At 71.2% G+C, this 53,196-nt stretch carries 64 protein-coding genes and 4 pseudogenes (1 of these 68 running past the window's edge); 33 read left to right on the forward strand and 35 right to left on the reverse strand.

The genetic code is table 11. The features are described from left to right. Positions 1-584, forward strand: a pseudogene (locus tag L6E10_RS21635) (alpha/beta hydrolase); the annotation flags it as partial. A gap of 115 nt (positions 585-699) precedes the next feature. Here L6E10_RS21635 and L6E10_RS21640 read toward each other — a convergent pair. The 7 genes from L6E10_RS21640 to L6E10_RS21670 all read right to left on the reverse strand — a co-directional run bounded on the left by L6E10_RS21640 (position 700) and on the right by L6E10_RS21670 (position 7,664). Further along, a complete protein-coding gene (locus L6E10_RS21640) occupies positions 700-1,185 on the reverse strand; it encodes a hypothetical protein (RefSeq protein ID WP_236221349.1) in 486 nt (161 codons plus the stop codon). Between the two features lie 856 nt (positions 1,186-2,041). Beyond that, complete coding sequence (locus L6E10_RS21645; protein WP_236221350.1) at positions 2,042-2,578, reverse strand: hypothetical protein; 537 nt, start codon at positions 2,576-2,578, stop codon at positions 2,042-2,044. A gap of 45 nt (positions 2,579-2,623) precedes the next feature. Further along, positions 2,624-4,030, reverse strand: coding sequence for an aspartate aminotransferase family protein (locus L6E10_RS21650; protein ID WP_236221351.1), 1,407 nt, complete (start codon positions 4,028-4,030; stop codon positions 2,624-2,626). Beyond that, complete coding sequence (locus tag L6E10_RS21655) at positions 4,023-5,288, reverse strand: ATP-grasp domain-containing protein (protein WP_236221352.1); 1,266 nt, start codon at positions 5,286-5,288, stop codon at positions 4,023-4,025. The genes L6E10_RS21650 and L6E10_RS21655 overlap by 8 nt, the downstream gene beginning before the upstream one ends. Positions 5,289-5,295: 7 nt before the next feature. Beyond that, complete coding sequence (locus tag L6E10_RS21660; protein WP_236221353.1) at positions 5,296-5,835, reverse strand: hypothetical protein; 540 nt, start codon at positions 5,833-5,835, stop codon at positions 5,296-5,298. Positions 5,836-5,955: 120 nt separating this feature from the next. Next, the gene (gene ligD / locus L6E10_RS21665; RefSeq protein ID WP_236221354.1) at positions 5,956-6,903 is read right to left on the reverse strand and encodes a non-homologous end-joining DNA ligase; all 948 of its coding nucleotides are present in this window, start codon (positions 6,901-6,903) and stop codon (positions 5,956-5,958) included. A 359-nt stretch (positions 6,904-7,262) separates the two neighbouring features. Next, entirely contained in the window at positions 7,263-7,664 is a 402-nt protein-coding gene (locus L6E10_RS21670; protein WP_236221355.1) for an STAS domain-containing protein, read from the reverse strand. A 267-nt stretch (positions 7,665-7,931) separates the two neighbouring features. On the opposite strand from L6E10_RS21670, the gene L6E10_RS21675 reads away from it, so the two are divergent. The 5 genes from L6E10_RS21675 (at position 7,932) to L6E10_RS21695 (ending at position 13,367) form a co-directional block, all read left to right on the forward strand. Continuing rightward, entirely contained in the window at positions 7,932-8,663 is a 732-nt protein-coding gene (locus tag L6E10_RS21675) for a ZIP family metal transporter (protein ID WP_236221356.1), read from the forward strand. Between the two features lie 183 nt (positions 8,664-8,846). Continuing rightward, positions 8,847-9,194, forward strand: a complete 348-nt coding sequence (locus L6E10_RS21680; protein WP_236221357.1) for a hypothetical protein — start codon at positions 8,847-8,849, stop codon at positions 9,192-9,194. 119 nt (positions 9,195-9,313) lie between these two features. Further along, positions 9,314-9,676, forward strand: a complete 363-nt coding sequence (locus tag L6E10_RS21685; protein ID WP_236221358.1) for an STAS domain-containing protein — start codon at positions 9,314-9,316, stop codon at positions 9,674-9,676. 280 nt (positions 9,677-9,956) lie between these two features. After that, on the forward strand, positions 9,957-10,373 hold the full coding sequence (locus L6E10_RS21690; protein ID WP_236221359.1) for a hypothetical protein: 417 nt from the start codon (positions 9,957-9,959) through the stop codon (positions 10,371-10,373). Then, positions 10,374-13,367, forward strand: a complete 2,994-nt coding sequence (locus tag L6E10_RS21695; RefSeq protein ID WP_236221360.1) for a BTAD domain-containing putative transcriptional regulator — start codon at positions 10,374-10,376, stop codon at positions 13,365-13,367. Positions 13,368-13,373: 6 nt separating this feature from the next. Here L6E10_RS21695 and L6E10_RS21700 read toward each other — a convergent pair whose 3' ends face one another. The 3 genes from L6E10_RS21700 to L6E10_RS21710 form a co-directional block, all read right to left on the reverse strand. Next, positions 13,374-14,612: a hypothetical protein gene (locus L6E10_RS21700; protein ID WP_236221361.1), complete on the reverse strand. Its 1,239-nt coding sequence runs from the start codon at positions 14,610-14,612 to the stop codon at positions 13,374-13,376. 74 nt (positions 14,613-14,686) lie between these two features. Beyond that, entirely contained in the window at positions 14,687-15,070 is a 384-nt protein-coding gene (locus L6E10_RS21705) for a hypothetical protein (protein ID WP_236221362.1), read from the reverse strand. Between the two features lie 22 nt (positions 15,071-15,092). Next, positions 15,093-15,464, reverse strand: a complete 372-nt coding sequence (locus L6E10_RS21710) for a hypothetical protein (RefSeq protein WP_236221363.1) — start codon at positions 15,462-15,464, stop codon at positions 15,093-15,095. A gap of 322 nt (positions 15,465-15,786) precedes the next feature. Here L6E10_RS21710 and L6E10_RS21715 point away from each other — a divergent pair, with 322 nt between their 5' ends. Next, positions 15,787-17,403, forward strand: a complete 1,617-nt coding sequence (locus L6E10_RS21715) for an ATP-dependent DNA helicase RecQ (protein ID WP_236221364.1) — start codon at positions 15,787-15,789, stop codon at positions 17,401-17,403. Between the two features lie 62 nt (positions 17,404-17,465). Here L6E10_RS21715 and L6E10_RS21720 read toward each other — a convergent pair whose 3' ends face one another. Then, complete coding sequence (locus tag L6E10_RS21720) at positions 17,466-18,380, reverse strand: SDR family NAD(P)-dependent oxidoreductase (protein ID WP_236221365.1); 915 nt, start codon at positions 18,378-18,380, stop codon at positions 17,466-17,468. 101 nt (positions 18,381-18,481) lie between these two features. On the opposite strand from L6E10_RS21720, the gene L6E10_RS21725 reads away from it, so the two are divergent. Then, entirely contained in the window at positions 18,482-19,147 is a 666-nt protein-coding gene (locus L6E10_RS21725; RefSeq protein WP_236221366.1) for a TetR/AcrR family transcriptional regulator, read from the forward strand. Between the two features lie 13 nt (positions 19,148-19,160). On the opposite strand, the gene L6E10_RS21730 is transcribed toward L6E10_RS21725, so the two are convergent. Beyond that, positions 19,161-19,574, reverse strand: coding sequence for a DUF3995 domain-containing protein (locus L6E10_RS21730; protein ID WP_236221367.1), 414 nt, complete (start codon positions 19,572-19,574; stop codon positions 19,161-19,163). Between the two features lie 57 nt (positions 19,575-19,631). Here L6E10_RS21730 and L6E10_RS21735 point away from each other — a divergent pair, with 57 nt between their 5' ends. Further along, positions 19,632-20,201: a TetR/AcrR family transcriptional regulator gene (locus tag L6E10_RS21735; RefSeq protein WP_236221368.1), complete on the forward strand. Its 570-nt coding sequence runs from the start codon at positions 19,632-19,634 to the stop codon at positions 20,199-20,201. Positions 20,202-20,262: 61 nt separating this feature from the next. On the opposite strand, the gene L6E10_RS21740 is transcribed toward L6E10_RS21735, so the two are convergent. Next, entirely contained in the window at positions 20,263-20,523 is a 261-nt protein-coding gene (locus L6E10_RS21740) for a DUF3253 domain-containing protein (RefSeq protein ID WP_236221369.1), read from the reverse strand. Between the two features lie 149 nt (positions 20,524-20,672). On the opposite strand from L6E10_RS21740, the gene L6E10_RS21745 reads away from it, so the two are divergent. The 3 genes from L6E10_RS21745 (at position 20,673) to L6E10_RS21755 (ending at position 22,480) form a co-directional block, all read left to right on the forward strand. Continuing rightward, positions 20,673-21,128 (forward strand): Hsp20/alpha crystallin family protein, encoded by a 456-nt coding sequence (locus tag L6E10_RS21745; protein WP_236221370.1) that lies wholly within the window; start codon positions 20,673-20,675, stop codon positions 21,126-21,128. 70 nt (positions 21,129-21,198) lie between these two features. After that, complete coding sequence (locus L6E10_RS21750; protein WP_236221371.1) at positions 21,199-22,056, forward strand: metallopeptidase; 858 nt, start codon at positions 21,199-21,201, stop codon at positions 22,054-22,056. A 58-nt stretch (positions 22,057-22,114) separates the two neighbouring features. Further along, on the forward strand, positions 22,115-22,480 hold the full coding sequence (locus L6E10_RS21755; protein WP_236221372.1) for a hypothetical protein: 366 nt from the start codon (positions 22,115-22,117) through the stop codon (positions 22,478-22,480). 31 nt (positions 22,481-22,511) lie between these two features. Here the strand turns inward: L6E10_RS21755 and L6E10_RS21760 are convergent, their stop codons facing one another. After that, positions 22,512-22,670 carry a hypothetical protein gene (locus tag L6E10_RS21760; protein ID WP_236221373.1) on the reverse strand — a complete coding sequence of 53 codons (159 nt, stop codon included), beginning with the start codon at positions 22,668-22,670 and terminating at the stop codon, positions 22,512-22,514. A gap of 272 nt (positions 22,671-22,942) precedes the next feature. Here L6E10_RS21760 and L6E10_RS21765 point away from each other — a divergent pair. The 3 genes and pseudogenes from L6E10_RS21765 to L6E10_RS21775 all read left to right on the forward strand — a co-directional run. After that, positions 22,943-23,227 (forward strand): annotated as a pseudogene (locus L6E10_RS21765) (cbb3-type cytochrome c oxidase subunit I); the annotation flags it as partial. 161 nt (positions 23,228-23,388) lie between these two features. Beyond that, positions 23,389-23,631: a hypothetical protein gene (locus L6E10_RS21770; RefSeq protein ID WP_236221374.1), complete on the forward strand. Its 243-nt coding sequence runs from the start codon at positions 23,389-23,391 to the stop codon at positions 23,629-23,631. 29 nt (positions 23,632-23,660) lie between these two features. Next, positions 23,661-24,197 (forward strand): hypothetical protein, encoded by a 537-nt coding sequence (locus L6E10_RS21775; RefSeq protein ID WP_236221375.1) that lies wholly within the window; start codon positions 23,661-23,663, stop codon positions 24,195-24,197. 75 nt (positions 24,198-24,272) lie between these two features. On the opposite strand, the gene L6E10_RS21780 is transcribed toward L6E10_RS21775, so the two are convergent. Both L6E10_RS21780 and L6E10_RS41225 read right to left on the reverse strand, forming a co-directional pair. Next, entirely contained in the window at positions 24,273-25,490 is a 1,218-nt protein-coding gene (locus L6E10_RS21780; RefSeq protein WP_236221376.1) for a hypothetical protein, read from the reverse strand. Positions 25,491-25,664: 174 nt separating this feature from the next. Further along, positions 25,665-25,913 (reverse strand): annotated as a pseudogene (locus L6E10_RS41225) (helix-turn-helix domain-containing protein); the annotation flags it as partial. Between the two features lie 199 nt (positions 25,914-26,112). Between L6E10_RS41225 and L6E10_RS21785 the strand changes: the two are divergent. After that, positions 26,113-26,586 carry an RICIN domain-containing protein gene (locus tag L6E10_RS21785; RefSeq protein ID WP_236221377.1) on the forward strand — a complete coding sequence of 158 codons (474 nt, stop codon included), beginning with the start codon at positions 26,113-26,115 and terminating at the stop codon, positions 26,584-26,586. Positions 26,587-26,726: 140 nt separating this feature from the next. Here L6E10_RS21785 and L6E10_RS21790 read toward each other — a convergent pair whose 3' ends face one another. Beyond that, positions 26,727-26,864 (reverse strand): hypothetical protein, encoded by a 138-nt coding sequence (locus L6E10_RS21790; protein WP_236221430.1) that lies wholly within the window; start codon positions 26,862-26,864, stop codon positions 26,727-26,729. 44 nt (positions 26,865-26,908) lie between these two features. Between L6E10_RS21790 and L6E10_RS40895 the strand changes: the two genes are divergently transcribed. Next, positions 26,909-27,049 (forward strand): hypothetical protein, encoded by a 141-nt coding sequence (locus tag L6E10_RS40895; RefSeq protein ID WP_308102845.1) that lies wholly within the window; start codon positions 26,909-26,911, stop codon positions 27,047-27,049. Between the two features lie 284 nt (positions 27,050-27,333). Here L6E10_RS40895 and L6E10_RS21800 read toward each other — a convergent pair whose 3' ends face one another. Further along, on the reverse strand, positions 27,334-27,894 hold the full coding sequence (locus tag L6E10_RS21800; protein WP_236221378.1) for a TetR/AcrR family transcriptional regulator: 561 nt from the start codon (positions 27,892-27,894) through the stop codon (positions 27,334-27,336). A gap of 155 nt (positions 27,895-28,049) precedes the next feature. On the opposite strand from L6E10_RS21800, the gene L6E10_RS21805 reads away from it, so the two are divergent. From L6E10_RS21805 to L6E10_RS21820, 4 genes are all read left to right on the forward strand, one after another. After that, positions 28,050-28,256, forward strand: coding sequence for a hypothetical protein (locus L6E10_RS21805; protein ID WP_236221379.1), 207 nt, complete (start codon positions 28,050-28,052; stop codon positions 28,254-28,256). Then, a complete protein-coding gene (locus tag L6E10_RS21810; RefSeq protein WP_236221380.1) occupies positions 28,253-29,101 on the forward strand; it encodes an alpha/beta hydrolase in 849 nt (282 codons plus the stop codon). The genes L6E10_RS21805 and L6E10_RS21810 overlap by 4 nt, the downstream gene beginning before the upstream one ends. Before the next feature lie 80 nt (positions 29,102-29,181). Continuing rightward, a complete protein-coding gene (locus tag L6E10_RS21815; RefSeq protein ID WP_236221381.1) occupies positions 29,182-31,503 on the forward strand; it encodes an NACHT domain-containing NTPase in 2,322 nt (773 codons plus the stop codon). Between the two features lie 40 nt (positions 31,504-31,543). After that, a complete protein-coding gene (locus L6E10_RS21820; protein WP_236221382.1) occupies positions 31,544-31,900 on the forward strand; it encodes a helix-turn-helix transcriptional regulator in 357 nt (118 codons plus the stop codon). A 3-nt stretch (positions 31,901-31,903) separates the two neighbouring features. On the opposite strand, the gene L6E10_RS21825 is transcribed toward L6E10_RS21820, so the two are convergent. From L6E10_RS21825 to L6E10_RS21835, 3 genes are read right to left on the reverse strand one after another with little or no spacing between them, the layout of a single operon-like run. Next, positions 31,904-32,875 carry an ArsO family NAD(P)H-dependent flavin-containing monooxygenase gene (locus L6E10_RS21825; protein ID WP_236221383.1) on the reverse strand — a complete coding sequence of 324 codons (972 nt, stop codon included), beginning with the start codon at positions 32,873-32,875 and terminating at the stop codon, positions 31,904-31,906. Next, positions 32,862-33,935 (reverse strand): ACR3 family arsenite efflux transporter, encoded by a 1,074-nt coding sequence (arsB, locus tag L6E10_RS21830; RefSeq protein WP_275676856.1) that lies wholly within the window; start codon positions 33,933-33,935, stop codon positions 32,862-32,864. The genes L6E10_RS21825 and arsB overlap by 14 nt, the downstream gene beginning before the upstream one ends. A 25-nt stretch (positions 33,936-33,960) precedes the next feature. Next, a complete protein-coding gene (locus L6E10_RS21835) occupies positions 33,961-34,290 on the reverse strand; it encodes a helix-turn-helix transcriptional regulator (RefSeq protein ID WP_236221384.1) in 330 nt (109 codons plus the stop codon). An 85-nt stretch (positions 34,291-34,375) separates the two neighbouring features. On the opposite strand from L6E10_RS21835, the gene L6E10_RS21840 reads away from it, so the two are divergent. Beyond that, positions 34,376-35,014, forward strand: coding sequence for a three-helix bundle dimerization domain-containing protein (locus tag L6E10_RS21840; protein ID WP_236221385.1), 639 nt, complete (start codon positions 34,376-34,378; stop codon positions 35,012-35,014). A gap of 14 nt (positions 35,015-35,028) precedes the next feature. Continuing rightward, a complete protein-coding gene (locus L6E10_RS21845) occupies positions 35,029-35,430 on the forward strand; it encodes an arsenate reductase ArsC (RefSeq protein WP_236221386.1) in 402 nt (133 codons plus the stop codon). Here L6E10_RS21845 and L6E10_RS21850 read toward each other — a convergent pair. Together L6E10_RS21850 and L6E10_RS21855 are read right to left on the reverse strand one after the other, a co-directional pair. Then, entirely contained in the window at positions 35,427-36,761 is a 1,335-nt protein-coding gene (locus tag L6E10_RS21850; protein ID WP_236221387.1) for an FAD-dependent oxidoreductase, read from the reverse strand. The genes L6E10_RS21845 and L6E10_RS21850 overlap by 4 nt on opposite strands. Positions 36,762-36,942: 181 nt before the next feature. Next, positions 36,943-37,353, reverse strand: a complete 411-nt coding sequence (locus L6E10_RS21855) for an ATP-binding protein (RefSeq protein ID WP_236221388.1) — start codon at positions 37,351-37,353, stop codon at positions 36,943-36,945. Between the two features lie 143 nt (positions 37,354-37,496). Between L6E10_RS21855 and L6E10_RS21860 the strand changes: the two genes are divergently transcribed. The 3 genes from L6E10_RS21860 (at position 37,497) to L6E10_RS21870 (ending at position 38,541) form a co-directional block, all read left to right on the forward strand. Continuing rightward, on the forward strand, positions 37,497-37,724 hold the full coding sequence (locus L6E10_RS21860) for a hypothetical protein (RefSeq protein WP_236221389.1): 228 nt from the start codon (positions 37,497-37,499) through the stop codon (positions 37,722-37,724). Positions 37,725-37,851: 127 nt separating this feature from the next. Beyond that, positions 37,852-37,998, forward strand: coding sequence for a hypothetical protein (locus L6E10_RS21865; protein ID WP_236221390.1), 147 nt, complete (start codon positions 37,852-37,854; stop codon positions 37,996-37,998). Between the two features lie 282 nt (positions 37,999-38,280). Continuing rightward, the gene (locus L6E10_RS21870) at positions 38,281-38,541 is read left to right on the forward strand and encodes a hypothetical protein (RefSeq protein WP_236221391.1); all 261 of its coding nucleotides are present in this window, start codon (positions 38,281-38,283) and stop codon (positions 38,539-38,541) included. Positions 38,542-38,594: 53 nt separating this feature from the next. Here L6E10_RS21870 and L6E10_RS21875 read toward each other — a convergent pair whose 3' ends face one another. The 4 genes from L6E10_RS21875 to L6E10_RS21890 all read right to left on the reverse strand — a co-directional run bounded on the left by L6E10_RS21875 (position 38,595) and on the right by L6E10_RS21890 (position 41,837). Next, on the reverse strand, positions 38,595-38,966 hold the full coding sequence (locus L6E10_RS21875) for an STAS domain-containing protein (RefSeq protein WP_236221392.1): 372 nt from the start codon (positions 38,964-38,966) through the stop codon (positions 38,595-38,597). A 1-nt stretch (position 38,967) separates the two neighbouring features. Then, positions 38,968-40,131, reverse strand: a complete 1,164-nt coding sequence (locus tag L6E10_RS21880; protein ID WP_236221393.1) for a SpoIIE family protein phosphatase — start codon at positions 40,129-40,131, stop codon at positions 38,968-38,970. A 53-nt stretch (positions 40,132-40,184) separates the two neighbouring features. Further along, positions 40,185-40,985, reverse strand: coding sequence for an alpha/beta fold hydrolase (locus L6E10_RS21885; RefSeq protein ID WP_236221394.1), 801 nt, complete (start codon positions 40,983-40,985; stop codon positions 40,185-40,187). Between the two features lie 78 nt (positions 40,986-41,063). Then, entirely contained in the window at positions 41,064-41,837 is a 774-nt protein-coding gene (locus L6E10_RS21890; protein ID WP_236221395.1) for a 3-keto-5-aminohexanoate cleavage protein, read from the reverse strand. A gap of 62 nt (positions 41,838-41,899) precedes the next feature. On the opposite strand from L6E10_RS21890, the gene L6E10_RS21895 reads away from it, so the two are divergent. Continuing rightward, complete coding sequence (locus L6E10_RS21895) at positions 41,900-42,157, forward strand: hypothetical protein (RefSeq protein WP_236221396.1); 258 nt, start codon at positions 41,900-41,902, stop codon at positions 42,155-42,157. A 94-nt stretch (positions 42,158-42,251) separates the two neighbouring features. After that, on the forward strand, positions 42,252-43,436 hold the full coding sequence (locus tag L6E10_RS21900) for a fumarylacetoacetate hydrolase family protein (protein WP_236221397.1): 1,185 nt from the start codon (positions 42,252-42,254) through the stop codon (positions 43,434-43,436). Between the two features lie 43 nt (positions 43,437-43,479). Here L6E10_RS21900 and L6E10_RS21905 read toward each other — a convergent pair whose 3' ends face one another. The 3 genes from L6E10_RS21905 to L6E10_RS21915 all read right to left on the reverse strand — a co-directional run bounded on the left by L6E10_RS21905 (position 43,480) and on the right by L6E10_RS21915 (position 45,248). Continuing rightward, positions 43,480-43,896: a hypothetical protein gene (locus L6E10_RS21905; protein ID WP_236221398.1), complete on the reverse strand. Its 417-nt coding sequence runs from the start codon at positions 43,894-43,896 to the stop codon at positions 43,480-43,482. A gap of 317 nt (positions 43,897-44,213) precedes the next feature. After that, positions 44,214-44,606 (reverse strand): TIGR03618 family F420-dependent PPOX class oxidoreductase, encoded by a 393-nt coding sequence (locus L6E10_RS21910; protein ID WP_236221399.1) that lies wholly within the window; start codon positions 44,604-44,606, stop codon positions 44,214-44,216. Positions 44,607-44,615: 9 nt separating this feature from the next. Next, a complete protein-coding gene (locus tag L6E10_RS21915) occupies positions 44,616-45,248 on the reverse strand; it encodes a TetR/AcrR family transcriptional regulator (protein ID WP_236221400.1) in 633 nt (210 codons plus the stop codon). 103 nt (positions 45,249-45,351) lie between these two features. On the opposite strand from L6E10_RS21915, the gene L6E10_RS21920 reads away from it, so the two are divergent. Then, positions 45,352-46,572 (forward strand): epoxide hydrolase family protein, encoded by a 1,221-nt coding sequence (locus L6E10_RS21920; RefSeq protein WP_236221401.1) that lies wholly within the window; start codon positions 45,352-45,354, stop codon positions 46,570-46,572. Here the strand turns inward: L6E10_RS21920 and L6E10_RS21925 are convergent. Beyond that, positions 46,562-47,227 (reverse strand): hypothetical protein, encoded by a 666-nt coding sequence (locus L6E10_RS21925; protein ID WP_236221402.1) that lies wholly within the window; start codon positions 47,225-47,227, stop codon positions 46,562-46,564. The two genes, L6E10_RS21920 and L6E10_RS21925, sit on opposite strands and share 11 nt — an antisense overlap. A gap of 285 nt (positions 47,228-47,512) precedes the next feature. Between L6E10_RS21925 and L6E10_RS21930 the strand changes: the two genes are divergently transcribed. Then, the gene (locus tag L6E10_RS21930) at positions 47,513-49,525 is read left to right on the forward strand and encodes an ATP-dependent Clp protease ATP-binding subunit (protein WP_236221403.1); all 2,013 of its coding nucleotides are present in this window, start codon (positions 47,513-47,515) and stop codon (positions 49,523-49,525) included. Between the two features lie 95 nt (positions 49,526-49,620). On the opposite strand, the gene L6E10_RS21935 is transcribed toward L6E10_RS21930, so the two are convergent. Then, complete coding sequence (locus L6E10_RS21935; protein ID WP_240011115.1) at positions 49,621-50,028, reverse strand: zinc-binding dehydrogenase; 408 nt, start codon at positions 50,026-50,028, stop codon at positions 49,621-49,623. Between L6E10_RS21935 and L6E10_RS41230 the strand changes: the two are divergent. Beyond that, a pseudogene (locus tag L6E10_RS41230) lies at positions 50,027-50,187 on the forward strand (transcriptional regulator); the annotation flags it as partial. The gene L6E10_RS21935 and the pseudogene L6E10_RS41230 sit on opposite strands and share 2 nt — an antisense overlap. Before the next feature lie 99 nt (positions 50,188-50,286). Here L6E10_RS41230 and L6E10_RS21940 read toward each other — a convergent pair. Together L6E10_RS21940 and L6E10_RS21945 are read right to left on the reverse strand one after the other, a co-directional pair. Beyond that, positions 50,287-50,532 carry an isoamylase gene (locus L6E10_RS21940; RefSeq protein ID WP_374237228.1) on the reverse strand — a complete coding sequence of 82 codons (246 nt, stop codon included), beginning with the start codon at positions 50,530-50,532 and terminating at the stop codon, positions 50,287-50,289. Between the two features lie 176 nt (positions 50,533-50,708). Further along, positions 50,709-51,347, reverse strand: a complete 639-nt coding sequence (locus L6E10_RS21945) for a DedA family protein (protein ID WP_236221406.1) — start codon at positions 51,345-51,347, stop codon at positions 50,709-50,711. 393 nt (positions 51,348-51,740) lie between these two features. Between L6E10_RS21945 and L6E10_RS21950 the strand changes: the two genes are divergently transcribed. Beyond that, a complete protein-coding gene (locus L6E10_RS21950) occupies positions 51,741-51,983 on the forward strand; it encodes an acyl carrier protein (protein WP_236221407.1) in 243 nt (80 codons plus the stop codon). An 85-nt stretch (positions 51,984-52,068) separates the two neighbouring features. Here L6E10_RS21950 and L6E10_RS21955 read toward each other — a convergent pair whose 3' ends face one another. Next, entirely contained in the window at positions 52,069-52,863 is a 795-nt protein-coding gene (locus tag L6E10_RS21955; protein ID WP_236221408.1) for a DNA-formamidopyrimidine glycosylase family protein, read from the reverse strand. Between the two features lie 73 nt (positions 52,864-52,936). On the opposite strand from L6E10_RS21955, the gene L6E10_RS21960 reads away from it, so the two are divergent. Continuing rightward, a protein-coding gene (locus L6E10_RS21960) for a hypothetical protein (RefSeq protein ID WP_236221409.1) crosses the window boundary here: on the forward strand, positions 52,937-53,196 show its 5' portion. The gene runs 52 nt beyond the window's last position; 260 of the gene's 312 nt are visible here — the first part of the coding sequence; its start codon is at positions 52,937-52,939; its stop codon lies off the right edge, out of view.

Genomic DNA, 53,196 nt, shown 5'->3' on the forward strand with positions numbered 1-53,196 from the left:
ATCGGGGGGGCCACTCCGTCGGCTCGGCGATCGCGATCGCCGAGGCAGGCACCTACCGCGACGTCGACGGGGTTCTGGTCACCGGGCTGATCAACCAGATGAACCTCGTCAGCGTGGTGCCCGCGCTGACCAGCATGATCCCGGTGACCCTCGACCCGCGCCCGGGCAAGCTCGGCCTCGACCTCGGATACCTGACCACGGCGCCGAGAGCCCGGTACGACACGTTCCACAAGCCCGGTCCGCACAATGCCGCCGTCATCGACCACGAGGAGTCCACAAAGGACGCCTACACGGCCGGTGAGGTCGTCACCACCGTGCTGCTGAACAACGTCCTGATCCAGGCCAGCCGCGCCATCACCGCGCCGGCGATGAGCGCCCAGTCCGCGGGAGACCACTTCTGCGGCAGGCCGTTGGGCTCGGACTGCTCGTCCTCCGAAGCGCTGGCCGCGTCCGAAAGGCCGTTCTTCCCACGGGCACCGCGGCTGGACGCGTTCGTTCTCAACGGCTACGGCCACTGCTTCAACTTCGCGCTCAACTCGCGCGTCTACCATGCGGCCGTCGTCGCGTGGCAGCGCAGCATTTGATCAGAGCTTCTGCAGGGACTCACCGCGTCGCGCGGGACACCGAAGTGGGCGCCGGTCGCGAGGTCGGCGCCCACTTCCGCTCACCACTGCACCGGCTGCGCGGTCTGCTCGTCGGTCATGCGCAGTGGCGGTTGGCCCACTTCTGGTGTCCGATAAAGCCGCCGCTGTTGACCCGCGCGCCGAAGCTGATGCAGGAGTTCGGCGCGTAGATGCGCACCGGGCCTGCGTAGTAGGTGTAAGAGTTGCTGCAGTCGGCCTGGCGGGTGGCGGTGTCGGTGAAGCCCGAGCACAGGTTGGTGCTGCCCGTGCCGGGGATGTCGGCTGCGGACTTCGACACTGCCACCGCCATGCCTGCGGCCTGTCCCCATGAATCACCGCGGGTGCGGTTGACCAGGCAGTTCGTGGTGCCGTTCTCCAGGTACACGTCGACTTGAGCGAAACCGCCGTCGTAGACGTACTGCTGCAGCAGCGTGCCGCCGCAGCCGTGCGCCGCGGCCGCTGGCGTGGCACCCACCAGCGCGCCCGTCACCACCATCGTCACCGCCGCCATGGCGGCGGCGAGCGCCTGAACGCGCCTGGGCCGGTTCTGCCCGCCGATCATTGGCATTCTCATCGCACCCTCCCCGTTGTCGTCCGCCGAGCGTGTCACCACGGCGCACAGCTACCGCCCGGTTTCCTGAGCTGCTACCCGTTTGCCGGAACGTGCTCCCCCAAACGCAGTAGGCAGTTTCCCTTACGTCACCTTGAGCAGGGGTGTGTTCGTGACCGCCGAGAGGCGCGAGGAGGTCCTTCAGGACCGCGCCCGCCACCGGGCGGGCCACCGACCTGCTGCTGCACCGGGACCGCCTGGTCGATCGGATGGTCAACCCCGGCCCGTACCGCAAGATCGGCGACCCGCCACGAAGTGGACCGACCGCGAGCCACCGTCCAAGCGCATGTCCGAGACCGGCGAGAACTGGACCACGGCTGCGCGAGCAAGGAGCTGATCCAGGTGCTGCGCGGGTCATCGTCACGCCTGACATGAAAATGTGGCTCATGTCGGCGTTGTGCGTTGAGCTGGATCCGCGTGAGTCGGTCAGGTCTTCCACGGCGCCCTCTACCCCGCCGTCCATTCCGTCTATCCACTTCACCAGTACCTAGGCGCTGAACCGCGGGTCGCAGTCAGCGCGGATGGTGAAGTGGGGCAGGTGCAGTGGTACGTGATGGCGGTGCACCGCGTAGGACATCTCACGGAGTTCCCCGGCAGCTCGGTTCTTCTGGCAGACCCGCTGCCCTTCCACCGGGTGACGTACAGGGTGAAGGTGGCCGTCGTCGCGGTCGGGGCCGGCGTGTCGCAGTGCTTGTCCTTCTGTGGACAGCAGACCTGGAATTGGATGTCGGCGAAGACGCTGAGACGGGTGAATCCCGGCGCGAAGGTGAAGGGCGGCAGCTGCGGCTCCCGAACCAGTCCTGCCGGATCAGACCGCGGCGTGGCAGATCTCGTCGTCGGCCGCGGGCGCGCTCCGGCGGTCCGCGGCGATGTGTGCCAGCACCACGGCGGCCTTCTCGGGTGCGAGAAAGCGCAGCCCCATGAAGTTGTCGCCTGCGGTGAAGCCCGGCAACGCCCAGATCTCCTCGTAGGGCATCCGCACGGGCCAGTAGCGGCGGAAGCTGTAGACGTTGCTCCACAAGCACTTCGTCGGATCGGGGCGCCACAGACGTCGTGCGAACGCCGGGTCCCGGAACGCGTGCCCGACCTCGCCGATGGCCAGCACGTGCTTGCGGCCGGTGAGCAGCACGACGTCACCGGGCGCAAGGCTGTCCATGCGTTTGTCGTGTTTGACCGTGGCACCCCAGAACCGCGCCCGGCCGCCGGGGTGCACGGTGTTCAGCTGGGCGAGGTCCGCCGGACTCGGACGGACCGGCTCGAACGGCACCGCTTGCGCCAAGGTGTCCGCCCAATGCCTGCGAGCACCAGGAGTGCCGTAGGAGGGTTGGATGACGACCTGAACCACGCAGCCCACAGTACCCGTGGCCCGGTGGCCGGGCGAGCCACCGCGTCAGACGGCCGCGGACCGACCGGCGGTCACGATCGCCGTCAGCACGCGGTCGAGGTCGGCCCGGGTGGCGCGCGGGTTGATGGTGCACAGCCGCAACGCCAGCGCACCGTCCACTGTGGTCGTCGCGATGAACGTGCCGCCGCTTTCGTTGACCTGACGGCAGATCGCCGCCTGGGTCTCGTCCGAGCCGTGGCGGTAGCGCAGGCAGACGATGCCGAGGCTCGGGCCGGCGACCAGGTCGAGCTCTTGGCTGACCGCGACGCGGTTCGCGACGTGGTCGGCCTGGTCCAAACCGTGGTCGATCGCGGCGCGGAAGGCCGCTACGCCGAAACCTTTGAGCGACAACCACAGTTTCAGCGCGCGGGCCGCGGTGGTGAGCTGCACGCCGTGGTCGGACAGGTTCGTCTCGGTGGCCGCGGGCCGGGAGACGGTGAGGTAGTCCGTTGCGGCGCGGAACCGGTCGATCGTGAACGCCCTGTGCAGCACGTCGGGGTTCCGCACCAGCACGCAGCCGATCTCGTACGGCTGGAACAGCCACTTGTGCGGGTCGATCACCACCGAGTCGGCTTCGGCCAGGCCGCGCAGGGCGGTCCGGCCGCGTTCGGTCAGCGCCGCGGCGGCGCCGTGTGCTCCGTCCACGTGCAGCCAGAGGTTTTCGGCACGGCTGAGCCCGGCGAGTTCGGGCAGCGGGTCGATCGCGCCGGTCGCCGTCGTGCCCGCGTTCGCCAGCAGCAGGAACGGGCGCAGGCCCGCGGCTCGGTCGGCGTGGACCGCCCGCCGCACGGGCTCCGCGTCCATCGCCGGCAGCAGCCGCACCTGCTCCCGGCGCAGGCCCAGGACGTGGCACGCCTTCAGCACGGCGGGGTGGGTCTGGTCCGAGCAGTACAGGACGCCACCGGTCGGGTCGGCGCCGAGGCGGTCGTCCCGTGCGGCCGCGATCGCCGTCAGGTTGGCGAGCGTGCCGCCGGGGGTGAACACCCCGCCCGTTCCCCGCGGCAGGCCGAGCAGCTCGGCGAGCCAGCGCGCGGTCACCAGTTCGACCGCGGCGGGTCCCGCTCCGACCGGCCACGCGCCGGGAGAGGTGTTGAACCCGGACGCGAGCAGGTCGCCCAGCACGCTCAGGAAGTTGTTGGCGCTGGGGATGAACGCCAGGCAGCCGGGGTGCCCGAGCCGCAGCGAGCGCGGCAGGACCTCCTGGGTGAGGAACTCGAGGAGCAGGCGCGGGTCGGTGGGGTGCTCCGGCACGGGTTCGCCGAGCACGTGCCGCAGGTCGGCCGGTGTCGCGGGTGTTCTGACCGGTTGTGCGCGCAGGCCGGTGAGGTGGTCGACGACCAGGTCGACTGCCCGGTGCCCGAGCTCGCGCATGCGGTCCGGTGGCAGGTCGAGCCACCCGGCTTCGTCAGGCACCGTCGAGCACCACCGAGCGGCGCACTGCCCGCACCCACTCCCCTGCCTGCGCTGTGAGCTCCGGTTCCGGCTGGAGGGAGGCGGCCGGTCCGGCGAACTGCAGCAGGAAGAGCTCCTCCCCCGGCCGGACGGCGTCGCCGGGGTGGGCGTGGCACCACAGCAGCGCTTCGCCGGGACGCAGTGCGAGGAGGTCGCTTCCGGCCTGCTGGCGCAGCCGACCGGCCTCCAGCCCGTACCGGCCCGGCTCGGCACGCTCCCTCAGCACACCGTGCCGGTCGGCGGTGATGACGAGCTGGCTGAGCCGCAGGTGCGTCGTGCTGACGTCCTGCACGGGCAGCGAGGGCAGCAGCGCGGCCAGCGTGTGCGTGCCGAGAGCGGGAAGCAGTCCTGCGGCGCGTTCCTGCGCCTGCACCAGCGACACCACGGTCTGGAACCTCGGGTTGATCTCGATGGCGAGCACCGCCGCATCGGGCGTGACGAGCAGGTCGAGCCCGAAGGCGCCGAGGAAGCCGAGTTCGCGCAGCCGGTCGCCCACGAGCGCGCAGACCTCGCGGCAGCGCGACGCGGCACCGGGCGGCAGGGCGCCGTCGGCGATCAGCTGGTTGCCGCAGTGCGCACCCCAGTACGACGTCAGGGCGGGGATTCCCACCAACTGGTGCGACAGTGCCGACACCACGGTGCCGCATCGCGTCACGCACCCGCTCACGGTCACCGTGAGCCCGCTGACATGAGCCGAGACCCGCAGCGTCTCGCCGGCCCACTCACGCAGCACCTCGTCCCGTTGCCGTGGTGTGGTGACCAGGCGGGTGCCTTTGCCGGTGAGGTTGTTCGCCCGGCGCTGCACGACGAGCGGACCCGTTGCGGCATCGGGAATCTCGCCGTCGACGACCCAGGTGCGGGGCGTGTCCACTCCGGCGGCGGCGAACAGCTCCAGCGACGTGATCTTGTCCGCCGCGGCCGCGACGGCAGCCGGCTCGGCGGCGAGCAGCCGCAGGCCTGCCGTGGCCGCCCAGACGTGGGCGCCGGTCCCGTCCTCGGGTGCGAAGCTCACCCCGAGTCCCTGCGGGGCAGGCGGGTCCGCGGGGAACACGAGACCGGACTCGCGCCGGTGGTCCCGGTGGGCGAAGCGCAACCACGGGATCGCCGGCGCGGCTGCCGCCCCGAGGAACGGCGATCGGTCCTGCCAGGTCAGATCAGGTGCGTGTTGCCGTAACAGCCTGACGCCCTCGTCGAGCGGCACACCACTGATGGTCAGCACGACGCGCTCAGAGAACGGTGAACGTGCCCAGCGACGACTGCCGCACGATCCCTTCCCCGGTCAGGCACCGCACCAGGTCGACCGCCGGAGCCGCCTGCACGGCCTGAGCGGAACGCCCGGCGAACACGCCGTCGGTGATGGTGCCGACCTTGGTGATCACGTCGGCGCCGGGGGCGGACGTGACCGTCACCGTGTAGGAGAAGGTGCTGGTCGTACCGTCCGCCCAGCTGATGCGACGGCTCTCCGCCACGGCGGCGAGAGGTTCCAGGCAGCCCGCGTCGCGGTCGACGACGAACTCGCTGGTTCCGCGGTGCGCGACCGCCCCGCCCACACCGGTGCACGAGGTGTACTGGTCTTCCACCGAGGTGCGCACCGGTCGCGGCACGAGCACGACACCGGGTGAGTAGGTCCACGTCGACGACGTCGTGCACGTCACGGCGGCCGGCTCGTCCGCGAGCGCGACCGCGTTGGGAACCGCGGTGGACAAGAGCACAGCGGTGCAGAGCGCACGGCAGGACTTGACGAGGGGAGCCACTTGTTCACGCATCCAGATCTCGAACCACGACGGTGAGTGGATCCTATTGATCACGAGGTGATGCGCGTGATCACCGGATCGGGTGGACTTTCCGCACCGCCCGCACTCGAACACCCGCGAAGCGGCCTTCTGTCATCGCTCGCCGGGCAGCACGACGCCGGACGGGTCGCGATCGGGACGCAGTCCTCGCCACGCCGGGTGCCGCAGGCGTCCGTCGGAGGTCCACTGCCGGAACTCGACCTCGCCCACCAGCCCCGGCTCGACCCAGTGGGCGTCGCGGGCGTGCTCGCGTGGCACCTCGACGTCGAACGGGCTGGTGCGCCGCGCTCGCCGCTCCAGGTCCCGGTGCAGGTCGGCGAGCACCTCCTGGCTGAAGCCGGTGCCGACGTGTCCGACGTAGACCAGCCGTCCTCCCGCGTCGTGGACTCCGAGGAGGAGCGATCCGATGCGGCCTGACCGGTTGCCCTGCCCCGCCCGCCATCCGCCGATGACGACCTCCTGGGTGTGCCGGAGGGGAGTTTTCACCCAGGAGGGCGACCGTCGGCCGGGCTCGTAGGTGGATTTGACGCGCTTGGAGACGATGCCCTCGAACCCGTACTGGCTCGCCACGTGCAGGACGTCCGCCGGGTCGGTGTCCGGGAAGGACGGAGGCACCTGCACGGCGTGGTTGCCGGGCAGCGCGAGCTCGGTGAGCAGGGCGCGCCGCACGTGGTAGGGCTTGTTCAGCAGTGATCGCCCGTCCAGGTGCAGCAGGTCGAACACGAAGTAGGCGATGGGCGGCCGGGAGCGCCGCAGCTCCCGCACCCCCGAGCCGATCTTGTTGCGCTGCTGCAGCAGGCCGAAGTTCGGGCGTCCCTCCTGGTCCAGGGCGACGATCTCGCCGTCCAGCACGGCCGTGCGGTGGTGCAGCAGCTCGGGCAGGACGCCCAGCTCGGGGAACCGGCCCAGGAAGTCGATGTCGTTGCGGCTGAGCACCCGCACGCTCCGGCCCTGGCAATGGGCTACACCCCGGTAGCCGTCCCACTTGAACTCGACGGCCCACCCGTCGCCGTCGGGTGGGTTGCCCGGGGAGGCGAGCATGGGCCGGACGATGCCCAGCGGTTCAGCTGCGGGTGCCGCGTTTCCCACGTGACCACCTCCTCCGCTCCTCCCCCGGACATGGTCGGCGAGAACGGCTCGGTTCGCAGCGCGACGAACCGCCGGACAGTCAGCCGCCGTGGCCGAGGCCCTTCGCGCGTGGGACGCCGGTTGCGGCGGCAGGTCGCGGTCAAGCCGTTCCGGACGGGGTCCGAACTGGGATGACGCGCGTCGGTTCGACAACGGGATCACGTCGACGGGTGCACGCGCGGAGGGGTGATGCACCGCGGCATCAAGCCGTCCGGCATCCTCACCGGCCGCGGCGGCAGGAGGGCAAGGGGCGCGACGGCTGAGCGGTTCTCCTACCGCCGGTCCTGCGATGGCACCGTCGGCGTGGCGCGGACGGCAGCGAGTGCGTCCGGCAAGGTCGCGAACAACGGGAGCAACACGTCGGTCCCCGTCATGGCAAGAGGCGTCAACACGGCGTGATGCGCTGCGACGACGGCGAACGGGATCTCCCGCTGATAGGCCTCTTGCTGCACCGTCAGCAGCAGAGCCATTCCGGAAGACCCGAAGAAGGTCACGCCCTGCAGATCGATGACGAGCCCGGCCGGGGCGTGCTCCAACGCCTCGACGGCCTGGGCGAGCGGTGACCGCTCCGTCATCATGTCGACCTCGCCGGTCATGACGACGACCACGACGCCCGCATCCTCCACCAGCTGAGTGGTCAGTACGTCCAAAGCTCCGTTGTGCTGGTCGTTCATCGCACTCCCATCGGCCCACCGCGAGAAGCGCCGACGCGAGCCGCTGCCCAACCCGGAAAACCTGTAGATACACCTCGACTGGAAAATTGAGTGGTTCGAAGACGACCTCCCACCGTATGTCAGTACACCGATGAGCACAACCGCAGCGACGTCACGGAGAGCTTTCTCGCGCGAGGTTTCCGCCAGAACGAGTGACCGGAGGTGCACACGATCGCGGCGACCTTCGCCGGGTGGTGCGGACACCCCGCGGGCGGCAGAATCAGGGGCATGCTGACCGCTGTGCTGTACGGCCTGGCCGCATCGAGCGCACTGGTGGTCGGTGCGATCGCCGGGTCGCTGTGGCGTCCGCCGCGGTGGCTGACGGGGGTTCTGCTGGCTTTCGCCAGCGGGGCGTTGATCTCGGCTCTGGCGTTCGAGCTGTTCGAGGAGGCCTTCCACCTCGGTGGCGCCGTGCGGTCCGGACTCGGCCTGCTGGCCGGTGCGGCCACGTTCGTGCTGGTCGACTCCGCTCTCGACCGCTACGTCACCGGTAAGGCCGGACCGGAACAGCGGGAGGTGACGAAGGCCGGTGCGCGCGGCGGCGTCGGTTTCGCGCTGCTGGCCGCGGTGACCCTGGACGGCGTGCCGGAGAACCTGGCGCTGGGGGTGTCGCTGGCCAGCGGGGTGTCGCTGACCCTGCTGGTAGCGATCTTCTTCTCCAACCTCCCCGAGGCGCTGGTCGGTGCCGTCGCCATGCGCGAGTCGGGGCAGAGCAAGCGCAGCGTGGTCATGACCTGGGTGGCGTGCGCGCTGCTGCTGGCCGGCGCGGTGGTGCTCGGCAGGGTGGTCGCGGGTGGCCTCAGCGACGCCGTCCTCGCCATCGCGCTGTCCTTCGCCGGTGGCGCCGTGATCGCGTCACTGGCCGACACGCTGATGCCCGAGGCGTTCGAGCACGGCAGGCCGCTCAACGCGTTCGCCACGGCCGGCGGCTTCTTCCTGTCGTTCATCCTCGCCGCGTGACGGTCCCGGCCGGGCCTGCGACCGTCGCGTCCAGTGTGGACATTGACGTCCCGGTGCGCGGCCGGGGTGGCCGTCGTCGCAATCGGTGAGCACATCGGCAGGAAGTCGCACGGACCGGCGAACTTGCACGAACGCGTGTGTGTCTTTCGTTCGTGCCGGTAGCTCCGTTCGTATCGTGCAGGCGTGGGAGATGAACGCGCACAAGGTCAGGAGCCTTCCGATCTGGGCATCGAGATGCTGCCCATCGCGATAGCGAGTCTGCGCGCCGAGCTCACCGAGGCCCGCGATCTGGCCCGCAGGCTCGAAGGAGAGACTCCCGCGCAGGCCGACAGCTCGTGGTGTGACCAGCTCGCGGAGGAATACCACGACGCCGGTGCCGGCCAGGCCGCGATGGCGGCGCAGCTGGAGCAGTGGCGCCGGACTCATCCGGACGCCGTGGGCCTGGACGAGCTCGCCCAGCTCGTCGCCGAGGTGGAACCCGTCCGCCAGGCGCTGCTGCGTCAACTCGCCCGGCTGCGCTCTGCTGAGTAGCCTCGCCCTTGTTCTGGTCAGGGCTTGCTGCAGCGTCAGGAGCGTTGCCCGTCGCGGTGACGAGCCGAGCGGGGCGGCTGTGCCGGGCAGCGCACACCCGAGTGGGAAGAACGACGACCATGACCGAGCTGAGCGACCGTGCGCCGATCTCGGTGCAGACCAGCCATGACGAAGCCGTGCCCGTGACAGCGGTCGCCGGCGAGATCGACATGAGCACGGCCGACCTCGTCCGGGACGAGGTCCACGCCCGGCTCGCGGCGAAGCCGGACGTGCTGGTCCTCGACCTGAGCGCTGTCGAGTTCATCGGATCGGCAGGCGTTCACCTGCTCGTGCACAGCCAGATGGAAGCCGAGGACCACGGCACGAGACTCGCGGTCGTCGTGCCCGAGCAGAGCTTCGCGTCCCGGGTGCTCAAGACCGCCGGCGTGAACGAGATGCTCGACCTGCACGCCGACCTGCCCAGCGCGATGTCCACGCGGTAGGGCGGGTACGGGTGGTCCGCCACCTCGTCTGCGGAGGTCGGTGCCCGCGGTCAGGCGGGCGGGAAGTCGCTGTGTGGCAAAGCGTGTACGTGTGATCCGCCGTAGAGGTCGCACCACCGCTGAGCCCCTTGACGACAACCGCGACAACGCCGGCGGCAGCGGATCGGTTGCACGGCCGCGACGTGATCTTCCACATTGGCCGAGGTGGCCTCCGGGTGATATCCCTCTGCGTTCGGGCGCGCGCGGCGCGCCACCATCGAGTCAACTGGGGAGTTCGACGGTGGGACACAAGCAGGTCTGGACGACGGTCGCGGCTGTGGCGGCACTGGCGTTGACGTCGGTGCCGGCGCACGCGGCGTCGACCACCATCACCACCTCTTGCACGGATGGTGAGTACACCGGCAAGTTCGTGCTGCGCTACGACACCCTGGCGGGTTTGCACTCCGTGCTGGACGGCCGTGGCGGGGCCGGGCCCTACATCGGCGATTCCGGGACGATGCGCGTGCGTGTCTCGTACCGGCAGGGGCTGACTGAGCGCGTGGTGTTCGACAAGACGCGCGACGGGCTCGGGGCCGGGTTCGACCACGCGGTGGATTTCCCCGCGGGTACGCGGGTGCCCGCGGACGGGACCGCTTCTGTCCGGGTCTGGTTCAACGCCGGTGAGTTCGGCTGCACGGCTGAGAGGCGGCTCCCGTAGATGCGCTACCGCCTGCTGGGGCCCGTCTCGGTCGTCGGCGCGCCGGCGCTCGCCGGGCCGAAGCAAGCATCCGTGCTCGCCGCTCTGCTGCTCAGCGCCAACCGAGTCGTGCCTGAGGACCGGCTCATCGATCTCACCTGGGGCGAGGCGGCGCCGAAGAGCGCGCGTGGACGGCTGCAGGTCCTGGTGTCCGGGTTGCGCAAGGTCGTCGGCGCGGACGTCATCACGCACCGCAGCGGTGGGTATGTCGCCGAAGTCGGAGCGATGGAGCGCGACCTCGACGTGTTCGAGCACGAGGTGCGGCAAGCCACCACGCCGCACGACCTGCGCGGGGCGCTCGCGCGGTGGACCGGGCAGCCGCTGGGTGGGGTGAGCGACGCGCTGGCCGCGCGGGAGCGACCGGCGCTGGAGGAGCGGCGGCTGGTCGTGCTGGAGGACCTGGCCGAGCTGGAGCTCGCGGCGGGCAGGCACGCCGAGGTGCTGGCCGAGCTGCGCGGGCTCGTCGACGAGCACCCCCTGCGGGAACGGCTGCGGGCGTGTCTCATGCTCGCGTTGCAGCGATGTGGTCGATCCGCTGAAGCGCTGGACGTGTACGCGCAGGCGCACGACGTGCTTGTGGAGGAGCTCGGCATCGAGCCCGGACGCGACCTGCAGGAGGTCCGGCTGCGGGTGTTGCGCGGGCAGGGACGGGCGTCGTCCCCCGCCGAGCTCCCGCTCGACGTCCGGGGGTTCGCCGGGCGCGACAGCGAACTGCAGGCGCTCGACGAGGACGACGACGGCGTCTGGGTGATCACGGGCACGGCCGGTGTCGGCAAAACCGCGTTGGCGGTGCGGTGGGCGCACGGTGCCCGGGAGCGTTACCCGGACGGCCAGCTCTACGTGGACCTGCGCGGCTTCGACGCCGACGACGAGCCCCTGACGTCCAGCGGCGCACTCGCGCAGCTGCTGCGGGCTCTCGGCGCCGACCTGCGCGAGGACGACCAGGGCCGGTCCCTGCGCACGCTGCTGGCCGACCGCGACGTGCTGCTGGTGCTGGACAACGCCCGGGACGCCGCCCAGGTGCTGCCCCTGCTGCCCTCCTCCGGCCGGGTGCTGGTGACCAGCAGGCACCGGCTCGGCGAGCTGGTGGCGCGCACCGGGGCACGGGTGCTCGACCTGGCACCGCTGCCACCGGCGGACTCGCACGCCGTCCTGGCCTCGGTGCTCGGCGCCCGGCGCGTCGCCGGCGAGCCGGAGGCGGTGCGGGAGCTGGCCCGGCTGTGCGGGCACCACCCGCTCGCGCTGCGGGTCGCCGCCGCCAACGTCACCACGACGATTGCGCAGCTCGTCGCCGAACTGCGCCGCTCGCCGCTCGCCGGACTCACGGTCGACGGCGGTGAGGAGAGCGTGCTGGGCGCCGCCTTCTCCCTGTCCTACCAGGCACTGGCCGACGTCGAACGGCGCGCGTTCCGGCTGCTGTCGCTGGTGCCCGGACCGGACTTCACGGTGGCGGCGGTCGCCGAACTGCTCGACGTGCCCGGCGCCGAGGCGTCGCGGCTGCTGCGCCGGCTCGTCGCGGTGAACTTGGTCGAGCCGCACGCCCCCGGCCGGTTCCGCTTCCACGACCTGGTGCGCCAGTACGCCGAGGACCGGCTGCACGCCGACGAGCCGGAGGGCGACCGGGCGTGGCACCGGCTCCTGGCCTGGTACCTGGCCGCGGCGGACGCCGCGGTGGCCTTGTTCGACGCCCGGATCGTCACGCTGCCCCGCACGACGCCGGTGCCCGTGCCTCGTGAGCCCGTCGCGTTCGCGGATCGGGCCGAGGCCACGGCGTGGCTGGACGTGGAGACACCCGTGCTCACGGCCGCGCTGCGCCGGGCCGCGACGCAGGGGCCGTACCCGGCTGCCTGGTACCTCGCGGACGCGCTGCGGCGGTTCTTCCACGACCACGGCCGGCGGGACGAGTGGCTCGACCTCGCGCCGGTCGTGCTGCGGGCCGCCGAGGAGCGCGGCGACCACGCCGCGGAGGCGCTGGTGCAGCTCAGCCTGGGCGGAGCGTGCTTCCGGGAGGGCCGTTACGAGGACGGTGTCCGGCACTCCACCCGCGCAGTGCGGGCGGCTCGCACCTGCGGCTGGCGGGAGTGCGAGGCCACCGCCGTGGCGAACCTCGGCTCCATGTTCGAGTGGACCGGCAGGCTCACCGAGGCCGTCGCGCACAGCACGCGCGCCCGTGACCTCTTCCGGGAGCTGGGCAACCGGACCGGGGAGACCCTGGCGCTGAACTCGCTGAGCTGCCACCACCGGCAGCTCGGTGAGCTCGCGGAGGCCGAGCGGCACCTCGACGAGGCGATAGCGCTGTGCCGGGCCGACGGGCTGCGGTTCTGGGAGGCGGCGAACCTGGCCGACCTCGCCGTCGTGCAGCACTGGACCGGCAGGGTCGAGGAGGCCGGGCGCACGGCGTGCGCAGCGCTGGAGTCGTTCCGCGCCTTGGGTTCGCGGTTCGGTGAGGCGACCGCGCTCACCGCGTTGAGCGGGGTGCGGCTCGCCTCGGACGAACGCCGCGCGGCGGTGCGGCTCGCGCAGCAGGCGGTCGAGTGCGCCCGGCAGGACGGTGACCGGCAGGCGCTCGCGACGGCGCTGACGGCGCTCGGACGGGCAGCGGGCTCCGCCGCGGACCTGCGAGAGGCGCTGGAGATCACCGAGGAGGCGGGCCTGCGCGCGCTCCGGATCGAGGCGGGTGCGGCGCTCGCCCTCGTGCTGGCGGGCACGGCCGAGGCACGGGCGATCGCGGGCGAGGCGCTCACCCTCGCGCGCGAGGGTGGCTTCCGGTTGTACGAGGCCGAGGCGCTGTTCAGCACCGCCGTCGTCCTCTCGGCCGCAGCCGAGCACACGCGCGCCGAGAAGGCGGCGCGCGTGGCGTCCGGCATCTGGCAGGCCGCGGGCCACCGGATCGGTGTGGGCCGCGCGGCCCGTTTCCTCACCGCCTCGGCTTCCCTGGCGGCATCGGGCGGCTGATCACGCTCAGGGCAGGTCGGCGAGCGGAACGGCGAACACCGCTCGCCGGCCCGGCGCCTCGGACTGCGACCACACCAGCCCGTCGCTGTACCAGTGGGTCAGCGCCTCGGGGTGCAACGCCCAGCACATGACCTTGGCCGTGGTGCCCGGGCTGGTGCACGTCCGGGAGACGCCGGTGGCCCCGGTGGTGACCCGCCACAGCTGGCCGTGCAGGGTGCTTGAGCTGTGGGCGACGTACCAGCGGCCGTTCCAGGACAGCACTCCCTGCGCGTTGGCGACGCCGCTGCGGTGCGCGGCAGACGCGGTCACCGTGCCGGAGGAGCCGGCCGCGAGCAGGAAATCGGCACCGAACGGGTAGCGCACCAGCCTGCTGCCTGTGCCGTCGGCGAAGTACTCGGCCGTGACGAGGGTGTCCGGGCTGGTGCTGCGGTCCAGCGAGATCGAGGAGAAGCACGGTGTGCCGGTGTTGTTCGCCATCGTGCACGTGCCGGCGGTGTACTCGTACCTCCCGACCTCCGGCATGACGTACTGGTAGCCGTAGGCGGCCCAGCCGCTGCCGGTGCGCCCGATCGTGGCGGAGTCGTCGGTGGCCTGGAGGACGTGGTCCAGGTCGAACACGCGGAGGGCGACCCTGCTGTTGCCCACCGCGGACACCAGCAGCTTGTCGCCGTACCAGACCATGCCGCCCACGTGCGCTTTCGCGGCGGAGAAGTTCGTGCCCGCGTCGTTGGGGTCGACGAGGTAGACCCAGCGGTACCGCGGGTTGGCGGGATCGTTGTAGTCGATGAACGCGACCCGTGCGTCGTTCCTCCTGTCGCCGGTGTCGGTGTTGTTCCAGCCGGACAGCAGAAGCCTGTTGGCGCCCCAGGAGCCGTCGTCGTCGGCGTCGCCCGAGCTGGTGATGCCCTGCGGGTTCCAGGCGCTGGTGTTCGCGTCGCCCGCGTCCCAGCACATCGACCTGGTCGCCTTCGGGCTGATCGGCAAGGCGGCTGCCTCGTCGCTGCCGCACGGGAGCATCGGGTGGTTCGCGCTCTGCAGCACCTGTGCGACACCGGCGTTGGGCAGCGCGGCGTCCAGGGCGGTGATCGCGGACTGCGGCGTGGCGACGTAGGTGAGCCCGAGGCCGGCGGTGCCGATGGTGGTGAGCGGGTCCGAGTAGGCCGCCTGGGCCGGGGCCGCCACCCCGGTCAGTGCCGCGGCCACCAGAGCGGCCACCGCGGGCAGACGGGTCAAGAGTGCGGTCACGGAAGACCTCCGCGGGAAGTGGTCGGGGGCCGGGTGGCGGCGGCCGGTGGTCCGGCCACCACCACCCGGGCGGTTCAGCGGATGCGGCGGTGGTCGCAGTAGTCCACCGTGGCGCCGGAGTAGAGGCACACCTTGATGGACAGCGCCGTGGTCTCGCTGATGTTCTCGGAGTAGGCGTAGCAACCGTCGGCGGACTTCGGGTCGTTGCCCTTGATCAGCACGGTGCCGTTCGCCGGGTTCGGCTGGTTGGGCACGTAGATGTACGCCCTCGTGCCCCAGCCGTCGGCTTCGTTGTCGCACACGGTGAGCGTGTCGCCGTTCTCGGCCCAGTACGCGCTGCCGTGTCCCTCGGCCGGTGCCGCGGTGGACACGTACGCGTCGGCGGCCTGGGCGGTGCCCGTGGCGAGCAGGACCGCCGTCGCGGTCATCGCCAGGGCGGTGATGGTCTTGCGGAGCATGGCTCCTCCTGTCGTCCGGCCGTCAGCGCAGGCGCTTGTGCTGGCAGTAGATGATGCTCGAGTCCTTGTAGTTGCAGACCTTGATGGAGATGGCGACGGACTCGTCGATGTTCTCCGACACCGACACGCATTCGCCGTTGTAGGACGGGTCGCTCGCCTTGATCAGCACGGTGCCGTTCGCCGGGTCGCCGGCGTAGGGGCGGTAGATGTACCCGCGGACGCCCCACCCGTCCGCCCTCTGGTCGCAGACCGTGAGCGTGTCACCGTTCTCGATCCAGTCCGCGTAGCCGCTGTTGTCCGCGACGCTCACGCCCCCGTCGCCCGCGCTGGCGACCCCGGCGCTGACGAGCAGAGCCGCGGCGGCCGCCGCGACGGTGACCCCGGCACGGCTCATCCAGGAATTCCTCAACCTGACCTCCTGCACTTGACTTCCGGTGCATGTGCGGCAACACCGTGCGCCACCGCGCTTCCGAATCGCTTCCACGCCGCTTCCCGAGGAGGTGGGCCTGCGACGGTGGCGCGCGCACGAGGTGATCTCGGCCGGTGCGGGAGCGCGGCTCGTCGCAAGTGGCCGGAGGGGCGCTTCAAGCGCTTGTGCACAGCTCTCGCGACGTACCGGCGAGTGTGACGCTGCCGGTGTTTGCCGACACGCAGCCGGGCTAATCCTCCACACCGGACAACGCAACGAGCGGAGACGACACGAATGGGCCTGCGCCATGACGGCTGACGATCAGCTCCTCAGGACGGCGGAGGAGGTCTTCGGCTGGACCACGCTGCACGAGGAGCAGGAGCTCGCCATGCGGCACCTCCTCGACGGCCGGGACGTGCTGGTCGTGATGCCGACCGGTGCCGGCAAGTCGGCCATCTACCAGGTCCCGGCGATCCTGCTCGACGGCCCGGCCGTGGTCGTGTCGCCGCTGATCGCCCTGCAGCGGGACCAGGTCGCCTCGCTGCGGGCGGCCGGTGCGCCTGCGGCGGCAGCGGTCAACTCCGCGCAGACCGCGGAGGTCACCGAGCAGGCCTGGCAGGAGTTCACCGGGGGCGGGACGAAGTACCTGTTCCTGTCCCCCGAACAACTCGCCGACGCCACAACGCTCGAGCGGCTGCGGGAGGCCAAGCCCTCGTTGTTCGTCGTCGACGAGGCGCACTGCGTGTCGGCCTGGGGACACGACTTCCGGCCCGACTACCTGCGGCTGCGGCACGTGATCGAGCGGCTGGGCCACCCGCCCGTGCTCGCGCTCACCGCCACCGCGAGCGGCCCGGTGCGCGCGGACGTCGTCGAGCACCTCGGCCTGCGTGACGCGGCGGTGATCGTCGCCGGGTTCGACCGGCCCAACCTGCACCTGGCCGTGCGGTTCTGCACCGACGACGACCAGCGCAGGCGGGCGGTCGTCGACTGGGCGGCGGACCGCACCGGGCACGGCCTGCTGTACGTGCCCACCCGCAAGGACGCCGAGCGGTACGCCGACGACCTGGCCGCGCGAGGCGTTGCGGCCGCGGCTTTCCACGCCGGCATGAAGGCCGCTGACCGCAAGCGGGTGCAGGACGGGTTCATGCGGGGTGACGTCCGCGTGGTCGCGGCCACCTCCGCGTTCGGCATGGGCATCGACAAGCCGGACGTGCGGTTCGTCGCGCACACCGCGACACCCGGCTCGCTGGACGCGTACTACCAGGAGATCGGCCGCGCGGGCCGCGACGGCGATCCCGCCGACGTGGTGTTGTTCCACCGGCCGGAAGACCAGAGCCTGCAACGGTTCCTGACCGGCAGGACGCTGGACCGCGAGTGCGTGCGCGAGGTCGCCGCCGCTGTGCGCCGCCGGCGGTCCGGCATGGCGATCACCGACCTGGTGCGGCAGCTCGACCGGTCCCGCCGGAAGGTCACCTCCGTGGTGAACCTGCTGGAGAGCGTGGAGGTCGTGCGCACCGGTCACGACCACGTGCGGTACGCGGAAGGCGCTCCCCCACCGGCTAAAGCCGTCGCGGCGGTGGCGGAGGAGGCGGAGCGGCAGGAGAACCGGGACCGCTCGCGGCTGGAGGTCATGCACCAGTACGCCGACACGCGCGACTGCCGCCGGCGGTTCCTGATCGGCTACTTCGGCCAGGAGCTCGACCAGCCCTGCGGCCACTGCGACAACTGCGACGAGGGCTCGTCCGGCGAAGACTCCGGAAGCAGCGAGTACCCGCCGAACTCCCCGGTGCGCCACGAACAATGGGGCCGTGGCGTGGTCGTGCACCACGAGGCCGACCGGGTGATGGTGCTGTTCGACGACGTCGGCTACAAAACGCTCTCCCTCACCGCCCTGCGGGAGAACGGCGTGCTCACGCCGGTGTGAGCACCAGCGGCACCGCTGCTCGAACCCGAGGTTCACGCCGTGCCGCCACCCCGGAAGGGGCCTCACGCCACGGCGGCTGCCTGGCCGACCGGGAACCGCACGCCGGTGAGGTCCTCCGAAACGGCCCAGAGGCGTTGCTGCACAACCAGGTCGTAGGAGCCGGGGCTGGAGCTGACCAGCTTCGGGTAGCCGCGGACCTCGGCCAGACCGTCGGGCCCGTAGTACTGCCCGCCGAGGACGGCCGGGTCGGTGGCGGCGCGCAGGGTGGGAAGCGCGCCCGCCGCCGGGGACTGGGTGACCAGCGGGGCGAGCCGGGTGATCAACCGGCGGGCCAGCGGCGGGGTGTTGCGGACCAGTTCGGTGTTGGAGACACCGGGATGCGCGGCCACCGCGGCGGTGGTGCCGTGCGCGGCCAGCCGGCGCTGCAGCTCGTAGGTGAACATCAGGTTGGCGAGCTTCGACTGGCCGTAGGCGCCGATTCGGCTGTAGGAACGCTCCCACTGCAGGTCGTCGAAGTGGATGTCCGCGCGGATGCGGTGACCGGTGCTGCTGACCGTGACCACCCGCGAGCCGGGCACCGGCAGCAGCAGGTCGAGCAGCAGGCCCGTGAGCGCGAAGTGGCCCAGGTGGTTGGTGCCGAACTGCATCTCGAAGCCGTCGCGGGTGGTCTGCCGGGGGGTGTACATCACCCCGGCGTTGTTGATCAGCAGGTCGATCCGCGGGTGGGTGGCGCGCAGGCCGGCCGCGGCGGCGCGCACCGAGTCCAGCGAGGTCAGGTCCAGTTCCCGCACGGAGACGTCGCCGTTGATCCTGGCGGCGGCCTGGCGGCCCTTGGCGGTGTCGCGCACGGCCAGCACGACCGCCGCCCCGCGCTCGGCGAGCCGCCGGGCGGTCTCGAAGCCCAGTCCGGTGTTCGCGCCGGTGATCACGGCGACGCGGCCGTTCTGGCGCGGGATGTGCTGCTCGGTCCACTTCATCAGGTGCTCCTAATGTACCGCCGGTAACTTATAGTCGGAACAGTAATGTACCGCCGGTACACCGTCAAGGTACCGGCGGTACCCAAGCTAGGATCGGTGCCATGACGTTCCAGCGGGCACGCACCGAAGAGCAGCGGGAGGTCCGTCGCCGGGCGATCCTCGAGACGACCTCGGCGATGCTCGACGAGATGCCGGTGGCCGAGGTGACCCTGAACGAGCTGAGCCGCCGGGTCGGCCTGGCCAAGACGGCGGTGCTGCGCTACTTCGAGTCCCGCGAAGCGGTGCTGCTCGACCTGATGGACGACCGGACGGCGACCTGGCTGGCCGGACTGGAGCAGGAGCTGGCCCGCGACGTCGCCCCGGGCCGGCCCACGGCGGAACGGGCCGAACAGGTGGCCGGCGTACTCAGCCGGTCACTCGCCGCCCAGCGCGCGCTCTGCGACCTCTACGGCGCGCAGGGCGGAGTGCTCGAGCACAACGTCTCGGTCGAGGCGGTCCGCCGGCACAAGCGGGCCTCGCTGAGCAACCTCGCGGTGATGACCGACCTCGTCCGGCGGCACCTGCCCGAGGTCGGCGACCGGGCCGAGCACTTCTGCCTGACCGTGCTGCTGGTGGCGGGCGCGCTGTCGACCTACAGCACGCCGCCGCCGAGCCTGCTCGCCGTCTACGAGTCCGAGCCCGCGCTGGCGGTCCACCGCGTCGAGATGCCGGCAGCCCTGCGGCTCGCGATCATCACATCACTCGTGGGTGTACTGCCGCGCTCCTGAGTCCGGAAACGGCCTACAGCACCACGAGGACCGCGCAACAGCCGGCGAGAGCCAGGCACAACGGCGAGTAGTAGCGCCGATCGAGCCTGGCGAACTCGGTGTCCCGGCGAAGCGACAGCGCCAAGCCGGCAGCGCCGCGCAGCAGCAGCACGGCCGCCACGCCAGCCGTCCCCACGACCGGGAGCCAGGCCGGTCCCGGCACGGCGACGAGTGCACCCTGGGCGGCGACCAGATAGCCGGCCACGGCGAGCAGCAGCGCCACCACCAGTGTCATTCCCGGCGTCGGCAACCTGTCGACGGGGACGTCGACGACGCGGCGAGCGAACTCCTCGCGCGTGCGCAGCGGCCACGGCGAGAACGTCCACACCACGTGCAGCGCACCGACGAGCAGCAGCACCACCGCTGTCAACACTGCCAACCCTGTCATCACAACCCCCTCTTCCGTACACCACTGTACGGTTTTCCGTACAGTACTGTACGGATCGTGGCGAAGCAGCGACTTTCCAAGCAGGACTGGCTACACGCGGCACTCGACGCGCTGGCGGAAGGCGGGGTCGCGGCCGTGGCGGTCGAGCCGCTCGCCCAGCGGCTCGGCGTCACCCGGGGCAGCTTCTACTGGCACTTCGCCGACCGGAACGCCCTGCTGCGCGAAGCGCTCGAGTGGTGGGAGCTGCAGGGCACCGAGATGGTCATCGAGCGGGTGAACGCCATCACGGACCCCCGGCAGCGACTGCGGACGCTGTTGCACATCGCCATCGTCGAGGATCCGACCAGCGGGCTGGAGCCCGCGCTCGTGGCACACGCAGGCGATCCGGCGGTGGCACCGGCGCTGCACCGCGTGACCCAGCGCCGCGTCGCGTTTCTGGCCGAGGTCTACGCCGAAATCGGCCTGCCCGCAGCGAAAGCCCGTTACCGGGCGATATCCGCGTACTCGGCCTACGTCGGCTGGATGCAGCTCAAGCGCGCCACGCCCTCGGTGCTCCCGGAGATCGCGGACGACCCTGACGCGCTCACCCACTTCGTGGAGCAGCTCGTGCCGGGGTCCACCATGTGACGACGACCGGGTGTCCTCTTCGCAACGGCCGCGCTGACCGCACCCGAGCACCGGGAGCGGGTCAGCCGGATCCCGTCGTGCGGATCCTGATCGGGCCGCGCCACTCCTCGGCCGGGGACAGCTCCTGCCCGCGGCTCGTCACGACGACCCGGCCCCGCGCGGCCAGTCGCCTGGCCACCGCGCGGGCCGGGTCCATCAGCTCGCGCCAGCCTTCGCCACCGACCGCGCGCGCCGCCTCCGACGGGCAGATCGACTTCACCGGGCCGCGGGCGCCGGCCAAGTCGAGGATCGCGCGTTCCAGCCGTTGTTCGACCCTGCTCACCGGAACGGCCTACCCGGTTCCCGCGAAGCTGAACCCGAGGCGTCGACCGACAGAAGTGAGTGCTACAGGCTCAGGTTCGGGAACAATCGCGGGCTCAAGTTCGTCGTTCAGGACGGGTGTTGGTTGTGGCTCTCAGGGAGGTGGAAGTCATGGCACTGCCTGCAGTGCGATCGTCGGCCCCGCCGGGCCGCTGGGACCCGTTCCGCGAGGTCGAGGACCTCTACGGCCAGCTGGGCAGGTGGATGGACTCGGTCGCGGGCACCGTCGGCGACAGCGTGCGGGCCTGGGCCCCCTCGGCGGATGTGACCGAGACCGCCGAGGCCTACCTGGTGGAGGTCGAGGTGCCGGGGGTGAAGCGCGACCACATCACCGTCGACCTGGCCGGCACGGAGTTGTCGATCAACGGTGAGGTCGAGGAGAAGGAGCGGCAGGGTCTGTTCCGCCATCGCACCCGCCGCGTCGGGCAGTTCTCCTACCGGGTGGCGCTGCCGCGGGACGTCAACGCCGACGAGGTCCAGGCCGAGCTCGCCGACGGCGTGCTGACCGTCCGCGTGCCCAAGACCGAGGCTGCCAAATCGCGCCGCATCGCGATCAAAGGCAAGTAACACGTGACCGCGCCGGCCGTGGTCCCCGGTCCGCGGCCGGCGCCGCCCTACCGGAAAGGAGCTGGGGGAAGTGGAGTTGTTGCCGCTGCGAACCGACTTCGACGTGCGCTGGCGCGGCTACGACCACGAACAGGTGCAGCACTACGTGCACGAGGTGGAAGGCGAGCTGGCGGTGCTCACCGCCGACCGGGACGCCGCCCTCGCTCGCGCTGAGTCCCTTGCCCGGCAGCTGGAGGTCCTCCGCGGGGAGAACGCCGAGCTGCACGCACGCGTCGACCGGATCTGCCGCGCTCCGGTGGACCCCGACGCGCTCACCGAGCGGCTGCGACGCAGGGTCGAGCTCGCGCACGCCGAAGCCGAGGAGATCACCACCCGCGCGCGGACCGCCGCCGAGCAGGACTGGGCGAACGCTCGTCAGGCCGCCGACCGCCTGCGGGGACGCGCCGAGCACCTCGTGGCCGAGCTCGACCGGCGTCGCGCGGACATGGAGGCCGAGCACCGCGAGCTCATGGACCGTGCTCACCGGTGGGTGGAGGAGATGACCCGGCAGGCTGAACGCCGCCGCCGCGAGCTCGACGACCAGGCCGAGCAGGTCCGCCGGCAGGTCGAGGCGGACTTCGAGCAGGCCATGGCCCAGCGCCGCGCCGAAGCGATGCGCGCGTTGGCCGAGCAACAGCGCTCCGCCCAAGCCCGTGCCGACCAGATCGTCCACGACGCCACCGAGCACGCACACCGGGTCGTCGCCGATGCCGAGCACCGCGTCGACGTCCTGCACCACCACCGCCGGCGCCTCGCCGAGGAACTGCGTGCCGCCCAGGCACTTCTGGCCGACATCGAGCCTGTGCTGCAGCCGCTGCCCGAGGAGGGCATTGTGACGATGGAGGTGATCCACGGTGATCAGCGTTCTCGCGAACCCGTTGCTTGCTGATCGTCCGGACGGGTCGCCGACTGCGCCTCGTCAGCCGCGGTAGCTGCCTCCTCCGTGCGTGACGGGGTTCGACCGGATCGGCAGGGGTATCCGGGCGCAACGTCGAGCAACCGGCGATCCCACACCGCTGTGGCCGCACCCGCCCGAGGCGGGTGCGGGCCCCGACCTCACGGACACCGCCATGCCCTTGACACCTTGCCCCGGCCGCGGCGCGGTCATCACCTTCCTCAACCCGGACGTCCTGCATCCCGCCGCTGTGCTGAGCGGCGTGGTGCTCGGGACTCACGTGGTCGATCCGGAGACCTCCCACCTGTGGATACCGGTGTTGCTGCCCGACAGCACCATCTCCGTGCTCGACACCGCGAACATCATGCAGGTCGAGCCGCCGGAAAGTGCCGCCGGCAGCCGGGAAGCCTCCGGCTGATCGAGCCGTCGCGGGCGTGCGGCGCCGCGACTCACTCGACGTCGTCGTCGCTCAAGCCCATGCCGTCGTTCTTCGGCGGAACGCCCGGTGGTCGCTTCGAGACCTCGACCTCCGTCTCGGTGAGGGGTGTTCCGCTCGCCTCCTCGGCGGCACCCCGTTCCGTCTGCTCGTACTCGGTCGGTTCCGTCACGGCACACCTCCTGGACACGTCCTTCGCCCGTGGGACATACCCGGTCGCGGGGCCGCGAATCGGGCCACGGGGGTCCGTCATACGGCCGTGTTCCGGCGGTAGTTCACCTGATCGGACGTGAAGCCGCCGGTGTCGGGTGGCCTTCGAGGGGTAGCCGGGACGCTGCGTGGCACCTGTCGCGCGGTGCCGAAGGGGAATCATGACCACGCTGAAACCCACCCCGGTCATCCCGCACCCGACGCGCGCGGGCCGAGGCCCGAAGGGGTCCCACCGTGTTCGGGTTCGCGAACTTCGTCGTGCCGCTGCGGATCGGCTCGCCGGACGTCGCGCCCCCCGCCTCAACGCCTTCTCGTACTGGTTGTTCCTGTTCGGTGGGGCTGATCGTCGTCGGCTCCTTCCTCACCCCGGCCGGTGCCGCGGACTTCGGCTGGACCGCCTGCACACCGCTGCCGAGCGCGGTCCACTCCCCCGGCATCGGCGGTGACCTGTGGATCTCCGGCCTGTTCGTCGGTGGTCTCGGCACGATCCCCGGCGCGGTCAACATGATCACCACTACCGCTACGGCGGACCCGCGCGCTCCGACGACCTGTGGGGCTTCGGCAACTCCCTGGAACGGGCCACGAGCTGACCCCCGCCGCGGCACGACTTCACGGAGCTGCCGCGCATCCGGTCCGAGCGGCCCGCGTTCGAGCTGCACCACCCCCAGACGGTCGACCGCATGCGTGCCGAGTCGCACGTCTCCATCACCGAACCCGGGGACGCCGCCCGCGAACTCAGGGAGCTCCGCCGGATCGAGCGCCGGCTCACCGTCAACGATCCGGAGCCGACGGCGATGTCGATGATCATCGGGATGTTCACCGGTCTGCTCACGTTCGCGTTCATCGGCCTGTTGGTGCTGATGGCCGGCGCATGTCTGCACATCACGTGCCGGAGGCAGCGCCGGGCTCCGGGCCGTGGATAGGTCACCCGGAGCCGGGTACTCGTGGCGACATGATGAAACGCGTCTTGTGGGAGGGTCTGCTGGCCGGCACGACGGGGGTGTTGGTGATGACTCTCGGCGAGAAGGCCGAGCAACGCCTGACCGGCCGCCCCGACTCCCACGTGCCGGCGAGGGTCCTGCAACGGCTCACCGGTCTGCGGGAACGGCCCGGCGGCCGCCAGCCCGTGCCGCTCAACCTGGCGATGCACTTCGGTCAGGGCATGGTGCTCGGCGTGCTCCGCTCGGTCATGGCGCACGCCGGGCTGCGCGGGCCGTGGTCCTCGGCGAAGTTCGCCGTGGTCCGGGTGACCAACGACCAGATCCTGGAGAACGCGACCGGCGTCGGGGCGCCGCCACCCACCTGGCCCCGCAGGGAACTGGTGGTGGACCTGCTGCACAAGGGCGTCTACGCCTTCGCCACCGGGGTCGTCGCCGACGCCCTGGCCGCCCGCTCCGGTCCCGGGCCCGGACAACGCCATGCCGCGATGCGGCCCGGCCGGCGTGCCGGTGTCGGCCCGCTACCCCGCCGCAAGGCCCACGCGCGGTAGCGGGCGGATCGTGAAGGCGCGCCCCAACGGCTCATTCGTCTCCCCACGGTGCAGAGTCGATCGCGTCGTTCGCTGCTAACCCTTTGGCTGCTGCACGATGAGCACGGGCGTTCCGGAGACTGCGAGGGTGTCGCCCGCCCGCATCGGGCGGCTGGTGCCGTCGAGGCCGCGCACCTCCTCGGCATGTGGTGGGAGAGACGTCGTCGCGGTGCCCTCGTGCGTCCAGCGGATCGTGAGCAGCCGTCCGTCGTCCGCGGTGAACTCGCACTGCCACACGTTCGCCGGCAAGTCGATGGCGAGGCCCTGCCCGCATGACCGGGTGCTGGTGCGGGTCAGCCACCGTTGCAGCTCCTCCACCGCCAGCGCGGCCCTGGTGGGAGGGCTTCCGACTGCCTGCAGCGTGATGGGCAGGCCGTCACCGCCCCAGTTGTAGAAGTAGGTGCGTTCGAGGCTGAAGTGGGAGCCGTGGATCGCCACCAGGTAGAAGCGCACGGCGTAGTCGGCCGCGCGGTGCTCGTCCAGCCGTTCGTCGCGAACGTACTCATAGGTGACGCCGGTGTTCCACAAGGGCGGGTGGACGCCCGCGTCGTGCAGGGCACCGTCGATCTGCTGCAGGAGGCCGATCATGGTCTCCGGTGGATCGGCTGCGTGCTGCTGGTGCAGGTTCAGGCCCGCGACGTCGCAGTGGTCGTAGCCGCGCAGTTCGGCGAACCGGCGCAGGACGGCGCGGCCCTCGTCCGTCCACAGCCGGGCGATCGACGGGCACACCACGACCGCTCGAGGGTCCACGGCCCTGATGGCGCGCCCGGCCAGCCTGGTCATCTCCACCAGGGTTTCCGTCGAACCGGAGAAGTAGCGCTGGTCGTTGGCGTGGACCCAGACCTCGTAGGCGTCGATGCGACCCCGGTAGCGGGCCGCCAGCGTGCTGACGAACCGTTCCCACACGGCCAGGTCGTCGGGTGGCGCGCTGCGGGAACCGTCGCCGTAAGGTGCTTTCGGCCCGGCAGGCGCCGCCCACGCCGGTGTGCCGCCGAACACCAGCGTCGTGGGCAGGTCCGCCTTCCGCGCGCCGGCGACGAGCCGGTCGAGAACAGTCCAGTCGTAGGCGTCGCGCCGCGGCTGCAGCCTCGCCCACCGGGTACCGCTGTCCCAGAACCGCAGACTGCCGACCCGGAACGACGGCATCACCCCGCTCGACGAGGACGCCGTCACGCCGAACAACGACGGCGTCAGCGGCCGTTCCCGCTGCCAGGACGGACCGGCGACCTGCTGCCGCGCGGGGACGGTTCTCACGTCCGCACCACTGGCTGTCAACGACACGAGAACGAGCACCAAGACCAGCCCGGCGGACATTGCGGAAAGGATGCGCGGACGTGGCGACTGCCGGGATTCCGGTGCCGGGTGCACGCTTTTCGGAAGTGCCGCCTGGCCGGTCGCGACCCTCCACTGGTCCAGCAACTCGACCAGTTCCTCATCGTCCGCCGAACATGCCGTGGCGATTCCGACCACGGTCCGGTAGTCCGGCGGAACAGTCGTTCCCAAGCAGTACCTGTGCAGCGTCGAACTGCTGATGTGCGACTTCCTCCCCAACTCCGAATAACTCAGCCCGCTGCGCTGCTTGAGCGTCGCGAGATGGCCCGCGAGCTCGCCCCTGCCTCCTGCCACACCTACCGCCCTCCCCAAGCCTTCGGTGTCGCGGGCCAGTATGGCAGCCATCCCACGCGCGGGGATATCACCTGGTCAGGGCATGTCACACCGTGTCGGGACGGCGGTATGTTGCCTCCATTGCGGACTCATCGGCATTGTTCGTCCGGAACGCGCTCGCGGACTTCACAGGAAATCGCTTCCACGAAACCGCCGTGTCGACCGCGCGCTCCGGAACATCGAGGGTGGTCAATCGCTCAGGAGGAATTCGATGTCGACGTCCAAGCAAATGCTGCTCAGGATCACGGGATTGCTCGCGGCCGCGGCGTTGGTGTTCGTCGCCGCGCCTGCGGGTGCCGCCGCGGCGCCGCAGGCCGAGTCGCTGTACTGGATCAGGTTCGCGGACAACTTCGCCCGCTGCCTGGACTCCAACGCACAAGGCGACGTGTACACGCACAACTGCCAGGACAGGAACGACCACCAGAAGTGGGACAACTACACGCCCGGCAAGTTCAAGAACAAGAGGACCGGTCTGTGCCTGGCGGGCGGGCAGTCGTCGGTGTTCACCACCTCCTGCTCGGTCAACGCGACCGACTGGAGGACGTCGTCCACGACGAAGAAGCGCTTCACCAACGTGTCGACCGGACTCTGCCTGCACAACCAGGGCGGCCACGGACAAGCCGTCGGTCTGCGGGCCTGCCAGTCGGGAACCGCGTACTGGACGACGACGAAGCTCAGGAGCTGATCACGCGGGGAGGTTTCGCGGTGTGGCGACCGTTGGCGCCCAGCGCGGAACTCCTCCTCACCAGGGCCGCGTTGCCGAGGTGCCGGGTTCCTGCGGCACCTCGGCAACGCCGAACTCGCCTTGCCGGCGTTCCTCGCGCCTCAGAGGGCGGAGAAGTGGGCCGCGTCGCCCACCACCGTCGTGCTCGGGACGCCCTCGACGCTGACCGGGACGTCACCGGCGGTGGTGATGCGGTGCAGGCGGCGGCTGCCGCAACTGCCGCCCGTCAGCCACGTCAACGGCGCCCAGAACCGCTTCGAACTGGTCCGCGACCTGGCCGAGCTTGAGCAGGCCGCCCCTGCGCCAGCTGCTCGGCAGGCTCGGCGGCGGACGCGGGCACCAGGTCGTGGCCGGCACACCCGAGCAGATCGCCGACCACATCGAGCTCTGGTTCACACGGGCGCGGCGGACGGCTTCACCGTGATGGCGCCGTTGCCGCCGTCCGGCCTCGAGGAGTTCGTCGACCACGTCGTCCCACTCTTACGGGCACGCGGCCTGTTCCGCACCGAGTACACCGGTCGCACGCTGCGCGAGCACTGCGGTCTGCCGCGACCGGCGAGCCGGTTCGCCGCGCACGACCGCCCCAGCGCCCGTCTCGCGCAGGCACGCACGTCCGCGTCGGTGGCCCACTCGAAGGGCGGGCGCCACCGACGCGTCGGGCCCCGGACCTCGCGCCCTGGTCCCACGGGTCCGGGCGCGTCCGTGCCCCTACCCGTTCGCGCCCATGCCGAGGATCAGCGCGACCGCCTCCTCCGAGCAGGCTCCCGGAGTCAGCACCTCCTGCAGCAGCAGGCCGCGGATCGCGGCGACGGCGACGGTGGCCCTGGTCAGCGCTTTCCGGGCATCGAGCCCTTCGCGCTGCGCCAGGGAGGCCAGCATGCCGGTGAGGTCGTCCAGCGACGACACGAACTCGCCGAAGTCGTCCGGGCTGTACGCGGCCAGCGCCACGACGTGGAAGAACCCTCGCACGCGCGACAGCTGTTCCGGACGGGTGTAGGCCCGCCAGATCGCCAGGACGAGGTCGTCGAAGGTGCCCTGGCCGGCGTCGCGGAACAGCACCTCGTTGTCGCGGGTCCGCTGGGCCGCGAGCACGGCCGCCAGGACGCCCGCGAGCGACCCGAAGTGGTACCGCAGGAGCGCGTGGCTGGTGCCGGTCCTGGCCGCGATCTCGCGCAGGGAGGTCTCCGGTGGCGGCAGGCCGTCGTCGAAGACGTCGAGGAGACGCGCCAGGAGGCGTTGGCGGGCATCGCCGTTGCTTGACAGGACCACGGCCCTAGTTTATCCATTGGAAAAGAGATTTATCCAGTGGAAAATCAGTCGGAGGGCTCGTGGGAGGTTTTCAGGTGGTGGGCGCGACGGTCGTGGACGGCTCGGGTGCGACGTCGCCGTCACGGTCGAGGACGGGCGCATCACCGGGCTGCTCTGTGCGCCCTGTCGAGGATGGCGGGCAACGCGGACGCGCTGCGGCCACCACCGAGACCAACGCCGAGGCGGGCGTCCTCGCTCCCGGCAAGCAGGCCGACCTCGTGCTGGGGAACGGCAACCAGCTCGGCGAACCCGCCGTCTTCGCCGACCCCGCCAACGCCGTACCAGTCGTCCAAACCGGACGTGTTGTGAAGGATCTCCGATGAGCACCATGTGGCACGGCTGCTTCGCCGGCACCGACTACTTCGAGCTGCGTTCCGGCGGCGGGCACGACTACGGCGTCTGGGTCACCACGCCGCCGGGCTACGACCCCGCCACGGCGCAGTCGCCCGTCGTGTACGTGCTCGACGGCAACTGGGCGGTCGGCCTGACGGCCCCGCTCATCGTCACCCAGCAGGACCCGATGCAGAAGATCAAACCGTACGTGCAGGTCAGCATCGGCTATGCGGGCGACGAGGCGGAGCACTGGGCGAGGCTGCGCAACAGGGACCTCGTGCCGCCCGGCGAGCCCGTCGCCCCGGAGTTCCTCGACGCCGTCGAGATGGGGGTCCGGACGGGCGCGATGTCCCGCGAGGAAGCCGACGCCTACGTCGACGAGCTGCGCGACACGCGAGCCGATGCGTTCCTGGGCTTCATCACCGACGAACTGCACCCCCGCATCGATCGCGACTACGGCACGGCCACGAGCGGCCACGGCCTTTTCGGGTACTCCTACGGCGGGCTGTTCACCCTCTACGCCTGGCTCACCGGCACGACGCTCTTCGAGAGCATCGGCGCCGGCAGCCCCGGCGTCGCCGGCGAGGGCAGCCGCGTCTTCGCACAGCTCCGGGAACTGGGCGACCAGCCGGCCAAGCTCCACCTGACGTTCAACGACCGGGAGCTGCTCGGAACCGTGCCCGTCTACCAGAACCTCGCGAAGAACGCGGCCACGGTCCTGCACCACCTCACCTCCCGCGGCGCGGCCGTCACCAGCGAGGTGCTGCGCGAAACGCACGTGACCGGTCTGCAGGCCTCGTTCCTCAGCTACCTCAGGACGTGCCGTGCGTTGTGAGCCAGACTGCGATTCCGAGGCGCTTCGTCCTGCCGGCCGAATGCACGCCGAACATGCGTTTGGACCTGTACGATTCGTCGGTGAACGAGCGAGATGGCCATGCTGTTTCGGTCGAGGCCGATGCCGTCGGGTTCCTGTCGCGTCTTGACGAGGTCCGCCGCTATGTGAACCAGGGCGGCGCAGAACTCCGGAAGTACCTCAGCGAGCTGACCTCCCGCTGTGCGGTCACCCCGCACTACGTTCCCCAGGCGGTGGTGGTCCGGCACGACGGGCAGCCCGCCGAGCGCTCGACACCGCGTCCCGCGAGCACCGCGGTGTTCACCGCCGGCCGGGTCGCGGTGGTCCTCGGGGATCCCGGTGGCGGCAAAACGGAGCTGCTGCAACGACATCTGCACGACGTGTGGTGCGAGGGAGCTCGTCCCGGCGCCCTTCCCGTCCTGGTCTCCGCCACGTCGCTCGGCGCGGCCCTGTTCGAGGCACCGTTCTTCGCCCAGGCACCCGCACCGGGCGTTCAATGGATGGTGCTGCTCGACGGTCTCGACGAGATCACCCACGCACGGGCTCGCCGGGACGTGGTGCGCGACGCGCTCCGCTGGAGCTCGGACCAGCCGGAGAACCGCCGTCTCGTCATCACCACGCGTCATCTGTCCGACCAGGAGCGGAGCGATCTCGGCGGTGCGGCGCCGGTCTACTTCGAGCTCCTGCGGTTCGAGGCCGGTGACTTCCGGGAGCTGGCCGTGGCGTGGCTCGGTCCGGAGCGAGCGCACGACCTCGTACAAGCGGTCGACGAGTCGGGGCTCACCGATCTCGTCACCCTCCCCATGATCGGCTCCATCATCTGCCGGCTGCGCGAGACCAATCCCGGCCACCCCCTGGGAGGCACGCGCGGGCAGATCTACGACGACTTCATGACCCACCTCATGGCGCCGACGCCGCGCACGGAAACGCGGTCCGAGCATCACGCGGGCGAACGGGATGACGTGAGGTCACCCGCCTGGCTCAGCCCCGCGGTCAAGGAGCAGGTCCTCACCCTGGGCACACTCGCACCCGCGGACATGCGCGCCTTGCTGGCACGGGTGGCGGCGCGCCGCCGCGAGAGCAGCCAGCCACCACCCGTCCTCGACGTCCTGCTCGGGGAAGAGCCGACCAGACGGCACGCCGGAGTACCCGTCCGGTGGTGGAAGGAGGAGCTCACCGCGTGCTTCCGCCGCAGCGGCGTGCTGGAACAGCAGGGCGACGAACTGGTGTTCGCCCACCTCACGTACGAAGAGTTCCTGGCGGCCTGTCACGTCAGCGACACCCCGGAGCGGGGCGCAGCCGAACTGAAGCGCGTCCTCTACAGCCATCGGCACCGGCATTGGCCGTGGCGGCCGGCGCCCGGCTACTCCCGGCTCGGCGGCTGGGGGCGCAGGTTGTGGACCACCGCACGCGACGAGAACCTGTCCTACCTCGGCTTCCTCATCGACAGGGTCACCGACGCCGCCGCAGACGACCTCGCGGCGCTGGTGTCGTCCCAGGGCACCACGGGGTGCAGGTTCCTCGCCGCCCAGAAGCGGCTCGGCACGTACATCCCCGCTGACGTGCAGGCAAGAGCGGTCGAGAAGCTTTCGAAGCACATGAAGGTCAGCCGGCGCGCACAGGACTGGGCCTCGATCGACCTGGAAGCCGTGAACGAACTCGATCCGAACTCCGTGCCCATGGGAGAAACACTCAGAGCTCTGGCGATCGACGATTCCCGGGTGCACTCCGCGACGGCGTTGCTCGCCTTCCCCGAAAGCCGGGCCGACGGAGTGGCCGCGCTGTGGGAGCTGGGCCGCTCGCCACGACTGACCAGTGCGCACGGTCGTTTGGACGCTGCCGTCGCGATTCTCACGACTCGCGACGAAAGTGCTCTCGACCTGTTGTTCGAGCTGGCACGCAACTCGCAGCTGGAGGACGACGTCCGGGTCGAAGCGGTCTGGCGCATCGCCGAGCACCGCCCGCGGTCCTGCCTCGACCTCCTCGACGACTGGCTCGACTCCGACACCGGGAGCGACGAGTTCTGGTTCCTGGCGGCCAAGACGACGCTCGCGCTCGACGAGGAGCACGGTGTCGCACGGCTGAAGGAGATCGCTCACGACCTCTCCCGTCCGGCCCTGAAGCGGATCAACGCGGCGAACCTGCTCGCTCGGCGCCAGGAACCTCAAGGCGCGGAGGCTCTCGTGCGCTTCGCCCGCGCCTCCGGCCTCGACGAGGGTCTGCGCCTGTCGGCGGTCTCGCTGCTGGTCGAGATCGCGCACCCGGAGGCGGCCGCGATCCGCGCCGAACTGGTCGCCGAGCCCGGCCTGAAGCGTCACACCAGGAGGTACCTCCGACGCCTGGCTCTGCCAGGGGACCTTCCCGCCGAGCCCGGGACACCATGACCCGGTTGCACCGAGCCCGCAGCGCGACCAACATTGAGACATGTCGAAGCAAGAGCCGGGCTGCTGCGAGCCGTCGCCGGAGGAACCGCACGCCGTGGAGCAGGCGGCGGAGCTGGCGCTGATGTTCAAGGCGCTCGGCGACCCGGTGCGCCTGCGGTTGTTCTCCATGATCGCCTCCCGCCCGGAGGGCGAGGTCTGCGTGTGTGAGCTGACGCCCGCGTTCGAGCTGTCGCAGCCGACGATTTCGCACCACCTGAAGCTGTTGCGCCAGGCGGGTTTGGTGGACTCGGAGCGCCGGGGCACGTGGGTGTACTACCGGGCGCGGCCGGAGACGGCCGGCCGGATGGCCGCGATGCTGAGCAGTGTTGCCGCCGAACGGCGTGCCGTCGCGGTGTGAGCGTCAGTCCGGCGCCGCGGCGATCTTCGCGACCGCGGCCTTCGCGGTCGGTCCCACACCGATGAGGGTCGCGGACGCGGGTCCCGTCCAGCCTCCGTAACCGAGCAGGTGCAGGCGCGGTTCGCCCACCGCGGTCGTGCCCTCGACGGCGACGCGCCCTTCGGCGTTGCGCAGGTGCAGCGCGGCCAGGTGGCCGAGAACCGGCCGGAAGCCGGTGGACCACACGACGACGTCGGCGCCGGCCAGTGCTTCCGCGTCCACCGGCGTCGCGACGAGCAGTCCGCGGTCGCGTGCCTCGCGGACGGGGGGAACCGCGACGATGTCACCGAGCCGGCCGACGTCGCCGTGCCGCGTGGCGATGTCGAACAGCGCCTTGCCGTCGATCTCGTCGGGCATGTAGCGCGGCGGCCTGCGGGTCATCCAGGTCAGATCGGTGTGCGGGACGAGGTCGGCGGCGATCTGGGCGCCCGAGTTGCCGCCGCCCACCACCACGACCTTCCGGCCCGTGAACTCGAGCGGGTCGCGGTAGTCGACGGTGTGCAGCTGGCGGCCGGGCAGGTCCACCAGCGGGCGGAACGGACGCCACCAGGTGCCGGTCGCGCTGATGACGTGCCGCGCCGCCCAGGTCTCGGCGTCGCTGTGCACCAGCAACCCGTCCTCGTCACGGGTCACCGAGGTGACCTGGACGGGGCGCCGGACGGGGATGTCGTAGCGCTTCTCGTAGGCGGCGAGGTAGTCGGCGACGTGCCCTGCGGTCGGGTAGCCGTCCGGGAAGGGCGGCATCGGCCAGCCGGGCAGGGAGCTGTGACGTGCGACGGAGAACAGCCGCAGCGAGTTCCACGCGTGTGGCCACGCCCCGCCGGGCACCGGCTGCGCGTCGAGCACGACGTGGTCGATGCCGGCGCGGCGCAGGTGGTAGGCGGCGGCCAGACCTGCCTGGCCGCCGCCGATCACCACGACGTCAGCTTTGAGCACGAGTGGCCCATCGGCGGCGCAGCCACAGGCTGACGTAGACGAGCGCGACGAGCACCGGCACTTCGATCAGCGGGCCGACCACGCCCGCGAGGGCTTGGCCGGAGGTCACGCCGAACACGCCGATCGCCACGGCGATGGCGAGTTCGAAGTTGTTGCCCGCGGCGGTGAACGCCAGTGTCGTGGTGCGTTCGTAGGACAGTCCCGACGCCTTGCCCAGCGCGTACGACCCGGCCCACATGATCGCGAAGTACACCAGCAGCGGCACCGCGATCCGCACGACGTCGAGTGGTCGGCTCGTGATGGTCTCGCCCTGCAGGGCGAACAGGACGACGATCGTGAACAGCAGGCCGTACAGGGCGATCGGACCGACCCGGGGCAGGTACCGGGTTTCGTACCACTGCCGGCCTTTGGACCGCTCGCCGAGCTTGCGGCTCAGGTAGCCGGCCAGCAGCGGGATGCCGAGGAAGATCAGGACGGACTCGGCGATCTGCCAGGCGGAGAAGTCGGCCGAGGCGGTGCCGAGGCCGAGCCAGCCGGGCAGCAGCTCGAGGTAGAACCAGCCGAGCACACCGAACATGATCACCTGGAACACCGAGTTCAGCGCGACGAGCACCGCCGCGGCCTCACGGTCACCGCAGGCGAGGTCGTTCCAGATGATCACCATCGCGATGCAGCGGGCCAGGCCGACGATGATCAGACCGGTGCGGTACTCGGGCAGGTCCGCGAGCAGCAGCCACGCCAGCGCGAACATCAGCGCGGGCCCGAGAACCCAGTTCAGCACCAACGACAACACCATCGTGCGGCGGTCGCGGGTGACGGTGCCGAGCTTGTCGTAGCGGACTTTGGCGAGCACCGGGTACATCATCAGCAGCAGGCCCAGGGCGATGGGCAGCGACACCTCGCCGATCTTCACCGCGTCCAGCACGCCCTGCAGGCCGGGGACGAACCGGCCGAGCAGCAGGCCCGCGACCATCGCCACGCCGATCCACACCGGCAGCAGCCTGTCCAGGAAGGACAGGCGGTGCAGCACGTCCGGTGCCGCGGTTTCCGTGGTGCTCAAAGCTTCTCCTGGGTCGGGCGGACGGTCAGTCACAGCAGGCGCCGCTGTCGCGCAGCGGCCCTCCCGGTGCGAGCACGGCGGCGAGGGTGTCGATGGCGGCGTTGTCGACGCGGTACCAGCTCCACGTGCCGCGCCGTTCACGGCTGAGCACCCCGGCCCGCACGAGGATCTTGAGGTGGTGGCTCAGCGAGGACTGCGGCATGTCGAACTGGTCGGCGAGGTCGCAGAAACACGCCTCCTGCCCCTCGGTCCGCCGCACCAGCCCCACCAACTCCACCCGGATCGGATCGCCCAGCGCCTTGAACAGGCGCGCGGCGGCCGCCGAGTCCAGCAGGGTCCGGTCCGGGCTCGTCATGACGAGCACCCTAGCCGCTTGGATTGACAAAAGTCGATACAGCGGGTGTGATCTGCATCGACATACTTCGGTCCAAGGAGATTTGATGTCCCGCACCAGCGGACTCCCCCAGCACGAGCTCACCGCCCAGCTGCTCCGGATCACCGACGAACTCTCCGACCGCTTCCACGGGGTGTTCGGCCGCGAGACCGTCGCGAAGGTCGTGGACGAGACCTACGACCTGCTCGCCGAGAACGCCACCGTCACCACCTACCTGCCGGTCCTGACCGGGCGGTTCGCCCGCCAGCGACTCACCGACCAGGGCCGCGCCGAAGGCTTGACCACGATCACCGTGCCGCAGGTGCTGTTCATCTGCGTCCACAACGCCGGCCGCTCGCAGATCGCCGCCGCACTGCTCGAGCACCACGCGTTCGGCAAAGTCTCCGTCCGCTCAGCGGGCAGCAAGCCAACCGGGACCATCCCGCAGACCGTGACGGATGCCCTGGACGAGGTGGGCATCGCGCTCACCGAGGCGTTTCCCAAGCCGCTGACCGATGAAGTCGTGCGCGCCGCCGACGTAGTGGTCACCATGGGGTGCGGCGACAGCTGCCCCGTCTTCCCCGGCAAGCGCTACCTCGACTGGGACGTCCCCGACCCCGCCGGAGCGCCGCTGAACGTCGTGCGGGAGATCCGCGACGACATCGACCGCCGCGTCCGCGACCTGCTGACCGAGATCAAGCCGTGAAGAAGGAGAACACCGTGTCCGCCACCCCCGAGGTGCTGTTCGTCTGCGTGCACAACGCGGGCCGCTCCCAGATGGCCGCCGCATTGCTGCAGCACTACGGCATGGGCCGCATCGCGGTGCGCTCGGCCGGCTCCGAACCCGCCGAGAAGGTCAACCCGGCCGCTGCCGCGGCACTCGCCGAGTGGGGCCTCGACATCACCGCCGAGGTGCCCTCGAAGCTCACCACCGAAGACGTCGAAGCCTCCGACGTGGTGATCACCATGGGCTGCGGCGACACCTGCCCCGTCTTCCCCGGCAAGCGCTACCTCGACTGGCAGCTCGACGACCCCGCCGGTCAGGGCGTCGACGCGGTGCGGCCGATCCGCGACGACATCGACCGCCGCGTGCGCGGCCTGGTCGCCGAACTGCTCGACTAACGCGGCCCGGCCGTCGTCACGCCGCGCGTGATCGACAGCTCGACCGGCGCGGCGCAGCACCCCCCGCTGTTCTTCTCCTCTTCCGGAGCGTCGAACACGCCCGCACCACCGCAGACCCCGGTCTCGGGCAGCACGAGCTCGACCCGGCCGGCCGCCTCGTGATCGCCCGCGATCGCGGCGGCGACGGAGCGGGCCTGCTCGTAGCCGGTCAGGGAGAGGAACGTCGGCGCGCGGCCGTAGCTCTTCATGCCGACCAGGTAGAGGTTCGGCTCGGGATGGCGCAGCTCGGCCACGCCGTGCGGGTAGACGGTGCCGCAGGAGTGGACGTTCGGGTCGATGAGCGGGGCGAGCTTCGTCGGCGCCTGCAGCACCGGGTCCAGGTCGAGCCGGACCTCCGACAGCCACGACAGGTCAGGACGGAACCCTGTCAGCACCACGACCTCGTCGACGCCCTCGACCCGGTGGCCGTCGAACGACTCCAGCACGAGGCTCCCGTCCTCGCCACGCCGGACGGCGGACGTGCGGAACCCCGTGACCGTCTCGACGTGCCCGGCTTCCGCGGCCTTCTTGGCCCTCAGCCCGAGCGCGCCGCGCGCGGGCAGCTGGTCCGCCTCCCCACCGCCGAACACGGTGCCCACGGCGCCGCGCCGCAACAGCCACACGACCTTCGTGCCGGGCTCCCGCTCCGCCAGGCCGGCCAGCGCCACCAACGCGGTCAACGCCGAGTGCCCGCTGCCCGCCACGGCGATCCGCTTGCCGGCGTACCGCTCCCGTTCGGTCGCCAGGTCGGGCACGCGGTAGTTGATCCGCGCGGCCTCCGCCCGCTCCCCCACCGCGGGAAGGCCGTCGCCGCCCAGCGGGTTCGGCGAGCCCCACGTGCCGGAGGCGTCGACCACCGCCCGGGCCGTGAGCCGCTCCTCCCCCTGCGCGGTCCGCACGTGCACCGTCAACGGCTCGTCCTCACGACCGGCGTCGACCACGCGGTCCCGGCCACGTCGTGCGACTCCGACGACCCGCGCACCGAGGCGCACGCGGTCGCCCAGGGCCTCGGCCAGCGGTCGCAGGTACCGCTCCGCCCACTCGGCCCCGGTCGGGTAGGTGTCGCCGGCGGGACGGGCCCACCCCGTCGGCTCCAGCAGGCGCTCGGCCGCGGGATCGACGAGCTCGCTCCACCGCGAGAACAACCGCACGTGGTGCCACCGCGCCACCGCCGCGCCGGCCTGGTCCCCGGCCTCCAGCACGACCACGCGCTCGCCTCGTTCGACCAGATGCGCCGCCGCGGACAACCCCGCGGGCCCGGCACCCACCACGACCACCGGAAGCTCGTTCACCACACACCCCTTGTATCGAAGGATTTCGAATCAACAGCGCGGACTCTATCGACGTTGATCGATCTACGCAACCATCGATCAACGTCGATACTTCACGTCTGCGAGCTTGCCGACCGGGTCCCGTGCCGGCTTCGGCTGTCCGCGTGGAAACGGCGGAGGGGCCGGTCGGCGACCCTCTGCTTCACCGCGGCGGGCCGCAGCCGACCGCGGCGAACACCGTCTTGCCGCCGTCGGCCGAGGCCCGGGTTCCCCATCGACCGGAGAGGCCGTCGACCACCACGATGCCGCGGCCTCTCGCGCCTCCGAGCCGGGAACGGCCGTGCACCGGCTGCAGCGGTGAGGTGTCGTCGACCTCGACGAAGACCGTGCAGGGAACCGGGCTCCACCGCACGCGGAGCCGTCCGACGCCGGACGCGTGGTCGAGGACGTTGCTCACCAGTTCCGTGACCACGAGCAAGACGTCGTAGCGGTGGTCGTCACCGAGATCGTCCAGTGCGGTGGTGAGACGGCGGCGCACGGCCGAGGCCGTGGTCGCGGGGTCGATGGCGCAGTTCAGCACCACGGACGTCGAGTCTTCGCTGTTCGTCGTCACTGGCGCCTCCGGATGAGCACGTCCGGCTCCACCAACGGGCTCCGACGACGCTACCTGCGACCAGCGGCTAGGCCAGACGCCCGAACCCTAGCCCCGCGGCCCGCGGCCCGGTCAACGGACCCGAACCGCAGTACCTTCACCTGATGACCGACGAACAAGGCGGCCCCGCGCTGCGGCCGACGCTGTCCGAGTGGCTCAAGGCACGCGAGGAGACCGCGCGGCACCTGGCCTCGGGCACGCCTCCCGTCGACGGGAGGTGGGTCCAGCGCCTCGCCGACCTGCTCGCCACCGAGCGGTCGTGGCAGGACCAGTACACCGATCTCATCGCGCTCGGCAGCGTGGACGGGCAGTTCCCCTCGTCGAACCGCTGAACGCCGCGCACGCGATCGGGAAAGGGCGTAGTATCGGGTCGAGGGATGGACGCGCTCTGCGCCTCCCGCGCGTGGCGCAGCCGGTTCGGCCCGCACCACGCCTTCTTCTTCCGAACGGAAACCATCTGTGCAGCTGCATTCCCCGGACGAGCTCTTCAGCCACCCGGAAACCCACGACCCCTCCGCCGCGACGGGCTCACCCGACTCGCACCAGCCGTCCTGGTTCGGCCTGTTCCAGGAGCCGGTGCCGGTTCAGCGCTCCTCGGACAGCTGAGCGCCCACCTGATCAGGTGACGGCGTGAAGACCGCGAGCACCGGGTGGCGACCCGCCCCGGGCTCCGGCGATCGACGTACCGCCCGGTTCCGCTCGTCGTTGAGGTAGGGTCGGAGTCGTTGGGGTTTCCAGTCGCCGGCATCCCGCCGCCGCGGTCCCCGATCCGATCCGGTCCGGGCTTCTTCCTCCGGCCGGGGACAGGAGCACCGGCTTGCAGCCGGATCGCCCGTACTTCTCGTTGCCCCTCAGTGAGTTCGCCTCCCTCCAGGGTCCGGTGACCTCATGACGCCGCCCGTGACGCACCGCCGGACGACGGGAGCCGCTGCCGGCTTCGCGAACGCCCGGATCGCCGCGGAGCAGGCCGAGTTCGTCCAGCAGCGCCAGGCCGCCCGCAGGGTCGCGGAGCACGCCCGCGACGCCGGTGACTGCCTGGACCTGCTCTCGATGCTGGGGCTGTCAGGCCTCGCGCCGGCCACCGCGCACCCGGCGGACGTGATGTCCCCGGAGGTGCTCGGCGTGCCCCGGCCTGCCGACCTCCCTTGACGGGCGCACCGCGCGGTGCGTCCGTCCACCGCGCGAACGGGGCGGGACGTCGCTCAAGCACCTCCCGTGCGGGTCGCACCGCGTGACGAGAGCGCGTCGTCCAGGTCCGGGCGGAAGGTGAAGAGGGCGTCCAGGCCGATCATCCCGAGAACCCGGAGCGTCTGACGCGGAACGCCGACGAGCACGATGTCGGCGCGGGCGGCGGCCGCGTGGTTGCGGGCCGCGATGAACGCCGAGATGCCGCTCGAGTCGCAGAAGCGCATCCCTGACACGTCCAGCACGAGCAACTCCCCCTCGCTCAGCACGAGACCGCGGATCTCCGCGAGCACTCCGGGCGACGTGTGCGCGTCGACGTCCCCCTTGAGGCCGAGGACCACACCGGCCGTCACAGGACGAACGGACATCGAGAAGGCGTCATCGTTCATGTCAGGCACCGTCCTGTGCAGGCACGCTCATCGCCAGCAGCGCGGTGTCGTCCTCGACACCGTCTCCGAGGCATTCCAACAGCCGGTTCACGGCGTCGATCACGACCGGCGCCCTCGCCGGCGCCAGGCCGCTGAGGTCGTCCCTCAGGTCTTCCTCGCTGTACCAGCGGTCCGCGCCGGTGCGCGCCTCGGTCAGGCCGTCGGTGTAGAGCAGGATCGCGTCACCGGGCCCCAGCCGGACCTCGTCGACGACGAACCGCGCCTCCTCCAGCGCACCGACCAGCTGTCCGCCGCGCAGGTGCAGCAACGACGAGGTCCCGTCGGCGCGGAGCACCAGAGCCGGTGTGTGGCCTCCACCGGCCACGGTCATCACGGCACCGTCACCGTCGGGGCGCAGGTTGCCGTAGATGACCGTGCAGAAGCGCGGGTACTGGCCCTGGTGGGCTTGGTAGAGCACGGTGTTGAGGTGGTCGAGCACGCTCGCGGGGTCCGGGTCGTAGATCGCCGCTCCCCGCAGCGTGTACCGGATCAGGGAGGTCACCACGGCCGCGTTCTCCCCCTTGCCCGACACGTCGCCGAGGAAGAACCCCCAGGTGTTGCCGGGCAGCGGGAACAGGTCGTAGAAGTCGCCGCCGACCTGGTCGAGCGACGCGGGGTGGTAGTAGGCGGCGACCTCCATGCCGGGCACGACCGGCAGTGCGGGGGGCAACAGGGTCTGCTGCAGCGTCCTGGCCAGCCGCTGCACCCGATCGCGTTCGCGTTCGGCCTCTTCGCGCGCACGCAGCAACTCCTGCTCGTACGCCCGCCTGTCGCGCGCGTCGAACACCGTCGTCCGGATCGAGAGCGGCCGGCCGTCCGCGCCGGTCTTGACGGTCGAGGTGAGCAGCACCGGCAACCTGGTACCGTCCGCGGCCTTCAACTCCAGTGCGACACCGCCCAGGTCACCCTGCATCTGCAGCAGCGGCGCGAAGTGCGTCTCGTAGTAGATCCGGCCGCCGACGGTGAGCAGGTCCGAGAAGCTCCTGTGCCCCACCAGCGCGTCCCGCTCGTAGCCGAGCCAGCGCAGCAGGGTCGCGTTGATCTTCGCGATCGTGCCGTCGAGAGACGTCGACAGATACCCGCACGGCGCGTTGTCGTACAGGTCCTCGACGTTCTCCTGCGGCAACCCCGGGAACGGGGGTTCTGTCCCGCCACCGGGCCACTCGCCCGCCGCCCGCGTCAATGAGCACCGACGAACGCCGCGATCGCCTCGGCGGTCGGTCCGGGGTCGCTGAGCTGCGGGCAATGGCCCACCGCGTCCAGCGTCACGAGCCGGCTGCCCCGCACCTGCTCGTGGACGAACTGACCGACCTCACGCGGCGCGATGGCGTCACGAGCGCACTGGACCACCAGCGTGGGCACCGAGACCTCGGTCAGATCGGCGCGGTTGTCGGACAGGAACGTGGTCCGGGCGAACGCCCGCGCGATGACGGGATCGGTGCGGCAGAAGCTGTTCGTCAGCTCCTCGCCCAGCTCCGGGCGCCCGGGGTTGCCCATGATCACCGGCGCCATGGCCGCCGACCACCCGAGGTAGTTCGACTCCAGCGCGTCGAGCAGCTCGTCGATGTCCGCGCGGCTGAACCCACCCCGGTAGTCACCATCGTCCACATAGCACGGTGACGGCGTCAGCAGCACCAGCTTCGCGAACCACCGCGGCTCGCGGTTCGCCGCGAGCACCGCGATCATCGCGCTGACCGAGTGCCCGACCAGCACCACGTCGCGCAGGTCCAGTTCGCGGCAGATCCTCAGCACGTCGTCGGCGTACCCCTCGAGCGAGCCGTGGTGCTCGGCCGTCCACGCCGACAGGTCCGACCGGCCGGCGCCGACGTGGTCGAACAGCACCACCCGGTGTCTTTCCGCGAGCAGGGGGACCACCAGACGCCACAGGTTCTGGTCGCAGCCGAACCCGTGCGCGAGCAGAACGGTCGGTCCGGTCTCGTTGCCGGTCACGACCACGTTGTTCCTGCCGATGACGTCCACCCGGCGATCCTGCCACCTCCGGCGCCGAATGCCACGGCACCGGTCCCGGGGCACGGCGGGCCCAGATGTTGGTCATGATCACAGCCGGTGTCCCCGGTGCCGGTCACCCAGGCCCGCTCCGGGTCGTTCTCCAGGCGCTGCGGGCAGGTCACCGGCGAGGGCGGCGCGCACGAGCGCGACGTTGCCGGTCGCGGGCTCACCGCCGGGCAGGACGAGGGTGTCCTCCAGGCCGATGCGGGTGTCCAGGCCGCGGGCGAGCGCGATGCGCAGGACCACCCACGCGGCGTCGTCCTCGCCGTGGAGCAGCACGGGACGGTCGAAGCCGGCGAGGTCTTGCAGCGCCGCCTCCACGGCGGCGGGCGCGGTCTCCGGGTCGGTGTCGGTGATCTCGGCGAGCACGCGCACAACGCGGTGCGCGTGCGGCCAGTCCAGGAACCGCTTGGTGCCCCCGGTGCCGGAGAACAGCCCGGCCTCGATGCCGACGCCCTTGTCCAGCAGGGCTTCCGCGATGAGCTCGGCACCGTCCTCGTGCCAGTTCACCGAGGCGTGGTCGGGCAGCACGGTCCACGACCTGATGAGCGCGGCCCTGTGCCGCGGTGACGGGTCGATCCACTCACCCGTCGTCACGCCGACCGCGACACCGGGCACGGCGGCGCGCACGGCCTCGACCGCGGCGCCGACGTGCTCGGGTGACAACGTGTCCTGTTCTCGGAGGTCCTTCGGGTGGAGGTGGACGTCCTGCGCCCCCGCCGCCACCGCGGCGCGTGCGGCCTCAGCCAGCTCGGCGGGGGTGAACGGCAGATGGGCGGACGCGGAGCGGGGCAAGGCCCCGTTGAGGCACACCTGGAGCACTGCCCGATGTTGGCACAGGAACGCGCGGCGCGCAGGTCTGATCCACTTGGGCGAACCGCGCGGTGGGCTCGTTCGCCGTCGGGCAGCGGCACGTCCTGGTGGTCGAGGACGGCGAACAGGCGCCGGCCGACGACACGTGCCAGGTCGGGTACGGCGGTCCCCTGCCACGACTCGACCGCGGCCCGCCGCCGTCAGCCCGGCGGACGGCGGTGTCCACACAGGACAGAGCGGTCCACGGCACGTCGCCCACGCCCGCCGGCGAGCGGCTGACCGTGGCCGGGACGAACAGGTCGGTGCGGTACCCGGCCACACACCCGTGACCTACCCGCACTTCGTCCGCGAGAATTGCCGAGTTCGTCGCACGGCAGCGCGTGGGCGCCGGCGACTTCGAGCTGAACCGCAGGAAGGACTTCCATGGGGATCTCGCTGGACTCCGCCGACGTTCTCCCCCGCGACGCGGCGGACGCCGCCCTTGTCGCACGGGTCTTCGACCCGTCCGTGGGCGGTCCCTCGGTCGTGGCGATCCGCGGCGACGAGGTCGTCGACCTGTCTCACGTGGCACCGACCGTGTCGTCACTGCTCGAACGGCCGGACGCGCTGGAGATCGTCGAGAACCACCCGGGCGGCACGTCGTGGCCGTTCGAGGAGGTCCTGGCCGCCACGACGAACCCGGCCGGTGCTGTTCCCCGGTTCCTGGCACCGGTCGACCTGCAGGTGCTCAAGGCCGCCGGCGTGACCTTCGTCCGCAGCATGCTCGAGCGGGTCATCGAGGAGCGCGCCGACGGCGATCCCGCGCGAGCCGAGGAAGTGCGCGAGAAGGTGGGCGCGATCGTCCAGGGCCACCTCGCGAACCTGGAGCCGGGGTCCGCCGAGGCCGCGGAGGTGAAGAAGGTCCTGCAGGCCGAGGGCCTGTGGTCGCAGTACCTCGAGGTCGGCATCGGCCCGGACCCCGAGATCTTCACCAAGGCCCCGGTGCTCTCGGCGGTGGGGCCGGGAGCCGACATCGGTGTTCTCGCCCGCTCGGCCTGGAACAACCCCGAGCCCGAACTCGTCCTGGTGGTGAACTCGCGCGGGACCCCGGTCGGCGCGACGCTCGGCAACGACGTCAACCTGCGCGATTTCGAGGGCCGCAGCGCTCTGCTGCTCACCGAGGCGAAGGACAACAACGCCTCCTGCGCCATCGGGCCGTTCCTGCGGCTGTTCGACGACGGGTTCACCCTGGCGGACGCCAAGGCCACCGAGATCGCCCTGGACATCACCGGACCCGACGGCTTCGAGCTGCACGGCGTGAACCCCGTGTCCGAGATCAGCCGGGAGCTCGAGGACCTCGTGTCGCACGCGTTCGGCGCCCACCACCGCTACCCCGACGGCTTCGCGCTGTTCACCGGCACGATGTTCGCCCCGACCGAGGACCGGGCCCGGCCCGGCGAGGGGTTCACCCACAAGGTCGGGGACGTCGTCCGCATCTCCTCACCCCGCCTGGGCGCGTTGACGAACGTCGTGAACACGGCCGAGGACGCCGAAGACTGGACGTTCGGCATCACCGCGCTGATGGAGAACCTCGCCGCCCGGGGTCTGCTGGGCCCGCGGACCTCATGATCGGGTTCGAGGCCCGGTTCACCCCTCGCGACCGGCCCGCGGGTCAGAGCCAGTCCGCCTCGATCCCACGGGCGCGCAACGCCTCCAAGGCCTGCTCGTCGCCTGTGTAGAACAGCGTCATCGACTTCAGGTTGGGGAAGTGCCGCACGTCGTCGAACTCGTGGACGTCGAACAGCCCGTCCTCGCCGTCCCAGTTCGGCGCGATCTCGAGGTAGATCTCGTTGCCGCCGTCCATCTCGATCTCGGTGATCTTCTCCGCGAGCTCGCCGGGCACCTCGAGCGCCTCGAAGTGGGCCAGGGCCTCGGGCACCGCCTCGACGCTGCCGTCGTCGTAGGTGAAACCCTGCTCGGCGGCGTACTCGCGCAGGTCGAACTTCGGCAGGAGTTCCTGGTTGTACATCAGCTCCTGCACGACGGCGAGCTTGAAGTTGGCGTCGGTGAACGGGATCGGCTGGCTCATGGCCGCACCGTACCGGCGGGGGCCGAGTCGGACGCGACGGGCTGAAGCCGGACGGTGCGGCCCAGCGGTCGCGGGTGTCGGCCGGTGGCCCTGCTCACTGCGATCTCGGCGCCGGGGGCGGTGCGTCTCGACGTCGAGCCGGACAGGGGGCCGCTCGTGGATCACCGGACGGGGTGGGCCGGGTGTGCGGCGCCGCACACCCTGTCCGTGAAGCCCATTTCTCCCTCGGCAGGTACGCGAAATGCGGCGCTCAGCGGTCACGGCCCATCGGCGAGCCACCTCTTCCCGCTCCACGGGCGAAGCCATCCGGCGGGACGTCAGGGCGTGTGCATCCGGTCCACCTTGACGGTGAGCACGACGCGCCCCTGCCCACTGCCGCCGAAACCGGGGTAGGGCCGGCCGAGGTACTTCTGGGACAGCTCGTCGATGTGCTCGCGGGCGCCGGCCTCGGTGACGTCCACGACGCTGCCGCGCAGGGCCCAGTACCGCGAGGGCGCCGCGGGGTCGGCGATGCCGAGGGCGACCCGCGGATCACGCCGCACGTTGCGGGTCTTGCGGTGGGTGTCGACGGTGTTGATGAGGACGTGCACGCCGTCCGTGCCCGCCCAGGTCTGGGAGATCTGCGGCGATCCGTCCGGCATGAGCGTGGTCACGAAGCAGATCGCCCTGTCGTTGAGGACGCCGATCAGATCGTCGGGCAGAGCCGTCATGTGCTGGTCTCACTTCGCCTGGTCGTTGTAGAGGTGGTCGATGACCGTCTCGTCCGGCCGGTCACCGGAGAGGTCGGCGTGGCGCAGGCCCGCGAGGGCGATCCTCAGGGCGCGGCGCCACAGCCGCGGGGAGTTCCGGCGGGAGGCGTCCATGACGCTGCCCACCATCACGTGCACCGCGGCGAAGTCGGCGGGCGTCGCCCCGGCCGGCAGCTGGCCCGCCCGGACGGCGCGGTCGACGAGACCGGCGACGAGCGGGGTCATCCGGTCGTGCGCCCGTCGCACCAGTTCGGTGGCCTGGCTTCGGCCGCGCAGCAGCTCCCCCAGTCCCCTGCTGCGCGCCTCGACCTCCAGCTGGCGTTCGAGGAACCAGGTGAGCCCGGCCCACGCGTCGTCGTAGCGGGAGGCCTGCTCGGCGAGGTCGGTCACCATGTCGACGTGCTCGCTGAACAGGGCGTTCAGCAGGTCCTGCCGCTGCGGGAACCGGCGGTACATCGTGCCCATCCCGGTGCCGGCGGCACGGGCGATGTCCTCGTACGAGACGTCCAGCCCTTGCGAGGCCATGAGCTCGTACGCGGTGCGCAACAACAACTGGCGGTTGCGCTCGGCGTCCCGGCGCAGAGGAGGGGGAGCTTCGGTCACCTGTCCGACCCTAGACAAGCGGAAGAAAAATTCCAAGTTGAAGAGCTTTTCCACTTCTGCCTATGATCGTGCCGTCCAGTTCTCCCCCAGCCTTGGAGCACCCGTGCCCTTCGCACCCGCCGACGCGGTCGAACCGTTCCCGATCGCCGTGCCCGAAGCTGCTTTGCAGGACCTGCGACGCCGTCTGGGCGACACGCGCTGGCCGGACCGGGAAACCGTCCAGGACGGCAGCCAGGGGCCGCGGCTGGACCGCCTCCGCGCCCTGTGCGAGCACTGGGCCACCGGCTACGACTGGCGGCGCGCCGAACGGGACATCAACGGCCTCGGCTCGTCCCGCACCACCATCGACGGCGTCGACATCCACTTCCTGCACGTCAGGTCGCCCGAGCCCGACGCCGTGCCGCTGCTGCTCTGCCACGGCTGGCCCGGCTCGGTCCTGGAGTTCCGGCGCCTCGTGGGGCCGCTGACCGATCCGGTCGCGCACGGCGGCGACGCCCGCGACGCGTTCCACGTGGTGATCCCCTCGATGCCGGGCTTCGGCTTCTCCGGCAAGCCCACCACGGCGGGGTGGAACACCTCGCGCATCGCCGATGCCTGGATCACCCTCATGCGGCGCCTGGGTTACGGCACCTGGTTCGCGCAGGGTGGCGACTGGGGCGCGGCCGTCGTCGAGCAGATCACCCGCAAGGCGCCGGAGCGGTGCCTGGGCGCGCACTTCAACCTGCCCCTGGTGTTCCCGACCGCTCAGGAGATCGCGGAGGCCACCGACGAAGAGCAGCGGATGATCGCCCGTGCCCAGCACTACCAGAGCCGCCAGAGCGCGTACGCGCAGGAACAGGCGACCCGGCCGCAGACGATCGGCTATTCGCTCGCGGACTCACCGGCCGGGCTCGCCGCCTGGATCTACACGCTCTTCGAGGACGTCACCGACAGCGGCGGCAACCCCGAGGACGTCATCGACCGCGACGAGATCCTCGACGACGTGATGCTCTACTGGCTGCCCAACGCCGCGGCGTCCTCCGCACGGCTGTACTGGGAGGAGGGCTGGGGCGGCGCGATGGCCGGTTCCCCGCCGCCGAACCCCGTTCCCGCCGGTTTCAGCATCTTCCCCGGCGAGGCCGTGCAGGCGTCCCGGCGCTGGGTCGAGCGGCGCTACGAGACGGTGCTGCACCACGCCCGGCTCGAGCGGGGCGGCCACTTCGCCGCGCTCGAGCAACCGGAGGTCCTCACCGGCGAGATCCGCAAGACCTTCCGGTCACTGCGGACCCCGCATGTTCAGTCCACACAGGACAAGGCGGGCGACCGCGGCGGGATCAGCAGGTGACCTTGACGGTCGCGTTCGCCTGGAACGACACGTGCACGTGGTCCATGTGGTTGGCCGTGGGACTTCCCCGGTCCTCCATCATCGACCAGCCGCTGCCGTCGTTGTAGCGCTGGCGCCAGATCACGTAGGTGACGCCGAAGGCCTTGCGGTTGGCCAGCACGTACTCGGCCACCTGGTTGCCGGTCGCCGTGTCGACCATGAAGTCCAGCGCCAGACCGGTCGGGTGGTCACCGCCGCCGGCCCTGCCGGCGGCGCCACCGATCTCCTCGACGCCGAACTTGCCCCCGACGTGGTGGCCCACCTGGGCCACGTGCGGCTTCACGCCGTTCAGCGTGGTCGGGCAGGGCGGCGGAGGTGGCGGGGGCGGCGGAGGTGGCGGCGCGGTCGTCTCCGGCGTCGTCGTGGTCACCGGAGGTGGCGTGGTGGTCACCGGAGCCGGCGAGGACGACGCGGTGGTCGACGTGACAGGCGACTGGCTCTGGCTCACGGAGGTCGACGGCGCCGTCAGCAGGGCGGCGGCCCCGGTGGGGTCGACCGGCTGGTCGGAGTCGCGGACGACCCAGAAGGTCGCGACGAGGCCCGCGGTGAGGGTGGCGGCGACCGCGATGGGCAGCTTCCGGTTGGGTGCGTCTTGCGTTCTATGTCGGCCCGGCAATTCGGAACACCTTGCGTTGGGGACAGGGCATGCTCACACGGCCCGCCACATTACGAAATGAGCACGAGAACGTCACGGACGAGTGTTCATGGTCACATAGCCGCTGGTGAGCGCCTTGCTACAGCAGGTGACAACAGACTGGCGCCGCAGGTCGTCCGCCAAGGTCACGGCCCCGGCGGGCGATCTGAGCGATCGTGATCGTCTCGGACGTCTGATCTGTGCTCACCGCGTACGCAGAGCAGGATCGAGAAGGGAAGTCCCTCGATCGGGTGGAGGTGGCGGGCCGTGCGCGGTGACGACTGGGTGTTCGGCTTCGGGTCCAACTCGTGGGAGGACGTCGTCGGGAAGCTGTTCGGCGGACTGGGCGGGCCGCCGTCCGCGACCAGGCGCACGGACCACTACGGCCGCGATCTCACCGCGGCGGCGCGCGACGGCCTGCTCGACCCGGTGATCGGCCGGGACGACGTCGTCGACGAGGTGCTCGAGGTGCTGTCGCGGCGCACCAAGAACAACCCCGTCCTGATCGGTGACCCGGGAGTCGGCAAGACCGCCATCGTCGAGGGCATCGCGGCGCGGATCGCCGGCGGCGACGTGCCCGCCACGCTCCGGGACCGCCGGCTGATCTCCCTCGACCTCGCGGGCATGGTGGCCGGGGCGAAGTACCGGGGCGAGTTCGAGGAACGGCTCGAGGGCGTGATCGAGGAGGTGGCCGCGTCCAACCGGATGGTGGTCCTGTTCATCGACGAGCTGCACACGGTCGTGGGCGCCGGCAGTGCCGAGGACTCGCCGATGGACGCCGCGAACATGCTCAAGCCCGTGCTCACGAGCGGACGGCTGCAGGTGATCGGGGCCACCACGGCCGAGGAGTACCGCCGCCACATCGCGAAGGACGCCGCGTTCGAACGGCGGTTCCAGCCGGTCCTCGTCGCCGAACCGTCGCCCGGCGAGGCGATCGCCATCCTCCGCGGCCTGCGCGCCCGCTACGAGGCGCACCACGGGGTGCGGATCACCGACGAGGCGATCGTGGCGGCCGTCGAGCTGTCGGCCCGCTACGTCACCGACCGGTTCCTGCCCGACAAGGCGGTCGACCTGGTGGACCGCGCGGGCGCGCGCGTCCGGTTGCGGGAGAAGGCCCCGATGCCCCCGGACCCGGCGGAGCTCGAACAGCGCGTGCACCGCCTGGAACGGGAGAGGGACACCGCACCGGCCGAGGAGGTGCCGTTCCTGGACGACGAGCTCCGCCGGGCCGTGGCCGCACTGGAAGCAGCCCGCGCCGCGCTGGCCGACGCGCCCGAGGTCGGGTCCAACGACGTCGCCGAGGTGGTCTCGCGCAGCACGGGCATCCCGGTCGCCCAGCTCACCGAGGCCGAACGGCACCGGTTGCTGCACCTGGAGGACCTGCTGCACCAGCGGATCGTCGGGCAGGAGGAGGCGGTCGAGGCGGTGGCCGACGCGGTCCGCCAGGGGCGGGCCGGCCTCAAGCACCCGCAGCGGCCCGTCGGCTCGTTCCTGTTCCTCGGCCCGACCGGCGTGGGCAAGACGGAGGTCGCACGGGCGCTGGCGGAGGCGCTCTTCGGGTCCCAGGACCGGCTGATCCGGTTCGACATGAGCGAGTTCGGCCAGCAGCACGCGGTGTCCCGGCTGATCGGCGCACCGCCGGGCTACGTGGGTTACGAGGACGCGGGCCAGCTCACCGAGGCGGTCCGGCGCGCGCCGTACTCGGTCCTGCTGCTCGACGAGATCGAGAAGGCGCATCCGGACGTCTTCAACACCCTCCTGCAGGTGCTGGACGCGGGCAGGCTCACCGACGGTCAGGGGCGCACCGCCGGCTTCGCCAACACCGTGATCATCATGACCAGCAACATCGGCGCCGACCAGCTGCTCACCGCGGGCGCCTCGGGGGTCGAGGTGGACCAGGTGCGCGGGCCGCTGATGGCCGCGGTCCGCCGGTGCTTCCGGCCGGAGTTCCTCAACCGCCTGGACGAGATCATCCTGTTCCGCGGCCTCGACTCCGGCCAGCTGCGCCAGATCACCGCGCTGCTGCTCGAGCGCACCCGCCGCCGGCTGCGCGAGCAGGGCGTCACGCTGGAGGTGGACGACCAGGCCGTCGACTGGCTCGCGGCCCGCGGCTACGCGCCGGAGTACGGTGCCCGGCCGCTGCGCCGCACGATCGCCAAGGAGCTCGACCGCCGGTTGTCCCGCGCGCTGCTCGCGGGCGAGCTGCGCGCCGGGCACCACGTCCTCGTGACCGTCGCCGACGCCGACCTCGCGCTGACGATCACGGATCCCGCGGACTGACCGCTCGCCCTGTCAGGGCGTCACGGCTTCGAGCCGGGCCGCGACGTGCCGGCCCGCTCGTCGCGGTCCTCGGCGGCGGTGCGCCGGACCCACGGTCACGGCACCCTGACCTTGCCGACCACACCCCCGCGCCGGTGGTGTGCGAACGCCTCTTGCGCGTCGCCGAACCCGTGCACGCTGTCCACGACCGGACGGGGGTCGTGCCGTTCCATGAACGCGATCAGCTCCCGGTGCTGCGCCGCGGTGCCGACGGCCACGCCGCGCAGCGACCCTCCCGAGCCGAACAGGAGCATGGGGTCGAGCGGCAGCGGTTCCCGGGAGAACAGGCCGACCAGAGCGACTTCGCCCTGCCCCGCGAGCGCGGTGAGCGAGTCGGTGATCGTGGCCGTGCCGACGTTGCAGACGACGTTGCGGACGCCTCCGGTGATCTCGCGCAGCCCCGCACCCCACCGCGGGAAGTCCGCGCTGCTGCGCCTGGAACTCGGCCGCAACCCCGGTGACATGCTGCTCGCCGCGCTCGTGGACGAGCTGCGCGCGGCCGACCCGCAGGTGGCGGGGTGGTGGGACGAGCAGGCGTGGCAGACCGGACGTCCCAGGTCGAGCACATCGCCCACCCGGTCGCGGGGGACCTGCGGTTCCACGTCGAGGCGGTCACCGTGCCGCACGCCCCGCACCAGCGGCTGGTGGTCCACACCGCGGATCCCGGCTCCCCCACCGCACGTCCTGGCGTCCTGGACCGCGTCCGTCGGCTGAGGGCCTCTTCAGACGCTGATCAGACCACCCTGGCCGTCGTGGGCGGTCGCGTCCTCGTCGTCGAACCAGTGGCCGTCCGGGCCGAGGTAGCGGAACCGCAGGGTGGTGCCCCGCGGCACCACGACCGCCGCGGTGCGCTTGCCGTTGGAGCGGGGGCGGAGCTCGGTCGTTCCCGGCGTCCAGTCGTTGAAGTCGCCGACCACGCTGACGGGCCCGGGCGGCTCGTGCCGGGGCAACGCCCACGTCACTCGCACTTGCTGGTCCTTCGCAGGCACGATCCGGATCATCGAGTCGTCATCCCTTCGCGTTCCTCGGTCGCCGTGCCGTGGCAGCCTGCCGACGAACGTCACCGCTGACGAGCCGACGCGCCGGGAGATGCCCCGGATCGGGTGGTTTTCGACGCGAGAGGTTTACCGCCCGGCCGGCCGCCTCAGGCGACCTCCTCCAGCTCCCTGGTCTCGGCGGCCTGCCTGCGGCGGCGCAGCACGACGACCACGCCGATCACGACGGCGATGGCCAGCAGAACCCACATCGCCCCGTTGAAGACCGACTCGATGTACTTCGCCGAGGCGCCCGCGGCCGAGCCGATGCCGATGTGCAGCGCCGACCAGCACACCGCGCCCGCGACGGAGGCGGGCAGGAACCGGCGGTACTCCATTCCGGACGCACCCGCCGACGCGGGGACCAGCGTCCGCACCACGGGCATGAACCGCGCGGCGAACACCGCCCAGGCGCCGCGGGTGCGCAGCAGTTCCGCCGCCTTGTCCCAGTGCTGCCGCCCGACCTTCCGGACCAGCCTGCTGTCCCGCAGCCGGTCGCCGAACCGGCGGCCGAGGTGGTAGCCGATGCTGTCGCCCGCGATCGCGCACACCGAGACCACGAGCCACATGACCAGGAAGCGGGGCACGCTCGTCACCGTCGTCGAGGCCAGCAGCAGAGCGCTCTCACCCGGTGCCAGGAAACCCACGCCGAGCGTGCACTCCGCCAGCGTCAACGCACCCGTCACCGCGAGCACGGCGGGCTGCGGCAGACCGGCCAGCCCTTCGAGGGCGTCGGTCAGGAAGGACATGGACTCTCCCCAGTCGGCAAAGCTCGAGTTCGTCTCGACGGCGCACCGATGCCCCCAGGCATCACGCCTCTTCTGGCAGACAGTTGACCGGAACGGGCTCAGCTCGCACATCGGCCCGTGGTCTGACTTGCCTGTCCTTCTCGAGGACTACGGGGAACACCCTACTGGTGCCCCCACCCCCGCTTTTTCCTGCCAGGTGGGGGAAACACCGCACGTCGGCGAAAGCGCGGCGGCTGCCCTCAGCCACCGGTTCCGAGGTGGAGCACGCACCACCCGCCCAACCGGTGATCACCCCCGGTCGCGGTCCGGTGGAACGCGGCAATGTCGGCGGCATCGGTTTGATCTGCCGTCACGGGGCTACTACACCGTTACCCACAACCACAGGAGGTAGCGATGGCAACCGGTGAGACCGGGTTCGACGACGTCACCTACGACCTGATCTCCGTCCAGTACCACGCTCTCAAGGCGGGGCACGACTACGGCCAGTACGTCCGCGACGCGGAGAACGCCGGCCGCCAGGACATCGCCGACTTCTTCCGCAGCGTCATGGAGGAGGACTCCGCGCGCGCCAAGCAGTGCCACACGTTCATCTCGGAGCTGTCGGGGTCGAGTGAATCGGGACCCGCGGTCAGCTGACGCATCGGTCAGATCGCGCCACGGCCGTCCGTGCCCGCAACAGGGCGTGGACGGCCTTGGCGCGTCCGGGCCCGAACCTCGCGCGTCAGACCTGGCAGACCGGGCACCACCAGGTCTCGCGGCCGTGCGAGGTGCGTTCGGCCGGACGGAACGCGATCGGTGTGCCGCAACGCAGGCACGGGCGTCGTGCCCTCCCGTACACCCAATGGCGGGGTCTCGGCATGCCGGTCGTGTTCTGCGCCGGGTTCGCGCGGACCGCGTGCTCCAGCCGCCGCCGGGCGTCGGTGAGCACCACCTCGAGGTCGTCCACGGTGCCGGCGGCCCGCCAGGGGCTGACGCGGTGCAGGAAGAGCAGTTCCTGGGCCCACATGTTGCCCAGACCCGCCACCCGGCGCTGGTCCAGCAACGCCGCGACGATCGTCTCGTCGCCCGCGGCCGCGACCCGCTCCGCCGCGACGATGATGCTGTCGACGCCTGTGGTGTCCGCGCCGAGCAGGTCCGGGCCGAGGTGTCCCACCACCGTGTGCTCGTCACGCGTCCTCAGCACGGTCAGCACCGGCAGCGCGACCCCGACCAGGGTGCGGCCGTCGTCCAGGCGCAACGCCATCCGCAGGTCGGGCACGACCCGTGCGGGCAACCGCTTGTGCGGGCGGAGCACCGACCACGAGCCGGTCATCCCGAGGTGGGAGTGCACCGTGAGGCCGGTGTCGGTGCGGGACAGCAGGTGCTTGCCCCGCGCACGCCATTCGAGGATGCGTTGTCCCGCCAGGTCGACGGTGGCGAAACGGGGATGCCGGACGTCACTGTGGACGATCAGCGAGCCCGCGGTGGCGGTGTCGAGGCGGGCCGCGATCCGCGCCACGCTGTCGCCCTCCGCCATCGTCCCATCATCGTCCACACCGGCCGGCGCGGCAGAGCACGCCCAGGGTGCGGATCAGTGCGATGCTGGTGCGATGGCTGAGCCGGAGCACACGCCGGACGGGCGCTTCGTGATCATCAACGGGCGGCGGTGGCGGGCGACCGATCCCGAGATCCCGCCCGAGACCTCCGCGCGGTTGCGCAGCTTGCTGATGGCGGCTCGCCGGGACGTCGGCGCCGCTCTCCGCGCTGAGAACGCCGAGGCGGAGCGTGAGGCTCGGGCACGGGTCCAGCTCGCGAAGGTGGCTCTCGGTGAGCGCGGCACGCCGTGGTGGGAGCAGACGGCGAGCCAGCG

This window comes from Lentzea sp. CC55, assembly GCF_021056325.1.
In the GTDB taxonomy this organism is placed as follows: Bacteria; Actinomycetota; Actinomycetes; order Mycobacteriales; family Pseudonocardiaceae; genus Lentzea; species Lentzea jiangxiensis.

What these genes read in the sequence shown, in the direction of transcription:
- L6E10_RS21900 (WP_236221397.1), top strand. Translation starts at nt 42,252, where the DNA reads ATGGGGATCTCGCTGGACTCCGCCGACGTTCTCCCCCGCGACGCGGCG.
- L6E10_RS21675 (WP_236221356.1), top strand. Translation starts at nt 7,932, where the DNA reads ATGCTGACCGCTGTGCTGTACGGCCTGGCCGCATCGAGCGCACTGGTG.
- L6E10_RS21905 (WP_236221398.1), bottom strand. Translation starts at nt 43,896, where the DNA reads ATGAGCCAGCCGATCCCGTTCACCGACGCCAACTTCAAGCTCGCCGTC.
- L6E10_RS21745 (WP_236221370.1), top strand. Translation starts at nt 20,673, where the DNA reads ATGGCACTGCCTGCAGTGCGATCGTCGGCCCCGCCGGGCCGCTGGGAC.
- L6E10_RS21820 (WP_236221382.1), top strand. Translation starts at nt 31,544, where the DNA reads ATGTCGAAGCAAGAGCCGGGCTGCTGCGAGCCGTCGCCGGAGGAACCG.
- L6E10_RS21770 (WP_236221374.1), top strand. Translation starts at nt 23,389, where the DNA reads ATGCGTGCCGAGTCGCACGTCTCCATCACCGAACCCGGGGACGCCGCC.
- L6E10_RS21835 (WP_236221384.1), bottom strand. Translation starts at nt 34,290, where the DNA reads ATGACGAGCCCGGACCGGACCCTGCTGGACTCGGCGGCCGCCGCGCGC.
- L6E10_RS21670 (WP_236221355.1), bottom strand. Translation starts at nt 7,664, where the DNA reads ATGAACGACCAGCACAACGGAGCTTTGGACGTACTGACCACTCAGCTG.
- L6E10_RS21660 (WP_236221353.1), bottom strand. Translation starts at nt 5,835, where the DNA reads ATGCGTGAACAAGTGGCTCCCCTCGTCAAGTCCTGCCGTGCGCTCTGC.
- L6E10_RS21910 (WP_236221399.1), bottom strand. Translation starts at nt 44,606, where the DNA reads ATGACGGCTCTGCCCGACGATCTGATCGGCGTCCTCAACGACAGGGCG.
- L6E10_RS21725 (WP_236221366.1), top strand. Translation starts at nt 18,482, where the DNA reads ATGACGTTCCAGCGGGCACGCACCGAAGAGCAGCGGGAGGTCCGTCGC.
- L6E10_RS21685 (WP_236221358.1), top strand. Translation starts at nt 9,314, where the DNA reads ATGACCGAGCTGAGCGACCGTGCGCCGATCTCGGTGCAGACCAGCCAT.
- L6E10_RS21945 (WP_236221406.1), bottom strand. Translation starts at nt 51,347, where the DNA reads ATGTCCTTCCTGACCGACGCCCTCGAAGGGCTGGCCGGTCTGCCGCAG.
- L6E10_RS21950 (WP_236221407.1), top strand. Translation starts at nt 51,741, where the DNA reads ATGGCAACCGGTGAGACCGGGTTCGACGACGTCACCTACGACCTGATC.
- L6E10_RS21810 (WP_236221380.1), top strand. Translation starts at nt 28,253, where the DNA reads ATGAGCACCATGTGGCACGGCTGCTTCGCCGGCACCGACTACTTCGAG.
- L6E10_RS21955 (WP_236221408.1), bottom strand. Translation starts at nt 52,863, where the DNA reads ATGGCGGAGGGCGACAGCGTGGCGCGGATCGCGGCCCGCCTCGACACC.
- L6E10_RS21720 (WP_236221365.1), bottom strand. Translation starts at nt 18,380, where the DNA reads ATGAAGTGGACCGAGCAGCACATCCCGCGCCAGAACGGCCGCGTCGCC.
- L6E10_RS21870 (WP_236221391.1), top strand. Translation starts at nt 38,281, where the DNA reads ATGACGCCGCCCGTGACGCACCGCCGGACGACGGGAGCCGCTGCCGGC.
- L6E10_RS21705 (WP_236221362.1), bottom strand. Translation starts at nt 15,070, where the DNA reads ATGCTCCGCAAGACCATCACCGCCCTGGCGATGACCGCGACGGCGGTC.
- L6E10_RS21875 (WP_236221392.1), bottom strand. Translation starts at nt 38,966, where the DNA reads ATGAACGATGACGCCTTCTCGATGTCCGTTCGTCCTGTGACGGCCGGT.
- L6E10_RS21935 (WP_240011115.1), bottom strand. Translation starts at nt 50,028, where the DNA reads ATGTCACCGGGGTTGCGGCCGAGTTCCAGGCGCAGCAGCGCGGACTTC.
- L6E10_RS21695 (WP_236221360.1), top strand. Translation starts at nt 10,374, where the DNA reads ATGCGCTACCGCCTGCTGGGGCCCGTCTCGGTCGTCGGCGCGCCGGCG.
- L6E10_RS21730 (WP_236221367.1), bottom strand. Translation starts at nt 19,574, where the DNA reads ATGACAGGGTTGGCAGTGTTGACAGCGGTGGTGCTGCTGCTCGTCGGT.
- L6E10_RS21710 (WP_236221363.1), bottom strand. Translation starts at nt 15,464, where the DNA reads ATGAGCCGTGCCGGGGTCACCGTCGCGGCGGCCGCCGCGGCTCTGCTC.
- L6E10_RS21640 (WP_236221349.1), bottom strand. Translation starts at nt 1,185, where the DNA reads ATGATCGGCGGGCAGAACCGGCCCAGGCGCGTTCAGGCGCTCGCCGCC.
- L6E10_RS21840 (WP_236221385.1), top strand. Translation starts at nt 34,376, where the DNA reads ATGTCCCGCACCAGCGGACTCCCCCAGCACGAGCTCACCGCCCAGCTG.
- L6E10_RS21775 (WP_236221375.1), top strand. Translation starts at nt 23,661, where the DNA reads ATGATGAAACGCGTCTTGTGGGAGGGTCTGCTGGCCGGCACGACGGGG.
- L6E10_RS21860 (WP_236221389.1), top strand. Translation starts at nt 37,497, where the DNA reads ATGACCGACGAACAAGGCGGCCCCGCGCTGCGGCCGACGCTGTCCGAG.
- L6E10_RS21715 (WP_236221364.1), top strand. Translation starts at nt 15,787, where the DNA reads ATGACGGCTGACGATCAGCTCCTCAGGACGGCGGAGGAGGTCTTCGGC.
- L6E10_RS21785 (WP_236221377.1), top strand. Translation starts at nt 26,113, where the DNA reads ATGTCGACGTCCAAGCAAATGCTGCTCAGGATCACGGGATTGCTCGCG.
- ligD (WP_236221354.1), bottom strand. Translation starts at nt 6,903, where the DNA reads ATGCTCGCCTCCCCGGGCAACCCACCCGACGGCGACGGGTGGGCCGTC.